The following is a 56888-nucleotide window of genomic DNA, read 5'->3' as shown; positions in this document are numbered from 1 at the left end:
GACCGGCACCTTGCCGGTGGAGGTCTTGATGAAGTCGGCACCGGCATCGATACAGATTTCGGAAGCGCGACGGATCAGCGCCTCTTCTTTCAGCTCGCCGGTTTCGATGATCACTTTCAGCAGCACGTTGGCACCGCAGGCCTCTTTACAGGCTTTGACCAGATCAAAACCGATCTGTTCATTACCAGCCATGAAGGCGCGGTACGGGAACACTACGTCCACTTCGTCGGCACCGTAGGCGACCGCGGCACGGGTCTCGGCCACGGCGATCTCGATGTCGTCGTTGCCGTGCGGGAAGTTGGTCACGGTCGCAATGCGTACGTCGGCAGCGCCGATCTCACGCAGGGTCTTGCGAGCGATAGGGATAAAACGGGGGTAGATGCAGACGGCGGCGGTCAGGCCAGCCGGTGACTTGGCCTTATGGCACAGGTCGATCACCTTCTGATCGGTGTCGTCATCGTTCAGGGTGGTCAGGTCCATCAGGTTCAGAGCGCGCTGAGCGGCCACTTTCAGATCAGTCATTCTGTTCTCCAAAGTCTCGATTTAATCCAGATAACCGGGCACCACCATACCATCCAGCGATGGATGCACAGGCAGTAATCCCCAGCTATACGGGAATGGAATTACAGTGCGAAGGCACCGGCACTATCGGGATGCTATTCAAAACACCCTGCAGGCACTGCGACTGTAAATAAGGCAAGAGCCCTGTCACTTTCTTACAAAAGTGCGGACTTGGTTCCATGAAGACTTGAGAAAGGCCGACAACATCTGACCCGACTTCCCAATCAATTCCATTTGACCGCCAACACCCGATTTCATCGAGTATTAGTCATTGCCAGCACCCTGCTGGCAACGCCTATTTCAGCCGAGATACCCCCTGTTTGCAAGCCGGATTTGCCAATTTCAGAGGTACCTCACATCTGACAAATCCAGGTCTAAAAAAGCCTTACGAAAAGAAACGGGTCAGGATCCATGAGTAGGCCAATCCCCCCAGATAGACCCCGACGATCCCCATTACCCCGGACAAAACGGGAGGCGCCGGGATCGGCAATTTGAGGAAAGAAAACAACAAACCAACTATAAAGCCGGCCACCATCGCCAGTAGCACTTCATTCATATAACCTCCGATTTGACTCATTTTATTATTAGTTTAGATAGGAAAACGGTTGTCACCGCTCCATACGCGAACGCCACGGCAGATGCCGTGGCGTTCGTGTTTATACCCTGTCAGTCAGGCGGCGATTACATGCCGGACAGTGCCAGGAAGAAGCCTGCGATAGTGGCAGACATCAGGTTGGACAGAGAGCCAGCCAGTACGGCTTTCAGACCAAAGCGTGCAATGGTGCCGCGGCGGTTCGGCGCCATGGACCCCAGACCACCCAGCAGGATGGCAACAGAGGAGAGGTTGGCAAAACCACACAGCGCGAAGGAGATGATCGCCTTGGTGTGATCGGACATGGCCACACCGTTGATCAGCACTTCGTCTTTCAGGTACGGAGCGAAGTTCAGGTAAGCCACGAACTCGTTCACTACCAGCTTCTGACCGATGAAGGAACCAGCAACCACTGCTTCATTCCAGGGCACACCGATCAGGAAGGCCAGCGGGGAGAAGATCCAACCCAGCAGCAGTTCCAGAGAGAGTTGCGGATAACCGAACCAGCCACCCACACCGGAGAAGATGCCGTTGATCATGGCGATCAGACCGATGAAGGCCAGCAGCATCGCGCCGACGTTCAGGGCCAGTTGCATACCGGCAGAAGCGCCAGCAGCAGCAGCGTCAATGACGTTGGCAGGCTTGTCATCCAGCTCGGCATCAGCAGAGCTTTCGTCGTAGTTCGGGGTCTCGGTCTCGGGAACCAGCAGCTTGGCGAACAGCAGACCACCCGGCGCAGCCATGAAGGAGGCAGCAATCAGGTACTCCATCTTCACGCCCATGGAGGCGTAACCGGCCAGTACGGAACCGGCAACGGAAGCCAGACCACCACACATGACGGCGAACAGCTCGGAGTCAGTCATCTTGGCGATGTAGGGACGAACCACCAGCGGCGCTTCGGTCTGACCGACGAAGATGTTGGCGGTTGCAGAGAGGGATTCGGTGCGGGAAGTACCCAGTACTTTCTGCAGACCGCCGCCCAGCAACTTGATGACCATCTGCATGATGCCCAGGTAGTAGAGCACTGCTATCAGGGAAGAGAAGAAGATGATGACCGGCAGAACACGGAAGGCAAAGACAAAGCCGCCGCCACCGAACACTTCAAACATCTTGTTGCTGACCAGACCGCCAAACAGGAAGTCGATCCCGTTCTGGCCGTAGCTGATCACGCTGGATACCGCGTCGGATACGCCGACCAGGATATCGCGACCAACCGGAACATAGAGTACAAACGCCCCCAGACCGGCTTGAATTGCGAACGCACCGACAACGGTACGAACGTTGATTGCCTTGCGATTGCTGGAGAACAGCACCGCGATAAGGACGAGCGTCGCCATCCCTACCAGACCCATGAACAAATTCATTATTATCTTCCTCTAGTAGCACCTGGCTTGTTAGCGAGTTGTTATTAAACCCAACTAATCAAGGGGAGCGCATTATACTAATTAAAGTCCGATAAAATAGAATGCTGGTCACATTTTATCGTTATCAAAATGTCCAAGTGTCACAAAATTAGACAGCAAACGATTTTTACGCTCATTTTTTTTCCTGACAACTCAATCAGGTGTTGCGAATTTGTTTCATAGCTATTGGTCGTGATGGAAAATATGTTGGGCAGTTTCAAATAACACCTTGGCAACATCTGCCGATGGTTCATCCCGCAATGTCATCAATATTTCCGCTATTTTCGGCAGAGCTTCCGGTGTATTTCGGGAGCCTTGTACGCCTTGCAACGGCATATCTGGCGAATCGGTTTCCAGCACCAGGGCCTCGAGCGGCATAGCCCGAAATACCTCTCGCGTCTTGTTCGCCCGTTCAAAACTGATTACCCCGCCCACCCCGAGTCGAAAGCCCAGTTGCCAGAAAGCCTCCGCCTGCTGCAACGAACCGCTGAAAGCATGGATCACCCCACCACGAGGCGGCTTGAAGCGGCGCAACAGCTTGGCCACAGTGTCATTGGCGCGCACCGAGTGGATCATCAGGGGGAGCCCGGCATCTGCAGCCAGCCGGATCTGAGCCTCAAACAGCGCAAGCTGCCCCTCCTGCGGCACGTGAGAACGGAGGTCCAGCCCACACTCACCGATAGCCACCAGCCTAGCAGGTTGGCTCATCACCAGCGCTCGCAGCCGTTCCATCACCCCCTCACGCTGCTCACCGGCATACCAGGGATGAATGCCCAGACCATAAAAGAGGCCGTCATGCTGATCTGCCAGTGCCATCACACGAGTCCAGTTATCCTCTGCGATGGCAGGAATGATATACTCCGTCACCCCTAATGCCCGACAACGGGCCAGCAGCGCCTCCCTGTCTTGGTCGAACACCGGAAAGTCGAGATGGCAATGGGTATCTATCAGCTGCATATCACTCACACCTGTTTGCGGTATTTAATGGGTCATTGAACATGATGAACAACAGAAACAACGGCTTTACCCTGATTGAACTGGTGTTGGTGATCATAGTGCTGGGGATCCTGGCCGTCACCGCCCTGCCACGCTTTATCAATATCAAGGATGATGCCCTGAAAAGCACGGTCTCGGCGACTGCTGGCAGCTTTGCCAGTGCAGTTCAACTGGCAAATGCCGGCTGGTCGGTGAAAGTGAAGGGGGAGTCTATCGGGCTCTACAACTTGAGTAGCTTTGGCAAAGGCGATCTTGATATTAATCGCTATGGTTGGCCTGTAGGCACGAAAGAGGACTATAACCAAGCGCCAGATACAACATTTCCACCTGGCTCTAACGAAAACCAGATCTCTGTTAACAACGAAGATGACTGCAAGCTACTCTTCACTGGATTACTTGATACAGAGCAGACTGTTCCTGACTTAGACAATAACAACACTGAAACTGACTATAGTTCCGAACTTATTATTGCAGATGACCAAACTGAGATCGGAGGGTTAGAGCATCACAACTGCCGCTATATCCTGCGTGATTCTATCGGCCGCTTCCCGGATCACCCCAACGGCCTCGGCTTCGAGTACAACAGTGTTACCGGTGCCGTGACCCGCAATTTTGATTGAGCTCAGCCTCTTCTGCGCAAGCTCGCTCTTTGCTTGAGTCCTCATTATAACGAACCGGTGTGCAGCAGCGCCGGTTCTCCTGAGTGAGCCCCCACTCCTCGCACCACGCATCGTAACGGGCCAGCCAACGCAGCAATACCCCTTTCATCATCACACCTCCGCCAACAGGTTCAGGTCAAAAACCATCCTAATCAGAGTCGACAAGGGGAGCAAGCCATCCCCATTTTTGCGGTCGGTCGAGATAGAAAGAGCCGGTCAGCATGGCTGACCGGCTCTTTTAAGATTCCCTGAAGAGGTTATCAGATGAGCGATAGCTCATCCGCCTCAAAGGCTCTTCAGTTTCTCTTCCGGCAGAGCCAGCTCGTCGTTGTGGTTGACGCCGATACCGCGCTCCAGCACATGACGGGCGATGGCGTGGGCCTCTTCCAGCGAGTGCATGCTGTAGGTACCGCACTGGTATTCGTTCAGCTCGGGGATCTTGCCCTGCTCCTGCACGGTCAGCACGTCGCTCATGGCGGCCTGCCAGGCGGCGCCAACCCGGGCTTCGTCTGGTGCGCCGATCAGGCTCATGTAGAAGCCGGTACGGCAACCCATGGGGGAGATATCGATGATCTCCACGCCGTTGCCGTTCAGGTGATCACGCATGAAGCCGGCAAACAGGTGCTCGAGGGTGTGGATGCCGCGCTCGGAGAGGATCTCCTGGTTCGGCACGCAGAAACGCAGGTCGAACACGGTAATGGTGTCCTTGTTCGGGGTCTGCATGGTCTTGGCCACACGCACCGCTGGCGCTTCCATACGGGTGTGGTCAACGGTAAAACTGTCCAATAACGGCATTTCTGACTCCTGATTTGGTTACCAGAACCAGCCCCCACGGGAGAGCTGATCCTTGCATTGACGGTACTGGGCGCCGTAGCGCTGGGCGCGAGCTTCCACCTTGCGAGAGGTCTTCATCAACCACCCCTTGCTGCGATAGCTGCCACGCCGGTAGCCACCCCACCCTTCGTGATAGTTGAGGTACTGGCCATAGGCATCCCACTTGGAGGTGCCATTGAGCCGCTGGGCTTTGTTAGTGTACCAACCCATAAAATCGATGGCGTCGGCAAAATCATCGCGGTCACTCCAGCTGTTGCCGGTTTCCCGCTGGTAATCCGCCCAAGTTTCATCTTTGACCTGAGCATAACCATAAGCCGAACTGGCCCGCCCGGTCGGGATGAAGAGGAAATACTGCATCGGCGGCTGAGCATCATGTACGTACGAGGACTCCTGATACATCATGGCCATCACCACATGGATCGGCGTCCCCCACTTCTCGTTCATCTTGAGCGCGGCCTTGTGCCACTCCGGCTTCTCGCGAAAGATCTGGCACAGGTTTTCCGGCTGAGCCGGCGGGCGGGTACTGCACGCAGTGAGTACTGCCAGCAGGCCTGCCACCGCCACGATGCGCTTTCGGGACATCAGAGCAGAACTTGATTTGCTCTCCTGAACATAACGAGGCAAAAACGACATCAGATAGCGTCTTCGTTCTCTTCGCCGGTACGGATACGAATGACACGCTCCACCTCGCAGACGAAGATCTTGCCATCACCAATCTTGCCGGTACGGGCGGTGTTCTGGATCGCTTCCAGACAGGCATCGAGATCCTCGTCCTGCACCACCAGCTCCACCTTCACTTTCGGCAGGAAGTCGACCATATATTCGGCGCCGCGATAGAGCTCGGTATGGCCCTTCTGGCGGCCGAAGCCTTTGACTTCGGATACGGTCATACCGTTGATGCCGATCTCGGCTAGGGCCTCGCGCACATCGTCCAGCTTGAACGGTTTGATGATGGCTTCAATCTTCTTCATGGTGACTCCTTACCAGTTCTGTTTGCCGAACCCGGATGTAATGGGGTAACGGCGATCCTTACCAAAGTTGCGAGCCGTAATGCGGGGCCCGACCGCCGCCTGACGGCGCTTGTATTCGTTGAGATCCACCAGGCGGATCACCTTGCGCACCACCGCTTCCTCGAAGCCCTCGGCCACCATGTCGGCCACGGACGCATCCTCTTCCACATAACGCTTGAGGATGGCATCGAGGATGTCGTATGGCGGCAGACTGTCCTGATCCACCTGATCCGGCGCCAACTCTGCTGAAGGGGGGCGGTCGATAACCCGCTGCGGGATCACATAGTCGACCGAGTTGCGATATTCGCACAACTTGAAGACCAGCGTCTTGGGCACATCTTTCAGCACGTCAAAACCGCCAGCCATGTCACCGTACAGCGTGGCATAGCCAACAGCCATTTCACTCTTGTTGCCAGTGGTCAGCACGATACGACGACGTTTGTTGGAGAGCGCCATCAGCAGCACGCCGCGGCAGCGGGCCTGCAGATTCTCTTCGGTCGTATCGCGAGCGGTACCTTCAAACAACGGCGCCAGCTGGGTCATAAATCCTTCGAACATCGGCTCGATGGAGATGATGTTGAACTCAACCCCCATCCGCTCAGCCTGCTCCTTGGCATCTTCCACACTCATCTGGGCGGTGTAGCGGAACGGCATCATCACCGCTTGCACCTTGTCGGCCCCGATGGCATCGGCCGCGATGGCCAACGTCAGCGCCGAGTCGATGCCGCCGGATAGGCCCAGCACAGCGCCGTGGAAGCCGTTTTTGGTAACGTAGTCGCGCACTGCCAGCACCAACGCCTTATAGGTCTCGGCCAACGGCTCCAGCGGTGCAGCGGGTTCCCGCGCCTTCACTGGCTGGCCATCGGCAAAACGTACCAGCGCCAGCTCTTCGGCAAACGGGGCCAGCTTGTGAGTCAACTCGCCCTGGCTGCTGAACACCTTGGAGCAGCCGTCGAAAATCAGCTCGTCCTGACCGCAGACCTGATTGAGGTAGACCAGCGGCAGACCGGTCTGATCGCAGCGCTCGGCCATCAGCTCGCGGCGGATCCAGGGTTTTTCCTGATCATAGGGCGAGGCGTTGATGGTGAGCAGCAGCTCGGCCCCCGCAGCCTTGGCGGCCAGCGCCGGGCCAGGCTGCCACAGGTCTTCGCAGATGAGTAGACCCAGATTGTGACCACGGAAGGGAACCACACAAGTCTCGGCCGCGGCGGTGAAGTAGCGCTTCTCGTCGAATACCCCGTAGTTGGGCAGGTCCTGCTTGAAGTAACGGGCAATCAACTTGCCTCGCTCATAGAGGGAGGCTGCGTTATAAAGAGCCTCACCTTCACGCCAGGGATGCCCGACCAAAATGGCGCAGTTGCCCTGCCATTCGGCAATGCGAGCCAGCGCGGCATCGACCCGCATCATCAGATCGGCGCGCAGCAGCAGATCTTCCGGTGGATAACCGGTCAGGGCCAGCTCGGAGCAGACCAGCAGATCGGCACCTTGCTGCTCGGCCTGAGCCGCCGCAGCGAGCACTTTGTCAGTGTTATCTTCGATGGCGCCTACCGTCAGATTCAACTGGGCAAGCATCAGAGAGAGGGCTTTTGCCATGGCGATGCATCTTGTATTCGAAAATGATGGGGAATGATAAAGAAAAGGCGCTGGCTGTGCCAGCGCCCCGGATTCAAGGGGTACAACTTAGATTGGCCGCATTGGTTACACCATTATCCACCAGCAGGGCACAAGGACCACTAATCACCTGACCGTTGGCGGGTGGCGTCATGGCGATGCTGAGGGAAGCTGGTTTCAACAAGTAAGTTTTATTTCCCTGTGCACTGTAGGAGAAGTTCACCACCAAGCTACTATTTTGCGCTGCCGTACAGACATAGGTAGCCGGCTGGTTGTTAGCCTGGGGTTTATCAATACGGCAAGTAGCCCCCGTAGTTGTGGTACTGACATTCAAGCCACCGAAGGTATTTTTGCTGCAAGATACTGGCGCAGTATTGTTGCCATTCCCCTGCTCAAGACACTCGATCCGTCCCGATACCGTGAGAGTTGGCACAGTCTGGGAGCTGGTATCGATCGAGATAGGCATGGTGGCGACCTTGGCCTCACTTCGATCTACCGGTGAGATAAGTGAAGCTGTGATCCCCGAGTTACCTTGGTAGGCCGTCACCTTGATCGATGCACTTTGCAACACGTTGGATGCATCCTTGGTGCTCTTCTTGGCGGACAAATAACCACGGCTGTAGCTACCAAAATAATAGCTGCCAAGATCAACGACTGTCTTGACAGGCTCGTTGGTCACACCGACATAGTCAGAGGCACTGCCAGTCAACTGGCCACTCAATGGCACCAAGCTCCACTCCGCCAGCATGGTCAGATTGATATCCTGAAACGGAACCTTGGCCAACAGATCCTGAGAGGTCAGATCGAGCTTCGAGAGACTGTCCGGCGAGAGCAGATCCACGTAGATACCTCTAGCAATCAACTGGGCGGTCCCCGTATTCATGGTGATCTTGGTGCTGGTATCTCCCCCTGTCGCAGCATTGGCAGGCAACCAATCCGCAAATTCGGTGATCGTCGGCGGCGTGGCCGTGGGGTTTGCGGTCCAGTTGAGGGTGTTTTTCTGCCAGGTGATGTAGGTAGTAACTACGTACTTGATGTAGTTCTGATAGCTGGTCTGGTTTGCGGGCTTGGCAAGAAAATCAGCGCTGGTCACGACAACTTTGATCAGGTTCCAGTCAGGCAGCGGGCGATAGTAACCATCAAGTCTGACAAAGCGGCAGGCATCCACATAATCGCCACTATTGACCGATGAGAGGCCACTGTTGTAACGCAGTCGACTGGTATTGAGTGGAGCGTAAAACTGTTCGAAACTGCTGCCGCTGCCATCGAAATGATCCTTGCAGCAACTGGTGCAGAGACTCGGTTGATCTCTGACACTGCTGTTGAGTACCCCGGTCTGCTTGGTAACCTGGGAGCCCACATTCCAGTACAACAGGTTGCTGCTGGTCAAAATGGCCTTACCGGGCAGGTAGGCATTGACACTCGAGCCATAACTGCAGGAACAGGAGACCGATGCCAGATCCTGCAGCACCTGTTGAGTATTGCCACCATTGTCTGGCTTATAGGTAACAGTCTCGAATTGCACCAGTTTGCCAACAGAACCATCCTTGGAGGTCACGGTGGGCAATGGCTTGCTGGTCTCTTGCTTGCGCCCTTCCTGGTCAATCTGGATGGAAATGACATCGGGCGCGACCCCGGGGGTATAAACCACATGGGGCGGCTCACGACTGGTATCCAACCCCCCGTTAAACTGATTCTGGGTTAATGACTCAACAGGCGATACCGCACCGGAAAGCAACAAGGAATGGGACTGCCCGACGCTGTCGCTCCAACTGACATTGACATTGACCACCTTTCGGCCAGGATAGGCATGCAAATAACCCGCCGGGATAGCCGTCTGCCAGCCAGAGCCATTCCAGTACTGATTACTGACGCTCCAACTAAGGGCATAAGTCCCACCGCCATCAGGAGGTGTTGCCGAACTGGAACCTGCCGCGATACTGTTATAAGCAGTAAACGGTGAAACCGCGCTTACCACTCCATTGAAGGTACGAAACGCATCCAGTTTTGACTCCGCCAGACGCATGGCTACCTCATAACGGCGGCTATCCTGGGAGGTATTGAGCAACGAACGAGACATAGCCACCAGTCCTGCGACCCCCACTCCCAGCAGAACCAGGGTGATCAAAATCTCTAACAGCCCAAATCCCTTGTGCGGTTTCATACATGCTCCTACCAGTCGCGCCAGCTACCAGGCACCAGATTGATGCTCTGAAACGCAGCTCCATTTTCGATATTGCTCAACACCGCCTGATCATACTTGGCATCAAAGGTGCCGTTAGCCGTTTTGCCCAGTTGATAGTTGGCCACCACGGCACCGTTGACGATAGCCCCCCCCTTCAAGCTGATATCAGTAGTCGCCGTAGCAGGCGTGGATGAATAGGCAAACACCAGCCCATAGAGGGTAGCGCTCCCATTGACCATCAGATTGCCATTGCGAACGATGAGTACCACGGGCGCAGCAACCGAGCCGATAGACCCACCCGGTTTGCAGTCTCCATCGACGATAATCAGGCCGCTTGAGGCGGTCGAGAGCGAGTCGCAATTATTCAACCGATGTACTGCTCGTGACTCCAGATTGGCCCACCCCGTAGCGTCATCATTCTCGTTAAACAGATACCAGACCAGGTCTGTGGGGAATGCCGTATCATTATCTTTGATGTCCGACTGCTTATCACCCTTCTGGCTAATGTAGGTACTACACCCGCCGCTGTAGTCTCCCTGGTGGCAAGTCTGACCAGAACCATTGGTCAAATCCACATTGCCATTCGTCCAGACAGATAACGGAACCCCTGGCCCCCCACCGTTAGGGTTGGCCACCACAGTGAAGTTGCCGGATACTGCCATACCACCGGCAACTGTCAGGGGGGCTGCGGGAGTGCCGGCCAACACGCTTATCTTGATGGCCTTCACCTCAACCTCTGCATTGGCGGTACTGTCCACCAGGGTTGCCATAGTGCGCACTTTAACCGGAACTACGTTCGCCCCACCGACAATCACGGTCGGTTCATCCAGAGCCCACAGGGTATAATTGCCAGCCGAAACAGTGATAGATATACCGCTACTGGGGGTGCGCCAAGCTGCATCCTGCGCAAGCCGTCCGACCCCATCCGAGAGACCCAGCTCGGCCAGTGCCAACGCCTGCCGGTACTGTACTTCATTAAGACTGACACGACGGTCAGCAACCATCAGCTTGCCCACCAGCAAAGAGATGCCAAGCAGGATCACAATAAGCAGCAGCGTAATAGTGAATGTGGTAAAGCCAAGATAACGTTTCATGGCATCAATACCCGTCGTTACGCAGCTTGATATCACGCTGCAAGGTGAGTTTAAGTGCACTATTTGCCTTTAACTGACCCGATATGGCCAAGCGCACCGTTCTCGCGCCAGCCGACGCACTGCTTCCAAGCAGCGAAAAAGTGAGGTCAGTCACCTCAATGGTGTCATCGGTACTGAGTAAATTCCCCGTGCTGCAACTGGTACCGAGCTGCACCCCTTTGTCGGTACTGTCGTAGCTGTAAATAAAGATCTCATTGGCACCGAGGGTTCCATTGTTATCATCATCGTATTTCAGCCGGATACAGCGATAAATCTTGGAACCAGTGATCGTCTCATTCATCAGGTCGCTGCCAGTATCAAAATAGAAGGGGGATCTGGAGCCTGATGCAGCATTGAGAAACACAGTAGCTCCCTGATCGTAACCAGTTCGCTGTACATCACGGGCAATCATGTCCGTGATACTTTGCAGCTCCTGATTTAGACGACTTACCTGCATCGATGTTTGATTGGCCTTGAGAATAGTGGCGAACAAGGATGTTACGGCTGCGACCAAAAACAGACCTGCGACCATGGCCACCATTAACTCGACGATGTTAAAGCCTCGTGCCAGACCTAATCGCATGGAGAGCTCCCCGTGACTGGCTCGGTTCTCACTCGCCCATTTGTGGCAATAATAACCCTGTGCTCAGAGGTCCCGTTCTTCAGACAAATAGAACCATTGCCCAAACCGCCACTGCCGTGAAGATCTTTGAATGAGCCTCTACGGTTATTGATTTCAAGAGCATTTTCAGAACCGGATAATTCATAGTTTGTCGTCAGAGTAATGCCGTTAAACTCGCTGGCATCAACGCCCTTGCGACCTTCAATAACAGAACATGAATCCGAGCAGCTATTACATGCCGAATCAAGAACGATGCGATAGCACCAATTGGCCTGCCCCGCATTGAATATCTTGAAGATTATCGGCTTATTACGTTTGATAGCCTCAGACTTGAGCAGCATGATATCCGTGTAAACGGCTTGGGTAGCCGCCTTGACCATCTGCTCCTGGCGCAATGACTGATAACTGGGGATGGCTACGGTTAGCAGCAGGGCGACCAGAGCCATGGCGATCATCAATTCAATCATGGTAAAACCGGCTGAGCGCCCCTCTGCGAATTCCATTGGCTAAAGACTCCTTTCTTTTCGCACATGCCAGTAGAGTATGATGTCAGTACTATCCTATAGTATCTATCTGTTTAACGAACCCTGCCGCGCCCATGAGAATCAAACAATCCGGAATCACCCTGCTGGAATTGATGGTGGTCGTTGCCATCGTTGCCATCATTGCCGCTGTCGCCTACCCGAGCTTTACTGACGGTCTGCGTAAATCTCGTCGAGCCGATGCCATCAAGGGCTTGCTGACCATGCAGCTCAAACAAGAAGAATTTCGCATCTCCAATGCCAGTTACAGCAGTGCGATAGCCAGTGTGGGCAACCCAACCAGCGATTACTACACCTTTAGCATTTCTGGCGCCAGCGCCACCGCCTACACACTAGTGGCCACCAGCAAGGGGGCCCAGGTCGGCGACAAGGCCGGCAATACGGCCTGTGATACCCTGACTATCAACAAGGCCGACATCAAGACGCCTGCCGAGTGCTGGAACTGAACGCTACCAGCATTCGGTGGCTGTCATGGTGGCTCGTGATACCCCCTGCAGTCCGCTCTGATCGAGAGTCAACAATCCACAGGGATCGCCATTCATCACACCTGTCGGAATGGCGGTCAGGGTATAACGGGCCCCACTGGCATTGAGCGCTACATTGTAATACGCAGCCCCCCCATCCCTCGGCAGGGTCGCCAAGCCGGCAGAGGCTAGGTTACCGGCGTCGTAATTGCCATTGGCAGTAAACTCCCGCTCCAGATATTGCGCCGCTTCCAGCAACACTGCCTTGGCTTCGGCCCGCTTGGCAGCCGCCATGTAGTTGTTGTAACTGGGATACGCGATCGCGGCCAGAATGGCGACCACTGCGACCACTATCATCAACTCAATCAGGGTAAAACCACGTTCCATGCCAACCTCTACTCCAGTTGCAACCAGGACTGGCGGCCACCCAGATCGCCTGCCCCCTCTTCCAGCGTGACCGAGATATTTCCGCTGGAGCCGCTGATATATTTGCGCTCCATCTCGGCATCTTCCACTACGCTTGGCGTCGTGGTGAGCTCATCAAATTGCTTGCCGCTGACCGGCACCTTGATGTCATTACCAGAATCATCCTTGATCGCGACGTAGTCATCATCGTTGACAGCCCCGTCGCCGTTAACGTCGAACACCGAGTAGGTGAGTCTGGCCCCCGAGATGGGATCCAGCTCCATCAACCAAGAGCGGCCACCAAAGTCACAGGCATCCGCCGACGGGATCAAGGTATTGAAGATCAGTCGCTTATGCCGATAGAGCATCTCGGAGACGGCCCGCTCACCGACCCCCTTGCTCAAGCTTGGCGATTTCAATAGCAGATACCAACCCTTTTGGCTGGTGTAATTGACATTCCGGTTGGAGACAACCCTCACGTTGAACTTGATAGTGGTGCCGTTGGCCACAAACTCATGGGTGATGATCTGCTGCAACAGCTGGCTACTGAGCACGGTAGCCCCCGTATCCCAGATACCGTACACCGCTTCCAGCCTCGGCGTGGCGGGAACCAGTTTGTCATCATTGGTAAAATAACTGCCAGTCCCCATCATCACCATAACCCCCCCTTTAGGGTGCCGAATAGCCAAAGGACGCATGGTGATCGGCTGACGCGTACCGGCACTGCAGCTGCCATTACAGGCCTGGAACAGCGGCTTGGGCTTGTTGCCCGTTTTCAAAGCACTTCCCCACTGGGCACTGTTTCTGTCAGTCAGATCGAATTTCCACAGATTGCCGTGCAGGTCACCGGCATAGACATAGTCGACAACCCTGTCCCCGTCTTGATCTACCGGCAAGGGGGAAGATAGACCGTTGGGCTCGCTGGAAGACCCTACCTCGGTATCAATCTCTTTGATGATGGCGCCAGTCGCCAGATCCAGCACAAAAAGCCTCGCAGTCTGACTGGTGCTGTTGTAACCATTCGCAACCAGAGCAACCCATTTGTTGTCGGCTTTGACACGTACCAGAGTGGGTGCCGCCAGTGCAACCCCCATTTCGCTATCGGTGAACTCCCACAGCATCTTGTCGGCGGTGAAGTTATCCGGGGCCGTCACATCGATGGCAAATACCGCCTTGCCACCGGCACCGGTGGATCCCAGCAAGATGCTCTTCCAGCGACTGCCCAGATAGGCATCGCCCACCCTGGGCGTCCCATCCACATAGTAGCGATGGCTGTAATTCGGTCTGGTCAACTGATTCAGCTCGCCCAGCAGGCTGGACGGGATATAGGCCAGTCGCTCGACACCGTCGGCGACTCGAAATCCGTGCAGCATACCGTCATTGGCACCGACATAGAGTATGGGTGGGCGGCGGGTAATCGCCGTCGAGCTTAGAAAAGCCTGGTAACCCTCCCGCTCGGTCTGGGTCAGACCGGCTGCACTGCTGTAACCGTAATCACGCTTGCCCACGTAGACGGGATCAGAATTGATGATGTCGCCGAGCAGATCACTACGATTACGAAACGCACCACCATTGCGCTGCTCACCACTGCGATCACCGCGCAGATAGGCGACACGGCTTTCTCCCTGGTTGTCACCAGCGACATTGAATAGAGCCCGGTTGGTCACATTCAGCGTATCCCAACGAAAGGGGATGCCGACACCATCTTGCCGGGTGAAGATATTGCGTGCCGAAGGCTCGGGGATCAAGGTAGCGGCATCCCAAGCGATCTCCCCAAGGGTGCCATCGCTGTTCAGCGGGATCGAGACCAGTTGCCCCGACCAGTCGCCGCTGTTGTAGCGGGCCTGGTAGATGTGGGTATTGCTGTCCAGCCGGGTTGCGTTGGCGGTCACTGAACTGGCTGAGCTGTTACGGGCGGCAATCTGTGCCAGCGTACTGCTCAGGGCTGCGGCGAAGGTATCGGGATCTGCCGCGCTGAAAAAGCTCCCCTTGCTGTTGACAGCCGCATGCCACAGATCGTCGATCTTGAACTCATCGGAATCATAAGGATTCGGCCAACTGCCCGGGATACCGTTGGCAGGATTGAGCGACCCGTTGACCCCGAGTCCGACGGTAAAGTTGACCAGATGCTGCCAGTTGGCAGGATCCGCCGTGCTGGCCGGCACCTTGTCGGCCAAATCGGCACGCAGGTCGGTTTTCCAGTATTTGAAGGCCACGTCCGCCAAGGTGTTCTTGATGCCATCCAGGTCCTGATCGCCGACCGAGGGCGAATCCCCGTTCCAGTAACCATCAGTCATCAGGATGTTGTAGCTCTGGCGGCAAGTCAGATGAGGAAGCGTGCTGCCGGCACGGGCAGACCAAGGGCCATTATTGTCACTGCGGGAAAAATACTCCCCTACCTCTTTCAGACCGGTACGCAGCGGTGTCCCCTTCGCCAAAATATCGCGGCCATACAGTTCATTGAAAAATGCGCTTCTGTCGGTACCCGAAAAAGGGGTGACACCACGAATAACACTATCCTTGGCATTGATGGTGGCAAAGCCGACCCGAATTCCCTCTCCCTGACTGGCAAAAGCTCGTCCCACGCCTGCCCGAGCAGCCAAAATCCGCGAGCGGTAATAGGTATACCAGTTGGCAAAATTCTGGATCTCTTCGTCATAGCTACAAACGGGAGCGTTTTTGCAGTCACTGCGATTGGAACGGTCACCATATGTTTTGCCAGACTGAATTTCCACTCGGGTATAGCTGTTTGCCAGCTTCACATTACCGCTACCCTTATAGTCGAAATAGACAGCCGGCCAGAAACTCTCGTCACGGTTGAAATAATAAGGAGAAAAATCAGTGTAATAGATGGCCCACCAAGCCCGATTAGTTTCAGTCAGGTTGCGACAACCGGCCGCCGTCTTCATAGGGTTGTGAGGGGCACAGGTCACTTTGGCATTGGCCATCAAGGAGCCATCCGCATTGGCCCAGGGACGATAGGTCAGCTGCGGGTTGTAATAGAGCTTGTTGTTATGGCTGGAGCGCACGTAGGCATTGCGGGCGTTGTCGCTGGCAAAGGTGATCGTATAGTTGTCGTAATCATCACTCCCGTAGACTTGGCTAGCGCGTGGATAGACATAACGCGCATCGTTCTCGATCAAGGACTCGGGCATGATCTCGAAATGCATCGAACCCGAATCATCCAGGGTAAACATGATATTGGGATCGGCCCGGGTGCCGAGATAGAGGGGAACCTGGGCAATATCGAGCGCCGCCTGTGCCGAAGCACAGCAGAGCATCACTGAAAGGCCAAAACCAAGTTTGCCCATACACCGCCTCCTAGCGACTATAGGTCGATTGCAACAGCACCCGGCTCTCGTCAGAGAGACCAAATCCCCTTGCAGTAATACGATATAGACGACGCTCACTGATGGGCTCATCGACTGCCAGATCCTCGCTCCCCCCCTGGGTATAGGGCAACCGTTCGATAAAGTATTCGGGAGCGCGCCCCGCCAGACCACTGTTGGTATAGGTACGCCAGGCGGTCGAAGGGGAGGCAGGATCCACCGCGGTGTCGATAAATTCATACAGGCCCGCGCTGTTGTCATAGGGACCCGAGTTGCCAGCCTCGATATAGCGCTCGGCAGCGCGCAGGCCCGCTTCTGCCGCCTGCAATGCCTGCAGTGCCTCTTTCTGGTTACCCGCCATCTTCTCTTGCAACTGCGCCCCACGCATGCTGGCCATACCCAGCAGGCTCACCATGACCAGAAAAATCAGGCTGATCACCAGCGCCATCCCCTGCTGTCGATCCATCATGACTGGGCTCCTCAAGGTAGCCGGTTGCGCAGCGCAACTGTGGTTTCGGCGACCCAGTACCAGTTGCGATCGGTCGCCCGGAAGGTGGCTCCGGCAAAGCTAAGGGCCTGCGGAGACGACACCACATTGCCTTGGTTACTGCGCATAAGAAGCTGTACTCCAATCCCCAGTACATTGTTCCAGTTTGGATTGCTGGCGGCGCTCACATAGCGATCTGCCGCCCGATCCCGGTTCTGATCCTCGCCGAATGTAAGTTGCATATTGGCCACCCCTTCGATAAGGGGCATACCTGCAGCCACCCCGTTCTTGCGATAAAGCGCATAGGGGCTGCTGGCTGAGGGGCGGGCGATATAGTAGAGACGGGTTTCCACCCTGTTCACGACCGAGCCAAGACCAAACCGCTCCTCGGGTGGGCTGCTGGCCCCCCCCCAGGAACTGCTGGCATTGCCTGGCGTATATTTGTTGTCATTGGAGTGGACGATATTGACCTCACGCCCCCCTGCCACGCCCTGTACTTTGGTGACCTGAAATATTCTGGCCTTCTGACAGTCGGAGACCATGACGATATCTCCCTCGCACAGATCGCTATAACCCTGTGCGCCGGAACCACAATAGTCGGCCTTGCTGGATAGCTGCTGCACAAACAGCTGGGCGGCACTGTTATGATTATCACGACTGAGCGGAACCCCAACCCCAACCGGCCCCTGAACCAACAGGATATCGCTACCCGGCATGGGTCTGGGCTCGGAACCGCTGAACAGAGCAGACAGCTCGGCTGGCAAAGTGGACGTCACATTGTCGTAACCACGCAAAAAGGTGGTGAAGTTGTAGGGCAGTGCCGTACTGTTATTGAGGGTATTGGTGATATTGGCCCCCTGTTTGCTGAGACACCCCTGATAGCCCACCATACGCAGCTCTTTTTGCAGCAGATTGGTGGCAAATCCGCTATCTTCCCGCACCCGGGCAATGGCCTCGCCAGTGAGATAGGTTTTGTGATTGCCGAGAAACACCTGAATCATGACCCCCACCGTTATCAGCGAGAGCACCAGGGCGATCATCACCTCGACCAAGCCGATCCCGTGCTGGTGTAGCGGCAAACCGCTCCTGCTCATAGGTCCGTCCTCAGGATCATGCTGCGCGACGCTGGATCAGTCGACAGCCGACTGCTATCCCACTGAATAGTGATGGTGGCCCTTCCGGCACTGACCGATACGGCGCCATCGCCACCTGGTAGCTCGGCTACGACCCGCTTCCAGTGTTGCAGATCCTGAACCGCCATAGAGCTACCCGAGACAGTTTCGCCCAAGTCGATATTGTATTGCCCGTTCAGAGCCGCGCTGCGATTGGCCCGCATCATGTCGTTGATCATGTATGCATACTGGGTCGCCTCGGTACGCGTCAGCGCCGACTGGTTACTCTTGAGAGCCTGCAGTTGCAGAGTCGCCATGCCCAGAATACCGATGGAGAGCACCAGTACCGAGATCATGATTTCAAGCAGTGACAAACCCCGTTCTCGCATCATGGGCAGCTAGCCTCGGTAATGGAAGGGCGACCAGCCACTGTGATGTTGATATCACGGGAGGGCTCATTTCGACACTCATCAGGACGCAGGGAAAATACCCGTGCCAACGGAGTGCGGCCATCAAGAAAACCCTCGCTATTAAAACGCAGCAGGGAGGTATTGCTGCTCAATACCCCGCCCCCCATGTCGGGAAAGCCTCGCAACAACTCACCATTATCCAGTATGCCGTTACCGTTGCCATCGACCCAGATCTGCCAGCCAGCCTCCCAGTGATGCTGGGTCAGGTTATCGGCAGAGGCGGAGAGGGTCACTACCGTGTTGCGGCGAATGGCTTCTGAGCGGGCAAGGTTGATGGCCGCAACAAAGTTGTTAGCCTGAGTATTGAGAGAAATAGTGCGCAGCAAAGCGTTGAAGGAAGGAACCCCCAACGTGAGTAACAAAGAAACGAGCGCTATGGTGACCATAAGCTCGATAAGGCTAAAACCTGAACGCAAAAACATCCTGTTTCGCTCTGATTTGTTCCAGGAGGACAGACACACTCCATGTGTGCTAAGCCAGAGTAAGGGCTTGCTGGCAGTCTATGCCGGGCACTTGGTGTTTCAATCCCGGCAATGCAAAAGTTCGAGCTGCATCATCAATTTTCGCTGCAATCTGGTTGCGAACATGAAAATAGGACTCGTTAGAGCCAAAAAAAAACAAAGCCACCTCAACGAGGTGGCTCTGGCAATAAACCGACATCCAGCGAGATGAGAGGGATCAGAGGATCCGCAGCTCTGGCGGCACTTCAAACACCACGTTCTCTTCACGGCCAGGATGCTCGGCGACCACCTTGCCTCCCAGCTCCCGCAAGCGGGCAATCACGGACTGCACCAGCACCTCGGGGGCGGATGCGCCGGCAGTGACGCCTATCGCCTTCACCCCTTCCAGCCAGCTCGCCTCAATCATCGACGCATCGTCGATAAGATAGGCTCTGGCGCCCACCTTTTCGGCCAGCTCGCGCAGACGGTTGGAATTGGAGGAGTTACGAGACCCCACCACCAGCATGGCGTCCACCAGCCCTGCCATCTCCCGCACCGCATCCTGACGGTTCTGGGTGGCGTAGCAGATATCGTCCTTGCGCGGCCCCTGGATCTTGGGGAAGTGCTTGCGCAACGCATCGATGACGTCAGAGGTCTCATCCACGCTCAGGGTGGTCTGGGTGACAAAGCAGAGGTCATCCGGGTTCTTCACCTTGAGCTTGGCCACATCTTCAGGCGTCTCCACCAGATACATGCCGCCTTCGCGATTCTCGTACTGCCCCATGGTCCCGATCACCTCGGGGTGACCGGCGTGGCCGATGAGCACAGCCTCGGAGCCCTTGCGGCTGGCGCGATGAACCTCCATGTGCACCTTGGTCACCAGCGGACAGGTGGCATCGAATACCTTGAGGGCGCGGGATTTGGCCATCTCGCGCACTGTCTTGGCCACGCCATGGGCAGAGAAGATGACGATGCTGTCATCCGGCACCTCGTCCAGCTCCTCGACGAAGACTGCGCCCGCCTCTTTCAGCTTGTTCACCACATACCGGTTATGCACCACTTCGTGGCGGACATAGATGGGGGCCCCGAACTTCTCCAGCGCGCTCTCGACAATGCTGATGGCGCGATCGACACCGGCGCAAAAACCGCGAGGGTTAGCGAGCAGAATATCCATTAATGCACCTTCTCCTCATCATCAACGCCCAGGATCTCCACCTCGAAGGTAACGGTATGACCAGCCAGCGGATGGTTGAAATCGACCGTCACCGACATTCCTGCTACCGCCCGGATGATGCCCGGCAGCTCGCTGCCATTGGGCTGATCGAACAGGATGATGGTGCCGACTTTTGGCTCCACTTCGGCGCCAAACTTGGCACGGTCGAGATGGTAGATATTGTCGGGATTGGAGAGACCAAAGGCCTCTTCCGGCGCCAGAGTAAAACTCTTGCTCTCCCCTTCGCACAGGCCCAGCAGACACTGCTCGAAGGTGGGGGTCAGGCTGCCATCGCCCATCCGCAGGCGGGCAGGTTTGCCGTGCAGCGCCGTGCTGTCGGCAACCGAGCCATCTTCCAGCTTGATGGAGAAGTGGAACAGCACGCTGCTGTTAGCGGTGATCTGCTGGCTCATGCCTGCTCCTTTTTCTCACCACGGAAACCGTCCAGCACGATCATGGCGGCCCCGATAAAGATAAAGCTGTCGGCCAGATTGAATGCCGGCCAGTGCGCACGCTGCCAGTAGAAGTCGAGAAAATCGACCACATGGCCCAGCACCAGTCGATCAAAGACGTTGCCGAGGGCGCCGCCGATGATGAGTGAATAGGCGATACCGCTCCAACGCTGGGTCACCGACTGCTTGCGCAGCCAGTGGATCAGCAATCCACAGATGGCAAAAGCCAGCACCGCGAAGAACCAGCGCTGCCAGCCCCCCTGATCAGCCAGAAAGCTGAATGCGGCGCCCTTGTTGTAGACGTGAACCAGATTGAAGAAGGGGGTGATCTCCACCCCCGGGTAACCAAATGGCAGCAACTTGACCACGGCGAGCTTGCTCGCCTGGTCCAGTACAAAGGCCAGCACTGCCAGCCACAGCCAACGCAGGCCGCTTTTATGTTGAGTCATGTTCATCAGGCAAATTGACGAGTTTCGCCGTCACCCTCAACGTTGGTCACACAGCGACCACAGATCTCTTCGTGACCCGCGATGGCGCCCACATCTTCGACATGGTGCCAGCAGCGGTCGCACTTGGCGGCGGCAGACTGGGCCACGCTCAGCCACAGGTCATCACGCTCGGTCGCCACAGAGCCTTCCGGCGCAGTGTCAGCCACGACCACCTTGGCTTTGGAGGTGAGCAGCACGAAGCGCAGCTCATCGGCCAGGTCATTCAGGCGTGCAGCCAGCTCCGGCTTGGCGAACAGGGTCAGTTCGGCCTGCAGGGAGCCGCCGATACGCTTCTCGCCACGGGCCACTTCCAGCGCCTTGTTCACTTCACCACGCACGGTGAGGATCTCGGCCCAGAAATCGTCGTTGAGGGTTTCACCCGCTTCCAGCCCGAACAGGCCGTCGTACCACTCTTCGGTGAAGACGAACTCGCCGCGCTCACCCGGCAGCAGGGCCCAGATTTCATCAGCGGTGAAGCTCATGATCGGCGCCATCCAGCGCACCATGGCCTCGGCGATGTGATAGAGGGCGGTCTGGCAGGAGCGACGGGCCAGGCTGTCGGCCTTGGCGGTGTACTGGCGATCCTTGATGACATCCAGATAGAAGGAGCCCATCTCGATGGAGCAGAACTGCATCAGCTTCTGGGTTACACCGTGGAAGTTGTACTCGTCGAATGCAGCCATGATCTCGGCCTGTACCGCTTTGGCACGACCCACAGCCCAGCGATCCACCACTACCATGTCGGCAGGTGCCACCATGTCGGTCGCCGGATTGAAGCCGTTCAGGTTGGCCAGCAGGAAGCGGGCAGTGTTGCGAATACGACGATAAGCATCGGCAGAGCGCTTGAGGATCTCGTCGGAGACAGTCATCTCGCCGGTGTAGTCAGTGCTCGCTACCCACAGACGCAGGATGTCGGCACCCAGCTTGTTCATCACGTCCTGCGGGCTGACCACGTTGCCGATGGATTTGGACATCTTGCGACCCTGACCATCCACAGTGAAACCGTGAGTCAGCACCTGGTTGTACGGGGCCTTGTCTTTCATCGCCACACCGATCATCAGGGAGGACATGAACCAGCCACGGTGCTGGTCAGAACCTTCCAGATACATGTCGGCCGGCTTGCCGTTGAACTCGGGACGGGCATCAACCACGGAAGCGTGGGTAGAACCGGAGTCAAACCAGACATCCAGAGTGTCAGGCACCTTGTCGTACATGTCGGCATCGGCACCCAGCAGCTCGGCCTTGTCCAGATCCCACCATGCCTGAATGCCGGACTGCTCGACCCGCTTGGCTACTTCGTGCATCAGGCGCACGGATTCCGGGTGCAATTCCTGGGTCTCTTTGTGGACGAACAGGGAGATGGGCACACCCCAGGTGCGCTGACGGGAGATACACCAGTCAGGACGGTTCTCGACCATCGCCTGAATGCGGTTTTTACCCCAGGCCGGTACCCAGCCGCTCTGGCCTTGCTGGGCAATACCGTCCTTCTCGATGCGCTCGATCTCTTCCAGCGCGCGCTTGCGCAGACCCTTCTGCTCCATGCTGATGAACCACTGCGGGGTGGCACGGAAGATGATCGGGGTCTTGTGACGCCAGCAGTGCGGATAGGAGTGGTTGAACACTTTGTGGTGCAGCAGGGCGCCGCGTTCGGTCAGCACCTCGATCACGGAGGCATTGGCCTTAAACACATGCTGACCGGCAAACAGTTCGGTATCGGGCAGGTAAACACCGTTGCTGCCAACCGGGTTGGCCACTTCCAGACCGTACTTCTGACCGACCACGAAGTCTTCCTGACCGTGGCCAGGGGCGGTGTGTACGGCACCGGTACCGGCATCCAGGGTGACGTGGTCACCCAGTACCACCGGCACGTCGAAGCTGTAGAAGGGGTGGTTGAAGCGCAGCAACTCGAGCGCGGCACCCTTGGCGTAGCCCAGATTGTGGAACTTCTCGATACCGGCGCGATCCATCACATCCTTGACCAGCTCGGCGGCCAGGATCAGACGCTCGGGATGCTCACCTTCAACCTGCACCAGTGCGTAGTCCAGATCGGCGTGCATGGCGATGGCGCGGTTGGCTGGCAGGGTCCACGGAGTAGTGGTCCAGATCACCGCAGAGATCGGGCCCTTGCCGGTGTGGCCTTCGGCGCAATCAAACTTGGCGGCAACGCCCGCCTCATCAACGGCCTTGAAGCGCACATCGATGGAGGGGGAGTTCTTGTCGTAGTACTCCACTTCGGCTTCAGCCAGCGCTGAGCCACAATCAGTACACCAGTGCACCGGCTTGGAGCCTTTGTGCAGGTGGCCGTTTTCAACGATCTTGGCCATGGAGCGGATGATGTTGGCTTCGGTGCCAAAATCCATGGTCAGGTAGGGGTGTTCCCAGTCACCCAGCACACCCAGACGGATGAAGTCGGTCTTCTGCGCTTCGATCTGGGTCTTGGCATATTTGCGGCACTCGGCACGGAATTCGGCAGCGGAAACCTTCTCGCCCGGCTTGCCGACCATGCCTTCTACTTTCAGTTCGATAGGCAGACCGTGGCAATCCCAACCCGGCACATAGGGGGAATCGAAACCGGAGAGGCCCTTGGACTTGATGATGATGTCTTTGAGGATCTTGTTGACCGAGTGACCGATGTGAATGTTGCCGTTCGCATAGGGGGGGCCATCGTGCAGAATGAAAGAAGGCTTGCCCGCTTTGGCGCGGCGAATAGCGCCGTAGAGATCCTGATCGTACCAACGTTTCAGCATGTTGGGTTCGCGCTTGGCCAGATCGCCACGCATCGGAAACTCGGTTTCCGGAAGATTCAGGGTGTGTTTATAGTCGCTCATCAGTCCTGGGTTCCCTTCTTTTCTAAAAGAGTGCTGGGTAAATTGAATTGTGGCAGCCCGAACCAGGCTCGGGCCGCCAGGGCATCTCGTTCGATCTGCTCTTTCAAGGCAGTGAAAGAGGCAAACTTCTGCTCTTCGCGCAGCTTGTGGCGAAGCAGCACCTTGACCTGCTGACCATATAGATCACCAGAAAAATCAAATAGATGTACTTCCAATCTGGCTTGTGTACCGCTCAAGGTCGGCCGTACACCCACATTGGCTACACCGGGGAAGGTCTTGCCGGAACATATCACTTCCACCGCAAACACGCCACCGACCGGGATCACCTGACGCTTGAGGGCCAGATTGGCAGTGGGAAAACCTATGGTGCGCCCTAGCTTGTCGCCGTGGGCCACCCGGCCGCTGATGGTGTAGGGGCGGCCAAGCATCAGCTCCACCTCCGCCATCCGGCCCGCCTTAAGGGCTTCACGCACCAGGGTGCTGCTGACCCGCTGCCGTTCGAGCTGGAAGCTCTGGGTGCTGATCACCTCGAAACCGAAGCGATGGCCCGCCTCCTCCAGCAGGTGGAAATCCCCTTCCCGCCCCTTGCCGAAGCGAAAATCATCGCCGACCACCAGATAGCGCACCCCGAGCTTCTCCACCAGCAACTGCTCGATGAAGGTCGAAGCCGCCTGCTCGGCGAAGCGGTGGCTGAAGCGCACGCAGAGCATGCGATCGATATCCAGCCCCTGCAGCGCTTCGTACTTTTCCCGCAACCGGCTCAGCCGGGCGGGCGCCGCCGTGCCGGCAAACAGCTCCAGCGGCTGCGGTTCAAACAGCATGACGCAGGCGGGCAATCCCAGCTGGGCCGCTTTCTCCTTGAGACGTGCCAATACCGCATGGTGACCCTGATGAACCCCATCAAAGTTGCCAATGGTTAATACACATCCCCGGTGACGGGGCTTGAGATTGTGAATGCCGCGAATAAGCTCCATCAGTGCCTTGTGCGTTGCTGCCATGGAAATCGGCGGATTATATATCAGGCAGCAGGCAGGGTCAGCCCTCATAGCCTGATTTCAACTATCCGGGCCCAATCCCGAGCCTCGTGGTCCCATGAGGCACTATCCCCATGGCGCCGCAGGATCACGACTACTGCTGCCCCGATTTAAGATGACGCGGCCGAATGCCCAGCAGTAGCAACACCACCGCGTAGACCCCGGCCCCCAGCGACAGCAGCATGGTCAGCTGCAAACTGGCCTTGCCCATGCTCCATGTGCCCCACTGGGCCAGATCCGGCGACAGGTAGGCGAGCACGCCTCCCATCAGCACGCTGGCGACCAGCAGCTTGAGGCAGAACACGCCGGTATGGCGGGAGGGGCGATAGACGCTCTGCTGGTACAACCCCTTGAACAGCAAGGCCGCATTCAGAGTGCCCGAGCAAGCGGTCGAGAGCGCCAGGCCAACATAACCGAGCGGATAGATGAAGAGGAGGTTGCAGACCATGTTGGCAATCATCGACATCACCCCAATCCGCACCGGCGTCTTGGTGTCCTGACGGGCGTAGTAACCGGGTGCCAACACCTTGATCAGCATCAGGGAAAGCAGACCGGTGGTGGAGGCCAGCAGGCTGGCGCTCGACATGCTCACTTCATGCAGGCCAAACTCGCCGCGCATAAATAGCACCCGCAGAATCGGCTCGCGCATCACCGCAATGCCTATCATTGCGGGCAGGCCGAGCAGCATCACCATCCGCACCCCCCAATCCATGGTGCGGGAGAAGTCGGCCGGATCGGCATCCACATGCTTTTTCGCCAGCGCAGGCAGGATCACCGTACTGATGGCCACCGCAAACAGACCGAGGGGGAACTCCAGCAGGCGATCCGAGTAGTAGAGGTAACTGATGGCACCGGTCGCCAGGAAGGAGGCGAGCATGGTGTTGACCAGCAGGTTGATCTGACTGACCGATACCCCGAACAGGGCCGGGATCATCAGGGTGCGGATCTTCACCACCCCGGGGTGATGCCATCCCCACTTGGGCCACACCAACATGTTGATTTGGCGCAAAAAGGGGTACTGGAACAGAAACTGCACCAAACCGCCCAAAAAGACACCAATCGCCAGCGAGATCTCAGGTTTGTCCATCAGCGGCGCAATCCACCAGGCCGCCGCAATCATGGTGATGTTGAGAAACACTGGCGTAAACGACGAGACCGCAAAGCGGCCGAAGGTGTTGAGGATGGCCCCCGCCATGGCGGTAAAGGTGATAAACCAGAGGTAAGGGAAGGTGATTTTGAGCATCAGACTGGCGAGCTCGAACTTCTCGGCCGCAGGGCCGCCATGCAGCCAGTCCCAGAACCAGCCCCAGCCAAACAGCGCGGTCAGTACACCCGAACCGAGCACACCGAGCAGGGTGACCACAGTCACTATGCCCCCCAGCGTGCCCGCAACCGCCGCCAGCAATTCACGCACTTCCCTCTCGTCGCCATTTTTCTTGTACTCCGTCATCACGGGAACAAAGGCCTGGTTGAAGGCACCTTCGGCGAACAGGCGACGCAGAAAGTTGGGAATGCGATTGGCAAAAAAGAAGACGTCGGCGGCCACCCCGGCACCGAGCAGATTTGCGATGACCACATCGCGAACCAAGCCCATTACACGGGATGCCAGCGTCATTCCGGACACTATCATGCCGGATTTGATCAATTTCTTACTCAAGACGAGGCCTCTGGAACTGTCAGAATGAAAAGAATGCTGCTAGAATCGGCCGACAGTTTAACCGTCTCCCTACTGACACACCACCGGGAGGCGGTGTTTATTTGCACAAATCATTTGACAATATGTGGTTGGAAGGGCATATTTCCGGGCCTTTTCAATACACTCGCTAAGACAGTTTTAGGAGTTTTACCTTGGCTAACATCAAATCTGCTAAGAAGCGCGCTCTTCAGTCAGAAAAACGCCGTCAGCACAACGCCAGCCGTCGTTCCATGACCCGTACCTACCTGAAGAAAGTCATTGCTGCTATCGCCTCTGGCGACAAAGCTGCTGCGACTGCCGCTTTCGCTGTTGCTCAGCCGATCATGGATCGTATGGCGACCAAAGGCCTGATCCACAAGAACAAAGCTGCTCGTCACAAGAGCCGCCTGTCTGCCCAGATCAAAGCTATGGCTTAATCAGCTTCTGCTGATCAAAGCTGAAAAAACCGGCCTTAGTGCCGGTTTTTTATTTATCTGCGCTGCAATAAAGTCGATGCAGCAAGCTGATCATTTCACGCACTTCATGGCTGCGCAGCGAATAGTAGACCGTCTGGGCCTCTTTGCGCGTCGTCACCAGCTCATCCCGCCGCAGCAGCGCCAGATGCTGTGACAAGGCCGACTGACTCAATCCCAATCGCTCGTTGAGCTCCCCCACCGACAGTTCGCGCTCCAGCAACCGGCACAGAATAAACAGTCGCCGTTCGTTAGCCAGCGCCTTGAGCAAGGCCACTGCTTTACTCGCATTGGCTTCCATCTCTTCAAGTTGCATCACATCTCTCCTCTACCACTGATCGCCGATGATACGTGGTGACGGGCCGTTTTAAAACGACAGGGTGGCCGGCTGGATGGCGGAGAAGTTCTCCTGGCCGGAAAAGAGAAAGGTAAAATCGCTCTCGCAGACCCGCTTCACCGCCGGATGCTGGATCATTCGCTCGGCGAAGATGACGTAATACTCCTCCATCAGATCCTGAGTTTCCCCGATCAGCATCACCCCCTCCCCCTCAAGGATCTCCTCCCGATAGATGGTGGGAGCCATGAAGATGCCCTGATTGAAGAAGCCAAACGCCTTCATCAAGGCGGCATCATCAAACTCGCCAAGAATGCTGGGAGAAACCCCCTGCTGCTCGAACCACTGGGTCAGCTGACGCCCCATGGCAGTACGGCGACCGGGGATCAGTAGCTTGCGCTCTTCCAGACAGGCGGGAAAGGGCTTTTCAGGCAACGGCGCCTTGCAGAAGAAGCTGACGCCACAGCCGCCCAACCGTTTGGAGAGCAGGCCCGCATGCTGGCTGGAGTCCACCGGACAGTCGGAGAGGATCATATCGAGCTTGTGCTCGCTCAGCTGCTCCAGCAGCAGTTCGTGGGTCGATTCGAAACAGCGCAGATGGATGGAACCATCATTGGGGATGACAGAGAGCAGCACGCGGCTGGCAAGGCGCTTGGAGAGGGCATCGGCGATGCCGACGTCGAACAGGATCTGGCTCTCCTTGCGGTAGTTGACGATATCGAGCATCTCGTAGGAGAGGCTGAACATCTTGTCGGCATAGCGAAACACCAGCTGGCCCAGCTCGGTCGCCTCAAGAGAGCGCCCCTTGCGTTTGAGTAGCTTGCCCCCGAGGCGCTGCTCCAGCAGCTTGATCTGACCGGTGACGGTTTGCGGGGTCAAAAAAAGGGCTTCCGCAGCCTGGGTAACGGAGCCCTTCTTCTGAGTCATCCAGAAATAGTAGAGATGGTTGTAATTAAGGTGTGACATCCGATGGGGTTCCCGCTTGACGCGGACTCCGGTAGCAGCTGAGTTCAACCGCCAGAATGTCATACATGTCGCTAACCGAGTCAACCTTGTTCGCGCCAAACTGCTCCATCAGACTGGCCTTGAGGCGTGCTTTGTCCGGCATTCGGTCAGCGCAATAACGCTTGTTGGAACGCTTGACCATCTCCCCTGCCCGACTGCTCAACGCCCGCTCGGAGAAGGTCTCGCCGAAACGAGCCTTAGCCTGCTTGTCCCCCAACATCAGAGCACTCTCCACCACCCCGTTGAGATAGGCCGAACAGCTGGCCGAACCAGCCTCCTGTCGACACTCTTCAAACCCGCCAGCTAATCCCATAGGACTGACCAAGAAGAGCAGTAACCATGCCTGTTTTCTCATAAACCCTCCGCATTCTGGTCCCCATCACTCTTGGGGAGTGACAATCGCAAGGCCAGATAGCCAACCAGCGCTGCAATGCTGGATCCAACGAGGATCCCGAGGCGCGAGTAGCTGCCGTAATCTAGCCCACCATGCTCAAAGGCCAGTGACGCGATAAACATCGACATGGTGAATCCGATACCACAGAGGATGCTGACCGCAAAAATCTGCTTGAAGTTAACCCCGGGCGGCAACTGGGCGATACCCAGTTTGACCGACAGCCAGCTGATGGTAAACACCCCGAGCGGCTTGCCGATAAACAGTCCCAGCATGATGCCCATGGGCACCGGATTCAACAGGGAGGAGAGACCTATCCCCTCAAGGGATACCCCTGCGTTGGCAAAGGCAAACAGCGGCAGGATCAGATAGGCGCTCCAGGGATGTAACGAGTGCTCAAGATGCTTGAGTGGCGACTCATAACGCTTCCCCTTGAGCGGGATCATAAATCCGACCACCACACCGGCCAACGTCGCGTGAACGCCCGACTTGAGCACCGCAACCCAGAGCACCAGACCAACCAGCATGTAGAGGCTGATCCTGTCCTCGCCACGACGGTTCATCCAGAACAGGGTAAAGGTAGCCAGAAGACCGATCGCCAGCGCCTCAAGCGACAACTGCTGGGTATAGAAGAGCGCGATGATGATGATGACACCTAGGTCATCCATGATGGCCAGCGCCAGCAGGAATACCTTGAGGCTCACCGGCACCCGCTTGCCGAGCAGCGCCATCACCCCGAGGGCAAAGGCGATGTCGGTCGCAGCCGGGATCGCCCAGCCAGCACGCGCCACTTCGTCCGAATAGTTAAAAAAGGCGTAGATCAAGGCTGGAGCCAGCATGCCGCCCACCGCCGCGATGGCCGGAAAAGTCGCTTGCACCCGGGAGGAGAGCGCCCCCTCCAGCATTTCACGCTTCACTTCCAGGCCAACCAGCAGGAAGAAGATCGCCATAAAGCCATCGTTGATCCAGAGCAGCAGCGGTTTGTTGATGTCAAGGGCCGCGATGCGCACCTGTACCGGCGTGTCGAGAAACGCCTGATACCCGCCAGCCAGCGCGGTATTGGCTAAAATCATTGCCAGCATGGCAGCCATGATCAGAATAATTCCGGAGGCGGCCTCCAGCTTCAGGAACTTTTTGATTACGTCACTCATGGTTAAATTTTCCACCGTATTGCTTTGGTTTGAGTCTATCTCCTGCAACAACCAATGGAAAATCGTTTCTTGCTGCTCAATACAACGAAAAAACCGAAGGCAAAATAGAACATACCTGCTATAAGCAGGTTTTTCCTCGTCTCTGGCTACCGTCTTATTAATCAATAAAATGAATTTTCAATTATTTAACTGCATAAAAAAGGCGCCCTGAGGCGCCTTGCTATCAGATGGCGACGGGCGCCTTGATGCCGGGATGGGGATCATAACCCTCGATCTCGAAATCCTCGAACTTGTAATCGAAGATGGAGTCAGGTTTGCGCTTGATCACCAGGGTCGGCAGCGGGCGCGGCTCGCGGGAGAGCTGCAGCGCAGTCTGCTCCATGTGGTTGGAGTAGAGATGCACATCACCGCCAGTCCAGACGAAGTCACCCACTTCCAGATTGCACTGCTGGGCCATCATGTGGGTCAGCAGGGCGTAGCTGGCGATGTTGAACGGCAGGCCGAGGAATACATCACAGCTGCGCTGGTAGAGCTGGCAGGAGAGCTTGCCGTCCGCCACATAGAACTGGAAGAAGGCGTGGCAGGGAGCCAGCGCCATCTTGTCCAGTTCACCCACGTTCCAGGCGGAGACGATGATGCGGCGCGAATCCGGGTTGTGCTTGATGTCATCCACCGCCTTCTGGATCTGGTCGATGACAGACCCGTCGGCCGCAGGCCAGGAGCGCCACTGAGCGCCGTAAACCGGCCCCAGATCGCCATTCTCATCGGCCCACTCATCCCAGATGCTGACGCCATTTTCCTTCAAATAAGCGGTATTGGTATCCCCATTGAGGAACCAGAGCAGCTCGTGAATGATGGAGCGCAGGTGGCACTTCTTGGTGGTCACCAGCGGGAAACCTTCCGCCAGATTGAAGCGCATCTGATGGCCGAACAGGGAGACAGTTCCGGTGCCGGTACGGTCAGACTTGACGGTGCCCTCATCGAGGATTTTCTGCATCAGGTCCAGATAAGCTCGCATTATTTCGCCTCCTTCACGGCATTACCGAACAACTGCGGACGCTTGTAGGCGGCCCAGATCATCAGGGCACCGGCGATAATCATCGGGGTGGAGAGGATCTGGCCCATGCTGATCTCCTGGAAGTAGAGACCAAGCTGGCTGTCCGGCTGGCGCACAAACTCCACCAGGAAGCGGAACAGGCCGTAGAACAACAGGAACATGCCGGAGATGGCACCACGGGGCGGATTCTTGCGCCAGAACAGGTTGAGGATGATGAACAGCACCACCCCTTCCAGTGCGAACTGGTAAAGCTGGGAGGGATGACGCGGCTCGGGGCCGGCCTCCGGGAAGATGATGGCCCAGGGCACATCGGTGACCCGGCCCCACAGCTCGCCGTTGAGGAAGTTGCCGATCCGGCCGACGCCGAGACCAAACGGAATGAGCGGTGCCACAAAGTCGGCCACGGTGAAGAAGTGGCGCTTGGTCTTGTGGGCAAACCAGATCATCGCGGTGATTACCCCGATCAGACCACCGTGGAACGACATACCGCCGGTCCAGATCTTGAACAGGTAGGTGGGATCCGCGAGGAAGAGATCGAAGTTGTAGAACAGCACGTAACCGACACGGCCACCGAGGATCACCCCGAGGAAACCGTAGAACAGCAGATCCGACACCTCGTTGCGGGTCCAGCCGCTGTTCGGCGCATCGGCGCGACGGCCGGCAAGCCACATGGCAAACGCGAAACCGAACAGGTACATGAGACCATACCAGCGTACCGATAGTGGTCCCAAACTGAATGCTACGGGATCAATCTGCGAGAAAACCCAATATCCATCGTGCTGCATATGCGGCCCCAGTCAAAATAAAAGCCGCATTTTCCGATCATTCGTCAGCAGGGACAAGGCATGATTATCAATCACTCTGTTTCGATTTATGACCGGCTCGCAGCAAACCGCCCAAACCATGCTCCTCCAGATAGCGGGCAAACAGGCCGCGCAGTACGTGGGGGTTGTCATGTTTGAGGCCATCGGCCATCAGTTCGGTCAACTCGCTCAGGGTGGATTGACGCAGCACGTACTTGATCCGGGCGATGTTGTGGGTATTCATACTGAAGCGGCGATAACCCATGGCCAGCAGCAGCAATACACCGACCGGATCACCGGCCAGCTCGCCACACACCGACACCGGCTTCTGGTAGCGATGGGAAGCATCAACCAGCTGTTGCAGGGCGCGGATCACCGCAGGATGGAAGGCATCGTAGATGTTGGCAACGCGGGAGTTGTTGCGATCCACCGCCAGCAGGTACTGGGTAAGGTCGTTACTGCCCACAGACCAGAAGTCGATGAGCGGCGCCATCTCCGGCAAAATAAAGAGGGCTGAGGGCACCTCGATCATCACCCCGAGGCTGGGATAGCGGATCACCGCATCGCGACTCGCCGCCTCTTCCGACACCTCTCGCCACGCCTGATCCAGCAGACGACGGGAGGCCTTGATTTCGCTGACGCTGCTGATCATCGGCAGCATGATGGCCAGATTGTCCAGCCCTTCACTGGCCCGCAGCATCGCCTTGAGCTGCACCAGAAACAGTTCGGGGTGATCCAGGGTGATCCGGATCCCCCGCCAGCCAAGGAAGGGGTTTTCCTCGACGATGGGGAAATAGGGTAACGGCTTGTCGCCGCCCACATCCAGCGTCCGCATGCAGACCGGCCGGTTGCGGTAGGTCTCCAGAATGCCGCGATAGCGGGCAGTCTGTTCCCACTCGGAGGGGAAGCTCTCCTGCAGCATGAAGGGGATCTCGGTGCGATAGAGACCCACCCCGTCCGCCAGCTGGTTGAGGGAGATCTCGGTATCGGCACTGAGGCCGGCGTTGAGCAACAGGGAGACCTTGGTGCCATCGGCCGTCTCGGATGGCAGGTTATCGACGCTGCGCACCAGGGTATCGAGCGCCCGCTCTTCGCTCAGCAGCTGACGATACTCGGTCAGGATCACCTGATTGGGCTCGATGAAGAGATCGCCGCTGTAGCCATCGACGACCAGCATGCGACCACCGATGTCACCAAGAGGCAGATCGACCCCCATGATGGCGGCCACCCCCATGGCGCGGGCCAGAATGGCCGCATGGGAGTTGGTTCCCCCCTTGAGCGAGACTACCCCAGTCAGATACTCGCGGGGCACTTCCGCCAAAATGGTGGCGGTCACCTCGTCAGCAACCAGCACTACCGGCTCACCGATGGAGATATGTTCCGGTTCATTCTGCACCAGTCGGCTGATCAACCGCTGGGCAATATCCTTCACGTCGGTGGAGCGCTCCTGCAGGTAGGGATCCTTCATCCCCTTGAATTGCTCGATCAAGCGATCGCTGATCAGCTTGACCGCAGATACCGCAGTCCAGTGCTCCTTGCTCACCTTGTTGCGGATCGGCTTGATATAACCGGGATCGTTCAGCAGATGGAGGTAGATATCGAAGATCGCCACCGAATCCTGGCTGTAGCTCTCGCGAAAACGCAGCGCCAGACTCTCCAGATCGTGACGAACCTCCTCCACGGCCAGCTCCAGCCGCGCCAGCTGGCTGGCATGGTCTTCATCCTTGCGCGGGGTAATGGACGAGAGCGCCTTGCGGGGCCGCCACACCCAGGCCTTGGCCATGGCGATGCCGCTGGCACCCGCAATACCACGCAGTGGCTTGCTCCAGTCGGTCTTCTGCAACCACCCCTTGGCCTGCGCCTGGGCAATCCGCGCCGCCAGCTGGGCCGCCAGGGTGACCATGAAGGACTCTTCCCCCTCATCGAAGCGGCGACTCTCTTTCTGCTGCACCACCAGAATGCCGACCACCTGACGCTGATGCATGATGGGAGCGCCGAGGAAGGAGCGGAACGCCTCTTCGGCAACATCGGGCAGGAATTTGAAACTGGGGTGCGCGGGGGCATCAGCCAGGTTGATCAGCTCTTCCCGCTGACCCACCAGACCAACGATACCCTGCTCGTAGGGCAGGGTCACCTTGCCGACAGCGGACGGTGCCAAGCCGTCGGTAGCCGCCAGGCGATAGCGGCGCACCTCGGGTTCCGAGACATACACGGAGCAGCAGTCCACTGCCATGGCGTGCCGGGTCTGGCTCACCAATGCCTGCAAGGCCTGCTCGAGGGTATTGGCCTCGGCCATGCTCTCGACGATACGTCTCAGTTCCGTTAACAACTAATCTGTGCTCCTTAACGGGCGCGGTTGCGCCGCCCATCCTTCTTGTTGACCTGCACTGCCGGCACTGGCATCGCCAGCGGGGCAAACTCTTTCATGACCCGGCGGTAAACCTCCCGCTTGAACGAGACGACCTGACGCACCGGATACCAGAAGCTGACCCAACGCCAGTCGTCAAATTCGGGATGGCCATGACAGCCGAACTGGATCCTCGACTCCTTGCCCGAATTCAGCTGTAACAGGAACCATTTTTGTTTTTGGCCAATACAGACCGGTGAACTGTCCCAGCGGACAAGACGTTTGGGTAAACGGTACTTTAGCCAGTTACGACTGGTGGCCATGATGGTCACATCTTCGGGCTTGAGGCCAATCTCCTCATACAGCTCTCGATACATGGCCTGCTCTGGCGTTTCACCATCATCAACCCCCCCCTGCGGAAACTGCCAGGAGTGCTGCCCATAGCGTTTAGCCCACAACACTTGTCCTTCACGGTTACAGATCACGATACCGACATTGGGACGAAATCCGTCGCCATCAATCACGTGATCACCTTATAAAGGCTGAATCTATAAGGAGATTGTTCCACATTCACTCCGTGGCAGCAAACAAGGAGTGAATCCCCTGTTTCATGAATAACTTTCAATTTCAAACATACTTATAAACAAATCCAAGGATCCGCGCCCCCAAGTTGCCCACCCAGGCTGTGCATAAAGCTGTTAGCAAACGGGTATATACAGTACTTTTTAACTGTACGCGAAAAGTAACTCTTCGTATTACCACGCGACATTAAATATAAAAAATCATTATTTTTTATGAACTTGAGATAAAATAACTGGATCTAGATCCATGTTACCCCAAGAGCCTGATCCATGATCCGGATTGTGAACAAGTTCAACTGCTCAAAGATCCACCGCGGCGAAATTATCCACAGGAGTGGCACAATATCTACCCCATTTACCCTGTAAAAATGGGGTGGCATTCACAATTTTTTGTAACATATCAGCGACTCCAACCACTTTCATCCACTTATCCAAGATTTCTGTGGATAACTGTGTGTAACATCATGCACAAACCCTTGGACAACTATTTAGAGGTCAAACCAGACCAGGATCACTACTCGATAAAATAGACAAAATCCTTTAAAATCATGATGATGAGATGATAGCCCCCAAACTCTCTGCATTTGATCTTATCCACTCAGGATCGGTTATAAAAACAGCGATCCTTCTCGGGATCCTCCCCTGTTAGAATATGGCGAGCAAGATGGAGCCAACTATGCCAAGCAATCCCCAATCCGAGCAGGAGTTATTGAGCCGCGCCTATGCCATGGCCGGATTCACCCTGGCGCAGCTGGCCGCCGAGGCTGGTGTCGCGGTGCCCAAAGACCTGCGCCGTGACAAGGGGTGGGTCGGTCAGTTGATCGAGCTGCAACTGGGAGCCAGCGCAGGGAGCAAGCCGGAGCAGGACTTCCCGGAGCTGGGGATCGAACTCAAGACGATCCCCGTGGATCCTCAGGGCAAACCGCTGGAGACCACCTTCGTCTGCGTCGCCCCGCTGATCGGTGTCAGCGGCCAGCGCTGGGAGGAGTCCAACGTGCGCAACAAGCTATCCCGGGTGCTCTGGATCCCGGTGGAAGGCAATCGGGAGATCCCGGTTGGCGAGCGGCGGGTCGGCATGCCGCTGATGTGGAGCCCGAATGAAGAGGAAGATCGGCTACTGCGTCAGGACTGGGAGGAGCTGATGGACATGATAGTGCTGGGAGAAGTGGAGCAGATCAGCGCGCGCCACGGCCAGGTGATGCAACTGCGGCCCAAGGCGGCCAACAACAAGGCGCTGACTCGCGCCATCGGCCGCGATGGTCAACCCATCATGACCCTGCCCCGCGGCTTCTATCTCAAGATCGACTTCACCCACAGTCTACTGCAACGCTATTTTGCCTTGCCGACTTGATCTGCCTTATCAACATCTTTGTCATATGGTGGTATAAAAATAGACAGGAGCCATTTTTAACTCACAGACAAGGAGGCGTCATGCCACTTACCAAGCAGTTTCTCAAGTCCAAACCCGAGGTCAAGGTGACCTTCGCCGTAGAGAAGGAGGCCGCAGCAGGGGCAGAACAGGTGATGCTGATCGGCGAGTTCACCCAGTGGCAACCGGTCGAGCTGAAACGCATGAAGAGCGGTGAGTTCAAGGCCACCCTCAATCTGCCGACCGACGGGCCGGAGAGTTTCGAGTATTGCTACCAGTTCATCACTCCTGAGGGAGAGACCCTCTACGAGAATGACTGGCAAGCCGATGCCTACGTACCCAGCCCCTACGGCCGCGACAACTCGGTGGTACGAGTCAGCCAGTAAGCAGTGACCGAATTCCGGATACAAAAAAGGCTCGCCATTGGCGAGCCTTTTCACTACCTGTCGAGCTTTTAGCCGACATACCGACACCAATTCGAATCGAATTAGTTGAGCTTCTCTTTGATACGAGCAGCTTTACCGGACAGGTTGCGCAGGTAGTACAGTTTGGCACGGCGAACATCACCACGACGCTTCAGTTCTACACTGTGGATCAGCGGAGAGTGAGTCTGGAATACACGCTCAACACCTTCGCCGTTGGAGATCTTGCGAACGGTGAAAGCAGAGTGCAGACCGCGGTTACGCTTGGCAATAACGATGCCTTCGAAAGCCTGCAGACGCTCTTTACCACCTTCTTTAACACGAACTTGAACACGTACGGTGTCGCCCTGGGCAAAAGCCGGGATGTCGGTACGCATTTGCTCTTGTTCAAGCTGCTGAATAATCTTGCTCATTGTCTTTCCTTACCTAGGATAAACTGAAAACTCTACTTAACGCTGTCACGCACTTCGCGGACATACTCGGCAAGAAGTGATTCTTGCTCGTCAGTCAGAGCTAGGTTGTTAATAAGTTCCGGCCTTCTTTGCCAGGTTCGTCCGAGAGATTGCTTGAGACGCCAGCGCCGAATCACTTCGTGATTGCCGCTTGTCAGCGCCTCGGGCACCGCCAATCCATCCAACACCTCCGGCCGAGTGTAGTGGGGATGATCCAGCAAGCCATCCGTAAAGGAGTCCTGCTCAGCACTGGCCTGATCACCCAAGACTCCTGGAACCAGACGCGAAACCGCATCGATCAGGGTCATGGCAGGCAACTCGCCACCACTTAACACGTAATCCCCGATAGACCACTCTTCGTCGACTTCGGTTTGTATCACGCGTTCATCGATACCTTCGTATCGACCGGCTACCAGAATCAGTTTCTGATTCGTCGCCAACTCGGTTACGCCAGCTTGAGTCAGCTTGCGTCCCTGAGGGGAGAGATAGATGACTTTCGCCCCGTCTCCCGCCGCTTGCTTGGCTGCATGAATCGCGTCACGCAGCGGCTGAACCATCATTAACATGCCGGGCCCACCACCATAAGGACGATCATCGACCGTACGGTGTTTGTCGTGGGTAAAGTCCCGGGGGTTCCAGCACTCAATCTGCAGCAGGCCACTCTTGACGGCCCGACCCGTTACCCCGTGCTCGGTAATGGCTCGGAACATTTCAGGGAAGAGGCTAATCACCCCAATCCACATAAGAAACCTCCGGCACCCGTGTTAGCGCGGGAAACTAGAAACCAGGATCCCAATCAACTTCGATTGTTCGAGCAGTCAGATCAATGTTCTTGATCACCTGCTCTTCCAGGAACGGAATCAACCGCTCCTTTGCACCAAAGGCATCTTTTACATTGGCCTCAACCACCAACACATCGTTGGAGCCGGTTTCCATCAATTCGGTCACCTTGCCCAGGTCGTATCCCTTGGTGGTCACCACGGAGCAACCAATCAGGTCACGCCAGTAGAACTCACCTTCAGGCAACGCAGGCAACAGATCGGCGGGTACGCCAATCTCGACATTGGTCAATGCCAGGGCATCTTCGCGCACATCGATACCATCGAGTTTGCAGATCAGACCCTTGTTGTGACGTTTCCAGGATGAAACCCGAATTTCACGCCACGCCCCGTTCTGATTAATCAGCCAGGGGTTGTAATCGAAAATCGCTTCGGCAACATCGGTGAAGGAGTTCACTTTAAGCCAGCCCTTGATGCCGTAAACGGTCCCCAGGGTGCCCAGAACTACAGGTTTTTCCACCTTAACTCCTTACCGTTTGGCTGATTAAGCAGCTTTGGCAGCGTCTTTGATCAGCTTGGCAACGCGCTCAGAAACAGCGGCACCAGTAGCAACCCAATGCTCGATACGAGCCAGGTCCAGGTTCAGCTTTTCAGCCTGACCAGAAGCAACCGGGTTGAAGAAACCAACGCGCTCGATGAAACGACCGTCGCGGGCGTTACGGCTGTCAGCAACTACTACCTGGTAGAACGGACGCTTTTTCGCGCCACCACGTTGTAAACGAATGGTTACCATATCGTCCTCATTAACATCTAATGAACAAGGCCCGCAAACACGCGGACCCTAGCTTAAAATAAGCCGCATAATTCTACTTGGATTCGTAATAATTGCAACCAAGCCAGCCATTTTTTGCGCAGGGCTGCAATGAAAAGGGCCTGCAACTCGCAGACCCTCGCTCAATACCTAACTCCGGATAATCAGAACGGGCCGCGACCGCCACCAAATCCCGGTGGCAGCATGTTCTTCATCTGGCTCATCATTTTGCGCATGCCGCCCTTGCCGGACATCTTCTTCATCATACGCTGCATCTCGGTGAACTGCTTGAGCAGCTTGTTCACGTCCTGCACCTGCATGCCGGAACCTGCAGCGATGCGACGCTTGCGAGAGCCCTTGATGAGGTCGGGATGGGCACGCTCTTTCGGCGTCATGGAGCTGATGATGGCCTCCATCCGCACGGTGAGTTTGTCATCCATCTGATCCTTGATGTTGTCCGGCAGGCCGGACATGCCCGGCAGCTTGTCGAGCATGCCCATCATGCCGCCCATGTTGCGCATCTGGGCCAACTGCTCGCGGAAGTCCTCGAGATCGAAGCCTTTACCGCTCTTGACCTTGCTGGCCAGCTTGGCCGCTTTCTCTTTATCGACCTTACGCTCCACCTCTTCGATCAGAGAGAGCACATCGCCCATGCCGAGGATGCGAGAGGCGAGGCGATCAGGGTGGAACGGCTCCAGCGCATCGGTCTTCTCGCCCATACCGATGAACTTGACCGGTTTACCGGTGATGTGGCGCACCGACAGGGCGGCACCACCGCGGGCATCGCCGTCCGCCTTGGTAAGGATGACACCGGTGAGCGGCAGCGCTTCGTTGAACGCCTTGGCGGTGTTGGCGGCATCCTGACCGGTCATGGCATCCACCACGAACAGGGTCTCGACCGGCTTGATGGTGGCATGCAGATCCTGGATCTCGGCCATCATTTCGCTATCAACATGCAGACGGCCGGCGGTATCGACGATCACCACGTCATAGAATTTCTTGCGCGCCTGATCGATAGCGGCAGTCGCGATGGCAACCGGCTTCTGGCTTGCATCGCTCGGGAAGAAGTCGACGCCGATGTCACCCGCCAGGGTCTCCAGCTGTTTGATCGCCGCAGGGCGATAGACGTCGGCACTGACCACCAACACCTTCTTCTTGTTGCGCTCTTTGAGCAGTTTGGCCAGTTTGCCGACCGTGGTGGTCTTACCGGCCCCCTGCAAACCGGCCATCAGGATAATGGCGGGCGGCTGGGCAGCCAGATTGAGCTGTTCATTGGCCTCCCCCATCACGGTGACCAGCTCGCCGTGCACTATCTTGATGAATGCCTGACCCGGGCTCAGGGATTTGGCCACTTCCTGCCCGACGGCACGCTCCTTGACGCGCGCCACGAAATCACGCACGACCGGCAGGGCGACGTCCGCCTCAAGCAGCGCCATGCGGACTTCGCGCAGGGTCTCTTTGATGTTCTCTTCGGTCAGCCGACCACGGCCACTGACATTGCGCAAGGTGCGCGAGAGTCTTTCAGTCAAATTCTCAAACATGACGCATTCCGGTTCTTGGCGTAATAAATAGGGGGCATTATAACCCAGAGCAGCCGCGAGGACGATTATTCACCGCACCGTCGCTCATCTATGCTTCGTCCCTATATATGGGCGGATCGGCCATTGCACAACTGGCGAGCACATCTTGTGCAAGGTATACTGCTCCTCTTATATCCCTAAATGCTTGTGTAACAACGACCTGGTTATGATCGTGATCTCTGTTCTGGCCCTGGCGTTTTATCTGCTGGCCATCATCGCCTCACTGCACCTGCTGCTCAATGCCAAACAAGTCGGGTACACCCCCCTGTTCGCTTGCGTGGGACTGGCACTGGTAGCCCATGGTGCATCTGTTGCCAGCGAAGTAATGGTGACCCATTCCGGTCAAAACCTGAGCATGCTCAACGTCGCCTCGCTGGTGAGCCTGATCATCAGTTGCTTCATGACCTGCGTCACCCGTCGCTTCAACGGCTGGATCCTGCTGCCGGTAGTCTATAGCTTCTCGGCCCTGTTGCTGGCTGCCAGCGCCTTGATCCCGGGTCGCTACATCACCCATCTGGAGGCCCATCCCCAGCTGTTGCTGCACATCGGCCTAGCCCTGATGGCCTATGCGGTATTGATGATCGCCTGCCTGTTTGCGTTGCAGCTTGCCTGTCTGGACAAGCAGCTTAAATCTCGAAAAATCAGCAACCTGCCAGCCATGCCGCCACTGATGACGGTGGAGAAGCGGCTGTTCCAGCTCATCTCGGCGGGTCTGTTCCTGCTGACACTCTCCATTGCCTCCGGCCTGTTCTTCCTCGAAGACATGTTCGCCCAGGGCAAATCACACAAGGCGGTACTCTCCATTCTGGCCTGGTGTGTCTATGTGCTGCTGTTGTGGGGCCATCACACCTATGGTTGGCGCGGCCGTAAAGTCATCACTCTCAGTCTGATCGGCAGCTTCATCCTGACTCTTGCCTATTTTGGCAGTCGCTTCGTCAAAGAAGTGCTGTTGAGCTGACACCTATACTCTTTTAGCCATACCATCCAACAGGAGCCCTTTTTGGACAGCATCTCAACGAGTACATTACTGATTGTTCTCGTTATCTTGATCCTTCTTTCCGCCTTTTTCTCCAGTGCCGAAACCGGCCTGATGTCCATCAACCGCTACAAACTTCGGCATCTGGCACAGACCAAACACAAAGCCGCACGTCGCGTCGAGCAACTGCTCGCCCGCCCCGATCGCCTGCTGGGACTGATCCTGATCGGCAATAATCTGGTCAATATCCTCGCCTCCGCCATCGCCACCATCGTCTGTATCCGGCTGTTTGGTGATCTCGGGGTCGCCATCGCCACCTTCGGGCTGACCCTGGTGGTACTGGTATTCGGTGAAGTGACCCCCAAGACCCTGGCCGCCATGTTTCCGGAGAAGATCGCCTATCCCGCCTCCTGGATCCTCAAGGGGCTGATGGTGCCGCTCTCACCGCTGGTCTGGCTGATCAACGGCATCACCAGCGGCCTGCTCAAGATGCTGAAGATCAATCCCAACAAGGATGACTCCCTCAACACCGAGGAGCTGCGCACCATAGTCAATGAGGCGGGTAACCTGATCCCCCAGCGTCATCAGGAGATGCTGTTGAGCATTCTGGATCTCGACAAGATGCTGGTCGAGGACATCATGGTGCCACGCAGCGATATCTACGCCATCGACATCAACGATGACTGGAAGAGCATCCAGCGCCAGCTGGCCCACTGCGCTCACACCAAGATCCTGCTCTATCGCGACAATATCGACGACGTTGTCGGCTTTTTGCACGCGCGCGATGCCCTGCGACTGGTAGCCAGGGATCAGTTCAACAAATCGAGCCTGTTGCGGGAAGTGGACGAGATCTACTTCATTCCGGAAGGAACGCCGCTCAACGTGCAACTGGCCAAATTCCAACGCAACAAGGAGCGAATTGGCCTGATCGTCGACGAATACGGCGATATTCAGGGGCTAATCACTCTGGACGACATTCTGGAAGAGATCGTGGGCGACTTTACCACCTCCATGACGCCAGCGCCGAGCGACGAGATCCATCCCCAGTCAGATGGTTCTTATCTGGTCGAAGGCTCAGCCAATATTCGTGAGCTGAACAAGGAGATGAACTGGCATCTGCCCATCGATGGCCCGCGTACCCTCAACGGCCTGATCCTCGAATATCTGGAGGAGATCCCCCAGCCCAACATCGGGATCCGGCTGGCCGGTTATCCTATCGAGATCCTCGATGTGGAGAACAACATGGTCAAGATGGCGCGGATTATGCCGGCATCGTACCGGGCGGAATCGGATTCGCAAGATTGAAAAAGGGCTGCCAGTGGCAGCCCTTTTCTATTGCTCATAGTCATTGCTCATCTTCATCATCCGGCTCCAGCACCAGCGTCGGGATCAACTCGCCGAAGACCCGTTGCAGCTCGTCACGGTTGGCCAGCAGGTCTTGCAGCGTATAGCTGTCCATCACCGCCAGAAACGCATCCATCGCCTCTTTCAGCGCACTCTTGAGCAGACAGACAGAGACGATGTGGCAAGCGGGCGAGCCGCAGTCAATGCCGTCCAGATTGCCTTCCAGCGCCCTTATCACCTGCCCGATATTGATGGTAGCGGGATCGCAAGCCATGCGAATACCGCCATTCTTGCCCCGCTGGGATTGCAGATAGCCCAGCTTCACCAGCTGATTGACCACCTTCACCATGTGGTTGCGGGAAACACCATACAGGGCTGATACCTTGGCAACGCTCGACAACTCCCCTTCCGGCAGGGTGGCAAGATAGAGCAGGGCTCTCAATCCGAAATCTGTATAACTGGTTAGTCTCATAAAACCTGATTAGCGCGATGCGAAAAGTGGAGTATTGATTCAAATCAAATAAACATCTAGGATGCCACTTATTAAATGACATTTTATATGTTCAATTAGAACGAGGCCCCTATGCTAGATCAAACCACCGTTGCCGTCATCAAAAGCACCATTCCGCTGCTCGAATCGGCAGGTCCTGCCCTCACCCAGCACTTCTACCAACGGATGTTCAGCCATAACCCGGAGCTGAAAGATATCTTCAACCTGGCCCACCAACGCAGTGGCGGCCAGCCGCTGGCCCTGTTCAATGCAGTCGCCGCGTATGCAAAGAATATCGACAATCTGGGAGCGCTCGCCGGTGCGGTCGAGCGGATTGCGCACAAACATACCGGATTCCTGATCCAGCCAGAACAATATCACATTGTAGGTAGTCATCTCTTGGCCACGCTCAAAGAATTGGGCGGAAGTGCGGTCACCGACGAGGTGCTGGAGGCATGGGGCAAGGCGTATGGCGTGCTGGCAGACATCTTCATCGGCCGCGAGCGGGAGATCTATCAGGAGAAGGCAAGTCAGGATGGCGGCTGGCAAGGTACCCGCACCTTCATCATCAAGGAGAAGCGAGCCGAGAGCGACCTCATCACCTCCTTCCTGCTGGCACCGGAAGATGGCAAGCCGGTACTGACCTTCAAACCGGGCCAATACCTCAGCATCAAGCTGGTTCACCCCGAGCTGGAATATCAGGAGATCCGCCAGTACTCCCTCTCCGATGCCCCCAACGGGCAGGATTACCGCATCAGCGTCAAGCGTGAGCCGCAGGGTCAGGTCTCCAACCTGCTGCACGATCACCTGCAGGCGGGTGACAAGATCGAGGTGATGCCTCCTACCGGCGATTTCTACCTGAAAGCCGACAGCCAGACCCCGGTGGTACTGCTCTCAGCCGGTGTCGGCGTGACGCCGATGATGAGCATGCTCAACCAGCTGCTGGAAAGTGCTCATCAGGCCGAGATCACCTGGCTGCACGCCTGCGAACAGGGCGCTGTACACGCCTTCCGGGAGGATATTCAGCAAAAATCCCGCCAGCATCCCAACTTGCTGAGCCGGGTCTGGTATCGGGAGCCGGAGGCCAGCGATGTACAGGGTGAAGATTATGACCTGGCCGGCACCATGGATCTGACTGCCGTGAAAGAGCGCATCACGCCGCAGGCCCACTACTACTTCTGTGGCCCTGTCGGCTTCATGCAAGAGATCAAGCGGCAGCTGCTGGCGGCTGGGGTGTCAGCCGGGCAGCTCCATTACGAAGTTTTTGGCCCCCACCAAGATCTCTAAGGCGCAGGCAGCCATATAACAGAGGGAGGTTCCGGCTTGTCATGGCACGGCGGCTGGAACCGGACCCACAGGTGCAGATCTGTGGGTCATTTTTTTGGATCAGTGCATCGCCTTGGCGCGGGCCACCACGTTGGCCGGCATCCGGTTGCCAAGACGGCTGAGCAGACTCGCCGCCTTCTGGTGCAGCGCCTTGTCACCTATGACGGAGCCATGGAGCCAGCGATAGGCGTCCTCATAATCAAGCGGACTGCCCATCCCCTGCAACAGCATCTCGACCCACTCGATGCGAGCCCGCAGAAAACCGAGGCTGGCCGCCTCGCGCATCAGAGTTTCGGCTCGCACCAAATCCTTCTGCACCAAAGTTCCTTTCCAGTAGTAGCGCCCCAGCTGCTCCAGCGCTGGCGCCAACCCCTGATTGGCCGCCTCCCACATATATTGCACCCCGAGTTCGGCATTGGATTTGGTACAGACACCCCACGCCAGCATATCCCCCCAGAGGAATTGATAGGCCGGGATCTTCATCACCGAGGCGCGCGCTTCGATATCCTGAGTCAGCTGACAGCGATCCTGCTTCACCTGAGTGAGGTGACGCCCCTGCTCAATCCAGTTGAGCAACTCGTCCTGACGATAGAGTGGCACCGCCTGCAACTCGCCAGCGGCCAGAGGTGCGGGAGGCGCCACCACAGCAGCAGGTTCCACCGGTTTTGGCAGCGGCGCGGCCCCCTCGCCACTGCTGGCAACGGGGGTGACCGGCTCGGCCGGGAGCAAGACGGGGACAGCCTCAGAGGGCGCTGGCGTAGCAGCAGAGACAGGGGCCGTTGACACCGCAGCACTGCTTGCGGTCGGTGCCGATGCACTTGCTGCAGGCACATCGCTCGATACGGCAGCCGATACCGCCTCGGCACCATAGAGGGGCGCGGTGAATGTACCGACAAGAATGAGAAGGGTAAGGGGTTTCATCATAAGGATCTCCTGCTGCACTCTGTTATCGGCACCAAGCCCCATCCCCTTAGCCTGCCGGGCGGATCTCATCAATACAAAAGGGAGCCGAAGCTCCCTTGTTGGCACGGTTGACCCGCTTACTTGACGAAATCGACACCCAGCTGGATATCGGCTTTCAGGGTAGCCAGCATGCCTTCCATCGCTTCCTGCTCGAACGCGCTCAGCTTGCCGTAATCCAGTACGGTTTCGACGCCATTCTTGCCCAGCAGTACCGGCTGTGCGAAGAAGGTGGCGTGCTCGCCGTTGCCTTCAACGTAGGCGCACTCAACAACGTTGGCTTCGCCCTGCAGACCCTTGATGAGGGAGAGACCGAAACGGCAAGCCGCCTGACCCATGGAGAGGGTCGCAGAACCGCCACCGGCTTTGGCTTCCACCACTTCGGTACCGGCATTCTGGATGCGCTTGGTCATGGCTGCCACTTCTTCAGCGGTGAAGGAAGCGCCTTCAATCTGGGAGAGCAGCGGCAGGATGGTGACGCCACTGTGACCACCGATCACGTTGACGCGTACCTTGTCGATGTTCAACCCTTTGGCAGCGGCCACGAAGGTCTCGGCGCGGATCACGTCCAGGGTGGTGACACCGAACAGGCGACGCTTGTCATAGACACCGGCTTTCTTCAGCACTTCGGCGGCGATAGCCACAGTGGTGTTGACCGGGTTGGTGATGATGCCGATCAGTGCTTTCGGGCAAGTGGCCGCGCACTTCTCGACCAGATTCTTGACGATACCGGCGTTGATATTGAACAGGTCGGAGCGATCCATCCCCGGCTTGCGTGCCACACCGGCGGAGATCAGCACCACATCGGCCCCAACCAGCGCAGGAGTCGGATCTTCACCGCAGAAGCCCTTGATGGCGACGTCGGTAGGAATATGACTGAGGTCAACGGCCACACCCGGGGTAACCGGGGCGATGTCATACAGGCTCAGCTCGGAGCCAGCCGGCAGACGGTTTTTCAACAGCAGAGCGAGGGCTTGACCGATGCCACCAGCGGCACCCAGAACGGCAACTTTCATGATCAACTCCATGTTTAAGCGTAGGTTTAAGGTTGTTTGTTGTTGTGCGCCCAACCTTAATGGATCCCCCCATAAAAAACAATCTGATAACAGTTGCAGTCACGGGTTCTGTGAGCCACGAAACATGCGGGAGCAAAAATTGGAGGGAAATACAAAAAGTTGGAGGAGAAGCACAGTTTTTCTGCACTTCTCCTTACCATAAAGAGGTAGATCTGAGGGTCTCAGGATTGGAATGCCAGCGCCCGTTTTTCACACCAGCGAAAACCAATTGTTAACAATCCGTTCATCGCCAGATAAAGCCCACCAGCCACCCCGAACACAGCCAGGGTATCGTAGGTCTGGGCGTTCAACCCCTGCGCCAGCCCCATGATGTCCATGATGGTGATAGTACTGGCGAGGGAGCTCCCCTTGAGCACCAGGATCACCTCGTTGGAGTAGGCAGGCACCAGATGACGGGCGGCGTGGCGCACCTTCATCCACAAGGTCTGGCGGCCATTAAAACCAAGCGCCCGGCACGCCTCCACCTCACCAGCCGGGATGGCATCGAGCGCCCCCTTGAACAACCGGGTGGAGTAGGCCGCCGTGTTGAGACCCAGCGCCAGCACGGCGCAGAACCAGGGCTGCTTGAGCAGCGGCCAGAGCGGGCCGGCTTTCAGCCACTCGAACTGGCCCGGCCCGTAGTAAATCAGGAAGATCTGAATGAGCAGCGGCGTGCCGGTAAAGAGCAGCACCCACAGCTGCACCAGCTGGGTCGCCACCGGCAGGCGCAGCTCCAACACCCAGGTCATCAGGGCTGCCAACACAATCCCCAGCAGCAGGCTGAACAGGGTCAGCTCCAGCGTGGTGACCAGACCGCCCAGCAACGTAACGAGATACTCTTGCATCAGTTAGCCTCCGTAGCGGCGGGTGTAGCGGGCAGCCAGCCCGAGGCCATATTCACTCACCAGACTGATGGCCAGATAGATGAGGGCGGCGGCGGCATACCAGGTGAAAGGCTCATAGGTACTGGCCGAGGCCATCTGCGCCTGACGCATCATCTCGTTGACCCCGATAAGCGACACCAGCGCGGTATCTTTCAGCAACACCAGCCACTGGTTGCCGAGGCCCGGCAGGGCATGACGCCACGCCTGCGGCAACACGATGCGAAAGAAGATGTGGCTCTTGCTCAACCCCAACGCCAGCGCCGCCAACCGTTGACCTGAAGGCACCGCATTGAGCGCCGCCCGCAGGGTCTGGGTCGCATAGCTGGCAAACAGCAGGGAGAGCGCCAGCACGCCACAGGCGAACGGGCTGAACTCCACATACTCGCCAGTGATGAGGAACAGCACCTGGGTCGAGCCGAAGTAGATGAACAGCACCACCAGCAACTCGGGCAGACCACGGATCAGCGTGGTCAGGGTGGCCACCGGCCACACCAATGCACGCTGCTTGCTGAGCTCGGCGGCACTGAACGCCAGCGCCAATACCATGCCCCCGACCAGTGATGCCAAGGCCAGCCCGAGGGTCATCCAGGCTGCATCCAACAACAGGCTCAACATGGCTTACTGCGCGAAGTATTTGTCGAAGATTTTCTGATAGGTGCCGTTGGCCTTGATCTCGGCCAGCCCCTTGTTCAGCTGGGTCAGCAGCTCCTGATTGCCCTTGGCGACCGCGATGCCAAAGCCGGTACCGAAGTACTTGGCATCCGTCACCGGCGCACCCACCACCGCATACTCCTTGTGCTGCTTCAGCCAGTCGGCAGCAACGGCGGTATCGGCAAAGACACCGTCGGTACGGCCATTCATCATGTCGAGGAAGGCGCTCTGGTAGCTGGCGTACGGCACGGTCAGCAGACCCTTGCTCACCCAGTTATCAACCAGATAGGACTGGTGAGAGGTACCGTTCTGCACGCCGACTGTCTTGTCGACCATCTCTTCCGGCCCCTTGAAGGCCCCTTTCTTGGCGACGAATACGGCCGAGTTCTCGTAGTAGATGTCAGAGAAATCGACCTGAGCGGCCCGCTCAGGGGTCACGTCCATGGCGGCGATGGCGGCATCGTAGCGACGGAATTTGAGGCTGGGGATCAGGCTGTCAAAGGCCTGGTTGTGGAAGCTGCACTCCAGCTTGGCCTGCTCGCAGATGGCGCGCGCCAGATCGATGTCAAAACCCTGAAACTCGTTCTTGTCATCCAGGTATTCGAACGGTGCGTAGGTGGCCTCGGTGGCGAACTTGATCTCTTTGGCCATGACGGAGGTACTCAACAGGCCCATGGCAGCAACCAACAACAGACTCTTTTTCATGACAGCTTCCTTATCGATTCAATATCAATGCATCAAGAATTCGGCAAACCGGCTGGTTTGCGGGGATTGGAAAATGGCGGCGGTGCCGGATTCGATGATCCGCCCCTTCTCCAGATAAATCACCTGGCTGGCCACCTTGCGGGCAAAGTCGACCTCGTGGGTCACCACCACCTGGGTAATGCCGGTCTGGCTCAGGTTGCGGATGATCTCGGCCACCTCTTTGGTGATCTCGGGATCGAGGGCAGCTGTCGGCTCGTCAAACAGCAGCACTTCCGGGTCCATCATCAGGGTACGGGCAATAGCCACCCGCTGCTGCTGACCGCCAGAGAGACGGGCAGGCCAGGCATCGCGCTTGTCGGCCAGTTGCAGCTGGGCCAGCAGGTAGGCCCCCTTCTCGATGGCGGCCTCCTTGCTCATGCCGAGCACCTTGACCGGCGCTTCAATCAGATTCTCCATCACAGTGAGATGTGGCCAGAGATTGTACTGCTGGAACACCATGCCCACCTTGCGGCGCAGCAGTTGGGACTGGCGGTTGAATTCGGCAGCAGAGAGGGAGTTCGGGAAAGAAAATTCACTTTCGCCAATCCGCAGAACACCCGCATCCGGGGTATCCAGCAGATTCATCATCCGTAGCAGGGAACTCTTGCCAGCACCGCTCGGGCCCAGCAACACCAAGGTTTCACCGGGGGATGTCCGAAAGCTGACCTGTTGCAGAACCGGCACCTTGTGCCAAGACTTCTCGATACCTATTAATTCAATACCCATACAGCCCAATTGAATAAGTTTTCAAAATTTCATCCCGATTCTATCCCTAATAAAGGTTGATGCAAGCCATTTTTGAATCAATATGCAGAACAAGCGCCGCTTCCTTGCAAAAAACGGCATATGAATGCAAAATGGCCCCGCTGTTCGTATCTGCCGCCTGTATCGCACAGGCCGCCACACCTCCTCATTCGTGAGACCAAGATGAAACACAACGACAAGCAAGAAAAACTGGCCAAGGCCTTTAAAGCCTTGCTGAAAGAAGAGCGCTTTGGCTCCCAGGCAGAGATCGTCACCGCCCTGCAAGAGCTGGGCTTCGAGAACATCAACCAGTCCAAGGTATCGCGCATGCTGAGCCGCTTCGGCGCCGTTCGCACTCGCAACGCCAAGATGGAGATGGTCTACTGCCTGCCGGTGGAACTGGGCGTGCCCACTACCTCCAGCCCGCTCAAGAATCTGGTACTGGACGTCGATCACAACGGCGCACTGGTGGTGATCCACACCAGCCCGGGCGCAGCCCAGCTGATCGCCCGCCTGCTCGACTCCCTCGGCAAGGCAGAGGGGATCCTCGGCACCATCGCCGGTGATGACACTATCTTCATCACCCCGACCAGCGACACCGATATCGAAGAGCTCTACCTCTCCGCCCTCGAGTTGTTCGAACAGACGCCGTAATGGCAACCACCGCGTCATAGCGGTCACGCCAGAACGAAAAATCCCGGCCAAGGCCGGGATTTTTGTTTTCTGAGTCTTCGTCAGGCGGGCTTATTTGCCCTGCGCCATCAAAAAACCTTCCGATGGTGCGAAGAAAGCCGCGCCGGTCACTGCCCTGGTGAAGCGCAGCAGGTGGTCGAAGTGGCTGCCCTCACCTTTGTACATGCTGGCCAGCATGGCGTTGAAGTGCTGCGGTGTGCGGCAGCAGGAGATGAAGTAGAGCCCCTGCTCGGTCATGGTGCCCCAGGGCATGCTCTGGCGCAGGATCTCCATGGACTCTCCCTTCGGGGTTTTGAGGTTGACCCGCTTGATGTGGGCGGTCAGCGGCTTGGCGGCAGATTCATACTCGATATTGTCGGGCTTGGTGCGACCGATAATGTCTTCCTGCTCTTTCTGCGCCAGCTTCTCCCAGTCGCTCATGGCGTGGACCCAGCGTTGGACGTGAATGTAGGAGCCACCGGCAAACTCGCCATCGGCCAGCAGCGCCACTTCGGCACGGTGCTCATCCTGCGGGTTCTCGGTGCCGTCAACGAAACCGGTCAGGTCACGGCAATCCAGGTTGCGGAAACCGCGCACCTCTTCGGCCAGCTCGACCAGTCCGGCCAGCAGCGCCATCACACGGTGACCGGCGTGGTGCAGCACATCCACCCGATCGGCGCGCAGCTGAATAAAGAGATCAAACGGGGTGTTGGGGGCTTCCTGACCGTTGGCGGATTGCGCCATAAAACTGCGGAACTGGGGCGGACGGGCGGCAGGATAGAGACCATCCCAGGCATCGGCGCCAACGGCAACCAGACCGCTGAACCCGGCATCAGGGAAATCGGCAGCAACCGCCTGCCACAGGGCGGGCAGTTTGGCCAGACGGCCGACCAGTTCGGCGGCGTCGCCGGTGCGATTGAACATCAGATAGAGGGCGTGCAGATTCGGCTCTGCGCAGATCCCGGCTTGGGCTTTCATATATCTCTCCCCTGAGTAGGCGTTAGCGTTACGGGCTATTTGCGTTGCGCGATTATAAACCAGAGTGGATCCAGTTCTTTGATTTCACGACGATATCACGCGTTCAGGGCAAAGGGTCAAACAACACCAGCCCATGGGGTGCGACCTTGATCCGTGCCCGCATCCCATCAAGGGGCTCGCCAATGCTCGCCTCCAGCTGCAGATCGCCACACTCGAACAGCACCCGACAGTGGTGGCCGAGGAACTGCTGCTCCACCACCTCGAGCTCGCCATCTGCGGCACTCTCCAGCAGCAGTTGCTGGGGTCTGAGCATCAGCTGCAACTGCTCGCCCACCGCCCTGCCATGAGGCTCGCTGCCACAAATGACCCCGAGCGCCGTCTGCACGCAGTGGCTGTCCACCACCTCGGCAGCCAGATAGTTGACCCCGCCGAGAAACTCCGCCACGAAGCGATTTTGCGGGCGGCGATAGAGCTGCTCCGGCTGACCCACCTGCTCGATATGGCCTGCGCGAAACAGCGCCAGCCGATCGGCGAAGGCGAAAGCCTCCTCCTTGCTGTGGCTGACGAAGATGGCGCCGATCCCCTGCTGCTTGAGCAGGGCGCGGATCTCGAGGATCAACTTCATCCGCACCTGGGTATCGATGTTGGAAAAAGGTTCATCCAGCAGCATCAGCCGCGGCTTGCACACCAACGCCCGGGCGATGGCCACCCGCTGCTGCTGGCCGCCGGAGAGCTGGTGCGGATAACGATCCCCCAGCCCCTGCAGATTGACCAGCGCCAACGCCTCGTCAACCTGCTGCTGGCGGGCGCGGCGATCGAATTTGGTCAGACCGAAACCGACGTTGTCGGCCACCGTCAGGTGGGGGAAGAGGGCGTAATCCTGAAAGATCATGCCGATGTTGCGCGCCTCGGGCGGCACGCTGGCACCCGGCCCGTCGAGCAGGGTATCGCCGAGGCGAATCGAGCCATCGGCCAGCGGCAGCAGCCCGGCGATGGCCTTGAGCAGCGTGGTTTTGCCGCAGCCACTGGCTCCCAGCAGGCAGACGATCTCGTTGTCTGCCACCGTCAGGGAGAGCTGTTCCAGCACATTGCGGCCGTTGTAACGGCAGCTGACATTTTCAACCTGCAAACAGGACAAGGCTGACTTCCTCTCGTTTCTGGCGGCGCGCAGCCTTTTGGTTCAGCGCACCGCATGCAATTTCATTGGCCGACGTGGCGACTCAGTGGCCCGGACTGTCCAGACTGCGGTTGACCCAGATCAGCGGCAACAGCCCCACCAGCACGATGACGATGGCCCCCAGCGCGCCGCGCTCCAGCATCTCGTCCGAGACGAATTGGTAGACGTGGGTCGCCAGAGTATCGAAGTTGAACGGCCGCAGCAGCAGGGCGGCGGGCAGCTCCTTCATGGATTCGATGAATACCAGCATGGCACCGGCAAACAGACCTCGGCGCACCAGCGGCAGATGGACCCGCCGCAGCATGCCGCCATCCCCCTGCCCCAAGGAGCGGGCTGCCATGTCGAGACTGGGGGAGATCTTGCCCATGCTGCTCTCCACCGAGCCGATGGCGATGGCCACGAAGCGCACCAAATAGCCGAACACGATGGCGGTAATGGTGCCGGTCAGCAGCAAGCCCGGCCCCTGACGCCCGAGCCACTCGGCCAGATCGTTGATGGCAAAGTCGAGGGCGGTGAGCGGCACCAGCACCCCGATGGCGAGCACGGTGCCCGGCATGGCGTAACCCATGGCGGCGATGCGCAGGGGCAACAGACTCTTTATACCGCCATCGAGGCGGCGGAAGAAGCCGAGCAGCAGGGCGATGCCCATCGCCAGCAGGGCGGTTAGCGCCGAGATAGCCAAGCTGTTGCCGGCGAAGCGGACAAACTCCGGTGTCCACGACAACTCGAAGTAGCGCACCCCGTAATCGAGCAGGATGACGAACGGCAGGCCGAAACCGGCAAGCACCAGCCCCCAGCACCAGAGACCGGCCAACCAACGGCCAATCCCCTTGAGCGGATAGCGCAGCGGCTGCTCATGGCCCATGGACTTCTGGAACACCTGCTGCCGACTGCGCGAGCGGCGCTCCAGCGCGATCAGCAGCACCACAGCCAGCAGCATCAGGCAGGAGAGTTTGGCCGCGGTGGCCAGACTACCGTAGCCGAGCCAGGTGTCGTAGACCGCCGTGGTCAGGGTGTTGATGGCAAAGAAGTGGACGGTGGCAAAATCTGCCAGCGTCTCCATGGCCACCAGCGATACCGCCACCATGATGGCGGGGCGCGCCAGCGGCAGACTGAGGCGACGAAAGCTCTGCCACGGGGTGCAGCCGAGCAGGCGGCTGGAGTGGATCAGGCTGACTGACTGCTCGAGAAAAGAGGCGCGGGTCAGCAGATAGACATAGGGGAACAGCACCAGCGCCAGCACCCAGGCGGCGCCACCAAGGGAGCGAATGGCCGGAAACCAGTAATCGGCTGGACTGTTCCAGCCAAAGAGTGCTCGCAACCCGGCCTGTAGGGGGCCCGAGTAGTCGAGCAGGTCGGTATAGACGTAGGCGACGATATAGGAGGGCATCGCCATTGGCAGCATCAAGGCCCACTGCAGGGCGCGCCGCCCCGGTACCTGACACATGGCCACCAGCCAGCCTGTAGGCACGCCAAACAGCAAGCTGAGCAATACTACGCCGACCACAAGCCCCAGAGTATTGGCCAGATAGTCGAGCAGCACTGTATTGGCGAGGTGGCGAAACAGCTCCCCCTCAGCCGAGAAGGCAGAGAAAAGCAGGGCTATAACCGGTAAACCCAGCAGCAGGGCGATGGCCCAGCTGCCGGTCATCCATCCAAAATTTTTCATGAGACCACAGATGTTGATGGGGCCGTTGGCCCCATCTGATTACAAATCGAACTTCACTTCATCCAGCAACTGCAAGGCGTCCTTGCGGTGCTTGGCGTAATCGCTGACCGGTAGTGCGTCAGACTTGAAACTGCCCCAGGACTTGACCATGGCGGAAGGCTCGACCCCGGCCTTGACCGGATACTCGGCGTTCACGTCCGCATACATGTGCTGGGCGGTGTCACCAGCCAGAAACTCCATCAGCTTCTGGGCCTCGACCTTGTTCTTGGCATACTTGGTCATGGCCACGCCGCTCACGTTGACGTGGGCACCGCGGTCAGCCTGATTCGGGAAGTTGATATAAACCGCATCCGCCCAGGACTTCTGCGCCGGATCTTTCAACATGGCGCCCAGATAGTAACTGTTGCCGAGCGACACGTCACAGATACCATCCTTGATCGCCTTGACCTGATCCCGGTCGTTGCCCTGCGGTTTGCGCGCCAGGTTGGCCTTGACCCCTTCCAGCCAGGTTTTGGTCTCGGCCATGCCGTGATGGGCGATCATCGAGGAGACCAGCGCCACATTGTACTCATGCTTGCCGCTGCGGGTGCAGATTTTCCCTTTGAATTCCGGCTTGGCCAGATCTTCGTAGCTGATGGTGTCGAGCTTGCCGAGACGATCCTTGCTGGAGTAGATGGCGCGCACCCGGGTGGTCAGCGCAAACCAGCGATTCTCCGGATCACGATAGATGGCGGGGATGTTCTCCTGCAGGATCTTGCTATCCACCGGCTGCACCAGCCCCTTGTCCACCAGATCGGTCAGACGGCTGATATCGACGGTCAGCATCAGGTCGGCCGGAGAGAGCTTGCCTTCCCGCTCCAGACGCTCGTTCAACCCCTCTTTGGCGAACACCACGTTCACCTTGATGCCAGATTCCTTCTCGAACTGCTGGATGATGGGCTTGATCAGCTCATCCTGGCGGTTGGAGTAGACATTCACTTCCCCGGCCGCCAATGCCGACTGAGCTGCCAACGCAGAGAAAGCCAGTGCCAACATCTTCATTTTCATCATCCATTCCTTGATTAGCCATACAGAGTGATAACGATTTCCGTTTGCATTCTGCATACATCTTATAAGCGGATCAAGAAAGCTCGCCGTCGCCACATCACATATTTAATCGCCCACAAATGAAAAGGGCCGGATGGAATCCCATTCGGCCTCTTCAGAGCAAAACGTTATGTTGATCAGGCTTCAATAAGCGCTCACTCCATCGGGATTCCCCGAGATCGGGAGGTCAACAGATCTGTACGTCACGGATGCGGTTCATCACAGCGCCTCGTCGTCACTTTCGCCGGTGCGGATGCGCACCGCTTGCAGCAAGTCGTAGACAAAAATCTTGCCGTCGCCGATCTTGCCGGTATAGGCCGCCTTGCAGATCGCCTCGATCACCCCTTCCACGTTATCATCGGCGGTAGCAATCTCCAGCTTCACCTTGGGCAGGAAGTCGACCTGATACTCGGCTCCCCGGTATAATTCGGTGTGTCCCTTCTGGCGGCCAAATCCCTTGACCTCGGACACGGTCAGCCCTTCCACCCCCAGGTTGGCAATAGCCTCGCGGACATCGTCCAACTTGAACGGTTTGATAATCGCACTAATCAGCTTCATCTGGTTGCTCCCAATCCATGGTGTGTCATGAATCGGGTTTCAATTCTTATGCCAAGTATTTTTATTGTTTTATTTCATATAGATAGAGTTTAATGCCCGCGCCATTCGCCAGGCACATCCCCATAACCGGCCAGCACGCCCCATAATGAGGCACCATGCTGCAGCGGTCAGCGGGTATGCACCAAACAAGAGCAAAACAGCATGTTAGTTATCTCAAACAGCGTCACGATTCCCTGGCATGAGCTCCAATTTCAGACCATGCGGGCACAGGGCAACGGTGGACAGCACGTCAACAAGACCGACTCCGCCGTCTGGCTGCGCTTCGATTACCGCAACTCTCCCAGCCTGACGCCCCTCTACAAGGAGGGTCTCGACAAGCTGAGCGACAGCCGGGTACACGATGGCTTTATCCTGATCCGGGTCGAGAGCCATCGCAGCCAGGACATGAACCGCAAGGAGGCGATGAACCGTCTGGTGGAGTTGCTGAAGAAAGCAGCCTGGCGCCCCAAGGCCCGCCATGCCACCAAGCCGACCCGCAGCTCCCAACGCAAGCGGGTCGATGCCAAAAAGCGCAAGGGGGATATCAAATCCGCCCGCGGCAAACCGGTTCTGGACTGAGCCAACCCCCAGCCCCCAAAGGATGTCAGCCGATGAGATACAGTTTTTGCGACAGCGCCCGCGGCCCCCTGCTCATTGCCATCAATCAGGATGGTCTGCGCTATGTGGAGTTCGTGCGGGGGGAGCAGCCGGTAACTCCGACCGATGAGTGGCAGCGTGATGACCTGGCTCTTGCTCCTTTCGTCGAGCAGTTCACCGCCTATTTTGCCGGAAAATTGCAGCAGTTCGATCTGCCCATGGCAGCGAAGGGCACCCCGTTCCAGCAAACGGTGTGGAACGCTTTGTGTGATATCCCCTATGGCGAGACCGTGAGCTATCTCGAGATTGCCCAGGCTATCGGCAATCCCAAGGCGGTGCGGGCGGTAGGCGCTGCCAATGGCCGCAATCCGCTGAGCATCATAGTGCCCTGCCATCGGGTGATCGGACGCAGCGGCGAGCTGACCGGCTATGCTGGCGGCATTCCCATCAAGCGCTGGTTGCTCGCTCTGGAACAGACAGGGACAACATTCGAGCTGGCCCCATGAGACAATGAGCGTCCCCGGAGAGGAACGGGACAATATCGCGACCAGAATGAAAAGGCTTTCAATCAGTGGCCACGCCTTGCTGACAAGATGAACAGAAGATGAAGAATCGCCTCAGAACTACTTCAGATTGAGCTTGGCATTATGGCTCCATACTTGAATGGCACGGCTCATTCGCTGATTCAAGTAGCACCCATGTGACGCTTCCAATCTGTCTTTTTCCCCGCGCCTCCTCTGAGGCGCTTTTTTTGTGGCAACTGTCCCGTCCTGAATATGGTTTACACCTTTCCCCCCAATAAATGGAGAACCCGATGGGACAAGGTGTGAAACGGACA

At 57.2% G+C, this 56888-nt stretch carries 60 protein-coding genes (1 of these 60 running past the window's edge); 11 read left to right on the top strand and 49 right to left on the bottom strand.

Features of this window, described 5'->3' with window-relative positions; all coding sequences use genetic code 11:
- The 4 genes from deoC to G5380_RS16960 all read right to left on the bottom strand — a co-directional run.
- A protein-coding gene (gene deoC / locus G5380_RS16975) for a deoxyribose-phosphate aldolase (RefSeq protein ID WP_005340468.1) crosses the window boundary here: on the bottom strand, positions 1-522 show its 5' portion. The gene continues 252 nt to the left of window position 1, outside the view; the window shows 522 of its 774 coding nt (coding positions 1-522); it begins with the start codon at positions 520-522; its stop codon lies off the left edge, out of view.
- Positions 523-946: 424 nt separating this feature from the next.
- Positions 947-1117 (bottom strand): XapX domain-containing protein, encoded by a 171-nt coding sequence (locus tag G5380_RS16970; RefSeq protein ID WP_005340467.1) that lies wholly within the window; start codon positions 1115-1117, stop codon positions 947-949.
- Positions 1118-1242: 125 nt separating this feature from the next.
- Positions 1243-2517 carry a NupC/NupG family nucleoside CNT transporter gene (locus tag G5380_RS16965; RefSeq protein WP_005340466.1) on the bottom strand — a complete coding sequence of 425 codons (1275 nt, stop codon included), beginning with the start codon at positions 2515-2517 and terminating at the stop codon, positions 1243-1245.
- Between the two features lie 222 nt (positions 2518-2739).
- Complete coding sequence (locus G5380_RS16960; protein ID WP_042053355.1) at positions 2740-3513, bottom strand: TatD family hydrolase; 774 nt, start codon at positions 3511-3513, stop codon at positions 2740-2742.
- A 41-nt stretch (positions 3514-3554) separates the two neighbouring features.
- Between G5380_RS16960 and G5380_RS16955 the strand changes: the two genes are divergently transcribed.
- A complete protein-coding gene (locus G5380_RS16955; protein ID WP_421172251.1) occupies positions 3555-4172 on the top strand; it encodes a type II secretion system protein in 618 nt (205 codons plus the stop codon).
- Between the two features lie 324 nt (positions 4173-4496).
- Here the strand turns inward: G5380_RS16955 and luxS are convergent, their stop codons facing one another.
- The 8 genes from luxS to G5380_RS16915 form a co-directional block, all read right to left on the bottom strand.
- Complete coding sequence (gene luxS / locus G5380_RS16950; protein ID WP_033135492.1) at positions 4497-5006, bottom strand: S-ribosylhomocysteine lyase; 510 nt, start codon at positions 5004-5006, stop codon at positions 4497-4499.
- Between the two features lie 18 nt (positions 5007-5024).
- A complete protein-coding gene (locus G5380_RS16945; RefSeq protein ID WP_041233948.1) occupies positions 5025-5627 on the bottom strand; it encodes a lipoprotein in 603 nt (200 codons plus the stop codon).
- A gap of 50 nt (positions 5628-5677) precedes the next feature.
- Positions 5678-6016, bottom strand: coding sequence for a nitrogen regulatory protein P-II (gene glnB, locus G5380_RS16940; RefSeq protein ID WP_005308848.1), 339 nt, complete (start codon positions 6014-6016; stop codon positions 5678-5680).
- Between the two features lie 9 nt (positions 6017-6025).
- Positions 6026-7648, bottom strand: a complete 1623-nt coding sequence (locus G5380_RS16935) for an NAD+ synthase (RefSeq protein ID WP_421202917.1) — start codon at positions 7646-7648, stop codon at positions 6026-6028.
- Between the two features lie 73 nt (positions 7649-7721).
- Complete coding sequence (locus G5380_RS16930; RefSeq protein WP_421208959.1) at positions 7722-9830, bottom strand: type IV pilus modification PilV family protein; 2109 nt, start codon at positions 9828-9830, stop codon at positions 7722-7724.
- A gap of 8 nt (positions 9831-9838) precedes the next feature.
- Positions 9839-10945 (bottom strand): PilX N-terminal domain-containing pilus assembly protein, encoded by a 1107-nt coding sequence (locus G5380_RS16925; protein ID WP_421208960.1) that lies wholly within the window; start codon positions 10943-10945, stop codon positions 9839-9841.
- 4 nt (positions 10946-10949) lie between these two features.
- A complete protein-coding gene (locus G5380_RS16920) occupies positions 10950-11537 on the bottom strand; it encodes a PilW family protein (protein WP_216954532.1) in 588 nt (195 codons plus the stop codon).
- A 20-nt stretch (positions 11538-11557) separates the two neighbouring features.
- On the bottom strand, positions 11558-12109 hold the full coding sequence (locus tag G5380_RS16915) for a GspH/FimT family pseudopilin (RefSeq protein WP_421208961.1): 552 nt from the start codon (positions 12107-12109) through the stop codon (positions 11558-11560).
- A 95-nt stretch (positions 12110-12204) separates the two neighbouring features.
- Here G5380_RS16915 and G5380_RS16910 point away from each other — a divergent pair, with 95 nt between their 5' ends.
- Positions 12205-12594, top strand: coding sequence for a type IV pilin protein (locus G5380_RS16910; protein WP_100654566.1), 390 nt, complete (start codon positions 12205-12207; stop codon positions 12592-12594).
- 3 nt (positions 12595-12597) lie between these two features.
- On the opposite strand, the gene tppA is transcribed toward G5380_RS16910, so the two are convergent.
- From tppA to murJ, 12 genes are all read right to left on the bottom strand, one after another.
- Positions 12598-12999: a type IVa pilus pseudopilin TppA gene (gene tppA, locus G5380_RS16905; protein WP_100654567.1), complete on the bottom strand. Its 402-nt coding sequence runs from the start codon at positions 12997-12999 to the stop codon at positions 12598-12600.
- An 8-nt stretch (positions 13000-13007) separates the two neighbouring features.
- Complete coding sequence (locus G5380_RS16900; protein ID WP_421222227.1) at positions 13008-16328, bottom strand: pilus assembly protein; 3321 nt, start codon at positions 16326-16328, stop codon at positions 13008-13010.
- A 10-nt stretch (positions 16329-16338) separates the two neighbouring features.
- Entirely contained in the window at positions 16339-16815 is a 477-nt protein-coding gene (locus G5380_RS16895; protein WP_123173790.1) for a pilus assembly PilX family protein, read from the bottom strand.
- A gap of 11 nt (positions 16816-16826) precedes the next feature.
- Positions 16827-17927 (bottom strand): PilW family protein, encoded by a 1101-nt coding sequence (locus G5380_RS16890; protein WP_421352928.1) that lies wholly within the window; start codon positions 17925-17927, stop codon positions 16827-16829.
- The gene (pilV, locus tag G5380_RS16885; protein ID WP_272950156.1) at positions 17924-18319 is read right to left on the bottom strand and encodes a type IV pilus modification protein PilV; all 396 of its coding nucleotides are present in this window, start codon (positions 18317-18319) and stop codon (positions 17924-17926) included. The genes G5380_RS16890 and pilV overlap by 4 nt, the downstream gene beginning before the upstream one ends.
- 14 nt (positions 18320-18333) lie before the next feature.
- Positions 18334-18837, bottom strand: a complete 504-nt coding sequence (gene tppE, locus G5380_RS16880; protein WP_100646794.1) for a type IVa pilus pseudopilin TppE — start codon at positions 18835-18837, stop codon at positions 18334-18336.
- 256 nt (positions 18838-19093) lie between these two features.
- The gene (ispH, locus tag G5380_RS16875) at positions 19094-20029 is read right to left on the bottom strand and encodes a 4-hydroxy-3-methylbut-2-enyl diphosphate reductase (RefSeq protein ID WP_227341909.1); all 936 of its coding nucleotides are present in this window, start codon (positions 20027-20029) and stop codon (positions 19094-19096) included.
- Positions 20029-20481 (bottom strand): FKBP-type peptidyl-prolyl cis-trans isomerase, encoded by a 453-nt coding sequence (gene fkpB, locus G5380_RS16870; protein WP_005340448.1) that lies wholly within the window; start codon positions 20479-20481, stop codon positions 20029-20031. Before fkpB ends, ispH begins: the two co-directional genes overlap by 1 nt.
- A complete protein-coding gene (gene lspA / locus G5380_RS16865; protein WP_005340447.1) occupies positions 20478-20975 on the bottom strand; it encodes a signal peptidase II in 498 nt (165 codons plus the stop codon). Before lspA ends, fkpB begins: the two co-directional genes overlap by 4 nt.
- A complete protein-coding gene (ileS, locus tag G5380_RS16860; RefSeq protein ID WP_421208964.1) occupies positions 20975-23836 on the bottom strand; it encodes an isoleucine--tRNA ligase in 2862 nt (953 codons plus the stop codon). Before ileS ends, lspA begins: the two co-directional genes overlap by 1 nt.
- Positions 23836-24810 carry a bifunctional riboflavin kinase/FAD synthetase gene (gene ribF / locus G5380_RS16855; RefSeq protein ID WP_111901026.1) on the bottom strand — a complete coding sequence of 325 codons (975 nt, stop codon included), beginning with the start codon at positions 24808-24810 and terminating at the stop codon, positions 23836-23838. Before ribF ends, ileS begins: the two co-directional genes overlap by 1 nt.
- A gap of 154 nt (positions 24811-24964) precedes the next feature.
- The gene (gene murJ, locus G5380_RS16850) at positions 24965-26527 is read right to left on the bottom strand and encodes a murein biosynthesis integral membrane protein MurJ (protein WP_421208965.1); all 1563 of its coding nucleotides are present in this window, start codon (positions 26525-26527) and stop codon (positions 24965-24967) included.
- Positions 26528-26718: 191 nt separating this feature from the next.
- On the opposite strand from murJ, the gene rpsT reads away from it, so the two are divergent.
- The gene (gene rpsT, locus G5380_RS16845; RefSeq protein ID WP_005308808.1) at positions 26719-26982 is read left to right on the top strand and encodes a 30S ribosomal protein S20; all 264 of its coding nucleotides are present in this window, start codon (positions 26719-26721) and stop codon (positions 26980-26982) included.
- A gap of 49 nt (positions 26983-27031) precedes the next feature.
- On the opposite strand, the gene G5380_RS16840 is transcribed toward rpsT, so the two are convergent.
- The 8 genes from G5380_RS16840 to rppH all read right to left on the bottom strand — a co-directional run bounded on the left by G5380_RS16840 (position 27032) and on the right by rppH (position 34630).
- Positions 27032-27334, bottom strand: coding sequence for an ArsR/SmtB family transcription factor (locus G5380_RS16840; RefSeq protein ID WP_421208966.1), 303 nt, complete (start codon positions 27332-27334; stop codon positions 27032-27034).
- Between the two features lie 51 nt (positions 27335-27385).
- On the bottom strand, positions 27386-28318 hold the full coding sequence (gene nhaR / locus G5380_RS16835; protein ID WP_005340434.1) for a transcriptional activator NhaR: 933 nt from the start codon (positions 28316-28318) through the stop codon (positions 27386-27388).
- The gene (locus G5380_RS16830; protein ID WP_216954529.1) at positions 28305-28670 is read right to left on the bottom strand and encodes a hypothetical protein; all 366 of its coding nucleotides are present in this window, start codon (positions 28668-28670) and stop codon (positions 28305-28307) included. The genes nhaR and G5380_RS16830 overlap by 14 nt, the downstream gene beginning before the upstream one ends.
- A 38-nt stretch (positions 28671-28708) precedes the next feature.
- Positions 28709-29899: a Na+/H+ antiporter NhaA gene (nhaA, locus tag G5380_RS16825; RefSeq protein WP_005341370.1), complete on the bottom strand. Its 1191-nt coding sequence runs from the start codon at positions 29897-29899 to the stop codon at positions 28709-28711.
- A gap of 223 nt (positions 29900-30122) precedes the next feature.
- Positions 30123-30917 carry a thymidylate synthase gene (thyA, locus tag G5380_RS16820; RefSeq protein WP_005340427.1) on the bottom strand — a complete coding sequence of 265 codons (795 nt, stop codon included), beginning with the start codon at positions 30915-30917 and terminating at the stop codon, positions 30123-30125.
- Entirely contained in the window at positions 30917-31741 is an 825-nt protein-coding gene (lgt, locus tag G5380_RS16815; protein ID WP_031227775.1) for a prolipoprotein diacylglyceryl transferase, read from the bottom strand. Before lgt ends, thyA begins: the two co-directional genes overlap by 1 nt.
- A 67-nt stretch (positions 31742-31808) precedes the next feature.
- Positions 31809-34088, bottom strand: coding sequence for a phosphoenolpyruvate--protein phosphotransferase (gene ptsP, locus G5380_RS16810; RefSeq protein WP_005340422.1), 2280 nt, complete (start codon positions 34086-34088; stop codon positions 31809-31811).
- A 14-nt stretch (positions 34089-34102) separates the two neighbouring features.
- Positions 34103-34630, bottom strand: a complete 528-nt coding sequence (rppH, locus tag G5380_RS16805) for an RNA pyrophosphohydrolase (protein WP_005340421.1) — start codon at positions 34628-34630, stop codon at positions 34103-34105.
- A 733-nt stretch (positions 34631-35363) separates the two neighbouring features.
- Here rppH and mutH point away from each other — a divergent pair.
- Together mutH and G5380_RS16795 are read left to right on the top strand one after the other, a co-directional pair.
- Positions 35364-36038 carry a DNA mismatch repair endonuclease MutH gene (mutH, locus tag G5380_RS16800; RefSeq protein ID WP_042053335.1) on the top strand — a complete coding sequence of 225 codons (675 nt, stop codon included), beginning with the start codon at positions 35364-35366 and terminating at the stop codon, positions 36036-36038.
- Positions 36039-36118: 80 nt separating this feature from the next.
- Positions 36119-36442, top strand: a complete 324-nt coding sequence (locus G5380_RS16795) for an isoamylase early set domain-containing protein (RefSeq protein ID WP_227341903.1) — start codon at positions 36119-36121, stop codon at positions 36440-36442.
- 101 nt (positions 36443-36543) lie between these two features.
- Here G5380_RS16795 and rplS read toward each other — a convergent pair whose 3' ends face one another.
- The 5 genes from rplS to ffh form a co-directional block, all read right to left on the bottom strand.
- Complete coding sequence (gene rplS, locus G5380_RS16790; RefSeq protein WP_005308701.1) at positions 36544-36891, bottom strand: 50S ribosomal protein L19; 348 nt, start codon at positions 36889-36891, stop codon at positions 36544-36546.
- A gap of 32 nt (positions 36892-36923) precedes the next feature.
- A complete protein-coding gene (gene trmD, locus G5380_RS16785) occupies positions 36924-37673 on the bottom strand; it encodes a tRNA (guanosine(37)-N1)-methyltransferase TrmD (RefSeq protein WP_005308699.1) in 750 nt (249 codons plus the stop codon).
- Between the two features lie 34 nt (positions 37674-37707).
- Positions 37708-38229 (bottom strand): ribosome maturation factor RimM, encoded by a 522-nt coding sequence (rimM, locus tag G5380_RS16780; protein WP_005340394.1) that lies wholly within the window; start codon positions 38227-38229, stop codon positions 37708-37710.
- Positions 38230-38253: 24 nt separating this feature from the next.
- On the bottom strand, positions 38254-38502 hold the full coding sequence (gene rpsP, locus G5380_RS16775; RefSeq protein WP_216952849.1) for a 30S ribosomal protein S16: 249 nt from the start codon (positions 38500-38502) through the stop codon (positions 38254-38256).
- 182 nt (positions 38503-38684) lie between these two features.
- Positions 38685-40061 carry a signal recognition particle protein gene (gene ffh / locus G5380_RS16770; RefSeq protein ID WP_421352927.1) on the bottom strand — a complete coding sequence of 459 codons (1377 nt, stop codon included), beginning with the start codon at positions 40059-40061 and terminating at the stop codon, positions 38685-38687.
- A 205-nt stretch (positions 40062-40266) separates the two neighbouring features.
- Between ffh and G5380_RS16765 the strand changes: the two genes are divergently transcribed.
- Together G5380_RS16765 and G5380_RS16760 are read left to right on the top strand one after the other, a co-directional pair.
- A complete protein-coding gene (locus G5380_RS16765; RefSeq protein WP_227341902.1) occupies positions 40267-41058 on the top strand; it encodes a cytochrome C assembly family protein in 792 nt (263 codons plus the stop codon).
- 42 nt (positions 41059-41100) lie between these two features.
- Positions 41101-42381, top strand: coding sequence for an HlyC/CorC family transporter (locus G5380_RS16760; RefSeq protein ID WP_005348906.1), 1281 nt, complete (start codon positions 41101-41103; stop codon positions 42379-42381).
- A 40-nt stretch (positions 42382-42421) separates the two neighbouring features.
- Here the strand turns inward: G5380_RS16760 and G5380_RS16755 are convergent, their stop codons facing one another.
- Positions 42422-42892, bottom strand: a complete 471-nt coding sequence (locus G5380_RS16755) for an Rrf2 family transcriptional regulator (protein WP_005340388.1) — start codon at positions 42890-42892, stop codon at positions 42422-42424.
- Between the two features lie 111 nt (positions 42893-43003).
- Here G5380_RS16755 and hmpA point away from each other — a divergent pair, with 111 nt between their 5' ends.
- Complete coding sequence (gene hmpA / locus G5380_RS16750; RefSeq protein WP_201990764.1) at positions 43004-44197, top strand: NO-inducible flavohemoprotein; 1194 nt, start codon at positions 43004-43006, stop codon at positions 44195-44197.
- A 99-nt stretch (positions 44198-44296) separates the two neighbouring features.
- Here the strand turns inward: hmpA and G5380_RS16745 are convergent, their stop codons facing one another.
- The 6 genes from G5380_RS16745 to G5380_RS16720 all read right to left on the bottom strand — a co-directional run bounded on the left by G5380_RS16745 (position 44297) and on the right by G5380_RS16720 (position 49256).
- Positions 44297-44881: a tetratricopeptide repeat protein gene (locus G5380_RS16745; RefSeq protein ID WP_103251390.1), complete on the bottom strand. Its 585-nt coding sequence runs from the start codon at positions 44879-44881 to the stop codon at positions 44297-44299.
- A gap of 395 nt (positions 44882-45276) precedes the next feature.
- A complete protein-coding gene (mdh, locus tag G5380_RS16740; protein ID WP_005340384.1) occupies positions 45277-46212 on the bottom strand; it encodes a malate dehydrogenase in 936 nt (311 codons plus the stop codon).
- Positions 46213-46433: 221 nt separating this feature from the next.
- Positions 46434-47096, bottom strand: coding sequence for an arginine ABC transporter permease ArtM (gene artM / locus G5380_RS16735; protein WP_216952846.1), 663 nt, complete (start codon positions 47094-47096; stop codon positions 46434-46436).
- A gap of 3 nt (positions 47097-47099) precedes the next feature.
- Positions 47100-47750 carry an arginine ABC transporter permease ArtQ gene (artQ, locus tag G5380_RS16730; protein WP_043826111.1) on the bottom strand — a complete coding sequence of 217 codons (651 nt, stop codon included), beginning with the start codon at positions 47748-47750 and terminating at the stop codon, positions 47100-47102.
- Between the two features lie 3 nt (positions 47751-47753).
- Complete coding sequence (locus tag G5380_RS16725; RefSeq protein ID WP_005340381.1) at positions 47754-48491, bottom strand: transporter substrate-binding domain-containing protein; 738 nt, start codon at positions 48489-48491, stop codon at positions 47754-47756.
- A gap of 24 nt (positions 48492-48515) precedes the next feature.
- Complete coding sequence (locus G5380_RS16720; RefSeq protein WP_005357971.1) at positions 48516-49256, bottom strand: ATP-binding cassette domain-containing protein; 741 nt, start codon at positions 49254-49256, stop codon at positions 48516-48518.
- Positions 49257-49457: 201 nt separating this feature from the next.
- Between G5380_RS16720 and argR the strand changes: the two genes are divergently transcribed.
- Positions 49458-49928, top strand: coding sequence for a transcriptional regulator ArgR (gene argR / locus G5380_RS16715; protein ID WP_005340378.1), 471 nt, complete (start codon positions 49458-49460; stop codon positions 49926-49928).
- 90 nt (positions 49929-50018) lie between these two features.
- On the opposite strand, the gene G5380_RS16710 is transcribed toward argR, so the two are convergent.
- From G5380_RS16710 to glnK, 5 genes are all read right to left on the bottom strand, one after another.
- Positions 50019-50924: a Dyp-type peroxidase gene (locus G5380_RS16710; RefSeq protein WP_236376002.1), complete on the bottom strand. Its 906-nt coding sequence runs from the start codon at positions 50922-50924 to the stop codon at positions 50019-50021.
- A 103-nt stretch (positions 50925-51027) separates the two neighbouring features.
- Positions 51028-52062, bottom strand: coding sequence for an ABC transporter ATP-binding protein (locus G5380_RS16705; RefSeq protein WP_421313285.1), 1035 nt, complete (start codon positions 52060-52062; stop codon positions 51028-51030).
- An 82-nt stretch (positions 52063-52144) separates the two neighbouring features.
- Positions 52145-53770: an ABC transporter permease gene (locus tag G5380_RS16700; protein WP_421352926.1), complete on the bottom strand. Its 1626-nt coding sequence runs from the start codon at positions 53768-53770 to the stop codon at positions 52145-52147.
- Positions 53771-53809: 39 nt separating this feature from the next.
- On the bottom strand, positions 53810-54817 hold the full coding sequence (locus G5380_RS16695) for a Fe(3+) ABC transporter substrate-binding protein (RefSeq protein ID WP_213391893.1): 1008 nt from the start codon (positions 54815-54817) through the stop codon (positions 53810-53812).
- Between the two features lie 258 nt (positions 54818-55075).
- Complete coding sequence (gene glnK / locus G5380_RS16690) at positions 55076-55414, bottom strand: P-II family nitrogen regulator (protein ID WP_005341406.1); 339 nt, start codon at positions 55412-55414, stop codon at positions 55076-55078.
- A 201-nt stretch (positions 55415-55615) separates the two neighbouring features.
- Between glnK and arfB the strand changes: the two genes are divergently transcribed.
- Together arfB and G5380_RS16680 are read left to right on the top strand one after the other, a co-directional pair.
- On the top strand, positions 55616-56032 hold the full coding sequence (gene arfB, locus G5380_RS16685; protein WP_139430011.1) for an alternative ribosome rescue aminoacyl-tRNA hydrolase ArfB: 417 nt from the start codon (positions 55616-55618) through the stop codon (positions 56030-56032).
- Positions 56033-56064: 32 nt separating this feature from the next.
- On the top strand, positions 56065-56556 hold the full coding sequence (locus G5380_RS16680; protein ID WP_139461351.1) for a methylated-DNA--[protein]-cysteine S-methyltransferase: 492 nt from the start codon (positions 56065-56067) through the stop codon (positions 56554-56556).
- Positions 56557-56888 lie beyond the last annotated feature (332 nt).

This window comes from Aeromonas sp. 604443 (assembly GCF_049170315.1).
In the GTDB taxonomy this organism is placed as follows: domain Bacteria; phylum Pseudomonadota; class Gammaproteobacteria; order Enterobacterales; family Aeromonadaceae; genus Aeromonas; species Aeromonas veronii_A.
The sequence above is the reverse complement of the archived record's forward strand: the minus strand, read 5'-3'. Positions and strand labels throughout refer to the sequence as shown.

Bases quoted from the DNA above. Each gene is read 5' to 3' on its own strand.
- glnB (WP_005308848.1), bottom strand. From the start codon at position 6,016: ATGAAGAAGATTGAAGCCATCATCAAACCGTTCAAGCTGGACGATGTG.
- G5380_RS16755 (WP_005340388.1), bottom strand. From the start codon at position 42,892: ATGAGACTAACCAGTTATACAGATTTCGGATTGAGAGCCCTGCTCTAT.
- G5380_RS16945 (WP_041233948.1), bottom strand. From the start codon at position 5,627: ATGTCCCGAAAGCGCATCGTGGCGGTGGCAGGCCTGCTGGCAGTACTC.
- rpsP (WP_216952849.1), bottom strand. From the start codon at position 38,502: ATGGTAACCATTCGTTTACAACGTGGTGGCGCGAAAAAGCGTCCGTTC.
- G5380_RS16925 (WP_421208960.1), bottom strand. From the start codon at position 10,945: ATGAAACGTTATCTTGGCTTTACCACATTCACTATTACGCTGCTGCTT.
- tppE (WP_100646794.1), bottom strand. From the start codon at position 18,837: ATGTTTTTGCGTTCAGGTTTTAGCCTTATCGAGCTTATGGTCACCATA.
- luxS (WP_033135492.1), bottom strand. From the start codon at position 5,006: ATGCCGTTATTGGACAGTTTTACCGTTGACCACACCCGTATGGAAGCG.
- G5380_RS16955 (WP_421172251.1), top strand. From the start codon at position 3,555: ATGATGAACAACAGAAACAACGGCTTTACCCTGATTGAACTGGTGTTG.
- fkpB (WP_005340448.1), bottom strand. From the start codon at position 20,481: ATGAGCCAGCAGATCACCGCTAACAGCAGCGTGCTGTTCCACTTCTCC.
- G5380_RS16960 (WP_042053355.1), bottom strand. From the start codon at position 3,513: ATGCAGCTGATAGATACCCATTGCCATCTCGACTTTCCGGTGTTCGAC.
- ffh (WP_421352927.1), bottom strand. From the start codon at position 40,061: ATGTTTGAGAATTTGACTGAAAGACTCTCGCGCACCTTGCGCAATGTC.
- glnK (WP_005341406.1), bottom strand. From the start codon at position 55,414: ATGAAGCTGATTAGTGCGATTATCAAACCGTTCAAGTTGGACGATGTC.
- G5380_RS16895 (WP_123173790.1), bottom strand. From the start codon at position 16,815: ATGATGGATCGACAGCAGGGGATGGCGCTGGTGATCAGCCTGATTTTT.
- lspA (WP_005340447.1), bottom strand. From the start codon at position 20,975: ATGAACATGACTCAACATAAAAGCGGCCTGCGTTGGCTGTGGCTGGCA.
- tppA (WP_100654567.1), bottom strand. From the start codon at position 12,999: ATGGAACGTGGTTTTACCCTGATTGAGTTGATGATAGTGGTCGCAGTG.
- G5380_RS16710 (WP_236376002.1), bottom strand. From the start codon at position 50,924: ATGAAAGCCCAAGCCGGGATCTGCGCAGAGCCGAATCTGCACGCCCTC.
- mutH (WP_042053335.1), top strand. From the start codon at position 35,364: ATGCCAAGCAATCCCCAATCCGAGCAGGAGTTATTGAGCCGCGCCTAT.
- G5380_RS16890 (WP_421352928.1), bottom strand. From the start codon at position 17,927: ATGAGCAGGAGCGGTTTGCCGCTACACCAGCACGGGATCGGCTTGGTC.
- artM (WP_216952846.1), bottom strand. From the start codon at position 47,096: ATGCAAGAGTATCTCGTTACGTTGCTGGGCGGTCTGGTCACCACGCTG.
- ileS (WP_421208964.1), bottom strand. From the start codon at position 23,836: ATGAGCGACTATAAACACACCCTGAATCTTCCGGAAACCGAGTTTCCG.
- rplS (WP_005308701.1), bottom strand. From the start codon at position 36,891: ATGAGCAAGATTATTCAGCAGCTTGAACAAGAGCAAATGCGTACCGAC.
- G5380_RS16970 (WP_005340467.1), bottom strand. From the start codon at position 1,117: ATGAATGAAGTGCTACTGGCGATGGTGGCCGGCTTTATAGTTGGTTTG.
- G5380_RS16900 (WP_421222227.1), bottom strand. From the start codon at position 16,328: ATGGGCAAACTTGGTTTTGGCCTTTCAGTGATGCTCTGCTGTGCTTCG.
- G5380_RS16725 (WP_005340381.1), bottom strand. From the start codon at position 48,491: ATGAAAAAGAGTCTGTTGTTGGTTGCTGCCATGGGCCTGTTGAGTACC.
- G5380_RS16765 (WP_227341902.1), top strand. From the start codon at position 40,267: ATGATCGTGATCTCTGTTCTGGCCCTGGCGTTTTATCTGCTGGCCATC.
- trmD (WP_005308699.1), bottom strand. From the start codon at position 37,673: ATGTGGATTGGGGTGATTAGCCTCTTCCCTGAAATGTTCCGAGCCATT.
- G5380_RS16680 (WP_139461351.1), top strand. From the start codon at position 56,065: ATGAGATACAGTTTTTGCGACAGCGCCCGCGGCCCCCTGCTCATTGCC.
- G5380_RS16700 (WP_421352926.1), bottom strand. From the start codon at position 53,770: ATGAAAAATTTTGGATGGATGACCGGCAGCTGGGCCATCGCCCTGCTG.
- G5380_RS16795 (WP_227341903.1), top strand. From the start codon at position 36,119: ATGCCACTTACCAAGCAGTTTCTCAAGTCCAAACCCGAGGTCAAGGTG.
- G5380_RS16910 (WP_100654566.1), top strand. From the start codon at position 12,205: ATGAGAATCAAACAATCCGGAATCACCCTGCTGGAATTGATGGTGGTC.
- lgt (WP_031227775.1), bottom strand. From the start codon at position 31,741: ATGCAGCACGATGGATATTGGGTTTTCTCGCAGATTGATCCCGTAGCA.
- G5380_RS16930 (WP_421208959.1), bottom strand. From the start codon at position 9,830: ATGAAACCGCACAAGGGATTTGGGCTGTTAGAGATTTTGATCACCCTG.
- G5380_RS16840 (WP_421208966.1), bottom strand. From the start codon at position 27,334: ATGCAACTTGAAGAGATGGAAGCCAATGCGAGTAAAGCAGTGGCCTTG.
- G5380_RS16915 (WP_421208961.1), bottom strand. From the start codon at position 12,109: ATGGAATTCGCAGAGGGGCGCTCAGCCGGTTTTACCATGATTGAATTG.
- artQ (WP_043826111.1), bottom strand. From the start codon at position 47,750: ATGTTGAGCCTGTTGTTGGATGCAGCCTGGATGACCCTCGGGCTGGCC.
- G5380_RS16965 (WP_005340466.1), bottom strand. From the start codon at position 2,517: ATGAATTTGTTCATGGGTCTGGTAGGGATGGCGACGCTCGTCCTTATC.
- G5380_RS16720 (WP_005357971.1), bottom strand. From the start codon at position 49,256: ATGGGTATTGAATTAATAGGTATCGAGAAGTCTTGGCACAAGGTGCCG.
- ispH (WP_227341909.1), bottom strand. From the start codon at position 20,029: ATGGATATTCTGCTCGCTAACCCTCGCGGTTTTTGCGCCGGTGTCGAT.
- mdh (WP_005340384.1), bottom strand. From the start codon at position 46,212: ATGAAAGTTGCCGTTCTGGGTGCCGCTGGTGGCATCGGTCAAGCCCTC.
- hmpA (WP_201990764.1), top strand. From the start codon at position 43,004: ATGCTAGATCAAACCACCGTTGCCGTCATCAAAAGCACCATTCCGCTG.
- nhaR (WP_005340434.1), bottom strand. From the start codon at position 28,318: ATGTCACACCTTAATTACAACCATCTCTACTATTTCTGGATGACTCAG.
- arfB (WP_139430011.1), top strand. From the start codon at position 55,616: ATGTTAGTTATCTCAAACAGCGTCACGATTCCCTGGCATGAGCTCCAA.
- G5380_RS16695 (WP_213391893.1), bottom strand. From the start codon at position 54,817: ATGAAAATGAAGATGTTGGCACTGGCTTTCTCTGCGTTGGCAGCTCAG.
- ribF (WP_111901026.1), bottom strand. From the start codon at position 24,810: ATGGAGCTTATTCGCGGCATTCACAATCTCAAGCCCCGTCACCGGGGA.
- G5380_RS16830 (WP_216954529.1), bottom strand. From the start codon at position 28,670: ATGGGATTAGCTGGCGGGTTTGAAGAGTGTCGACAGGAGGCTGGTTCG.
- argR (WP_005340378.1), top strand. From the start codon at position 49,458: ATGAAACACAACGACAAGCAAGAAAAACTGGCCAAGGCCTTTAAAGCC.
- thyA (WP_005340427.1), bottom strand. From the start codon at position 30,917: ATGCGAGCTTATCTGGACCTGATGCAGAAAATCCTCGATGAGGGCACC.
- G5380_RS16935 (WP_421202917.1), bottom strand. From the start codon at position 7,648: ATGGCAAAAGCCCTCTCTCTGATGCTTGCCCAGTTGAATCTGACGGTA.
- nhaA (WP_005341370.1), bottom strand. From the start codon at position 29,899: ATGAGTGACGTAATCAAAAAGTTCCTGAAGCTGGAGGCCGCCTCCGGA.